The following is a 55,756-nucleotide window of genomic DNA, read 5'->3' on the forward strand; positions in this document are numbered from 1 at the left end:
TAAATCACAACCTCAAATCTGTGCCATTGGCGCTGACGGGGAACACATGTGCTCGTGCGATTGTCTGCACCAGTTCCCGCTGCAAGGATGAGATATGCCGCCGCCGGATCGGGATCGCCGAGGCTGCATACCTTTGCGAAGGTCGGTAAATCGACAAGGAAAAGGTGGCCGCGCTTCTTTGGCCGTTTGACTGCCTTGTCGGCAATCGAATGGGCATCCTGTGGCTGGGCCATATCAGGCCGCCTTGTCGGTCGTGCCGGTGCTGACCAACTTCTTGATGCTTGCGACTTTGACCAGACGGCGAGTGCCGATAGTCACACACTCAAGCATATTGTCGGAAATCAGTTCGTAGGTCTTGGTTTTTCCAACACCCAAGCTGCGGGCTGCTTCCGCAATACTGCAAAGGACGGGTTCCATGTGCAATGTTCCTTTTGTTGGTTCCCGTCCGCAATCGCACGATTGCGCAGGAACACGTTGGGAACAGGATGATTCGCTGCGGCGGTGAGTGCAAGGATAAAATGGCTGAAATCAGCCGTTTCTGGGGATAAACATTCCGTATTATTCACTATCGCTAGGATGCCCGCTGAGCGGGGTTAGCGGGTCGCTCTGGGCGTGAACGTCAAGACTGCCGCAGCATCGCCTCCAGAGACAAATCGGCTCCAAGAATCCATCAGTTCGCGGCGTTTGTCGAAAAAGTCAGTGCGCCGATAAGCTGCTTCGACAGCCTTGGGCACCGTATGAGCGAGGGCGGCTTCGGCCACTTCGCCGGGGAGGCTCGTCTGTTCTGCCGCCCAATCGCGGAAAGTGGAGCGGAAGCCGTGCACGGTGAAGGGGGCGTCCATATCCCGTAGGACTTTCGTCAGCGTCATATCGCTCAGCGCCTTGCCGCTGCTGGCAGGGAAGATCAGGTCGGTTCCGGCACGCTTGATCGAAGCGGCCTCGCGTAACAGGGCAACTGCGGCTGGCGATAGCGGAACACGGTGGGGGCGTCGGGCTTTCATGCGCTCTGCCGGGACCGTCCAGACGGCGGCCTCCAGATCAAGTTCGCCCCACGTTGCGCCCCGGACCTCGCCACTGCGGGCGGCGGTCAGGATGGCTGCCCGCAATGCCAGTGCGCCCATGCCGCCCTTGTCCGCCAGCCGTGACATGAATGCGGGCAGTTCGGCGTAGGGCATGGCTTCGAAGTTCCCGCGCTTGGGTTGCGCGGGCAGGCGGTCGGCAACTGCGGGGCCAAGCGTGCCGATGAACAGCGCGCCATCGGGCCGCGCGAAACGCAGCGTGCGGATGATCAGGCTGCGGACCTTGCGTGCGGTTTCGGGCTTGCGCGTCCAGATCGGGCGGAGGCAGGCCGCGATGGTATCTGCGTCGATGCTCTGCACTTGCAGCTTACCAAGGGCAGGGAAGGCATAGGTCTTCAACTGCGACAGGTTCTGCTTGCGCTTGGCGTCGGAGATTTTGGCGTCCGCTGTCTTGGCTTCCAAAAAGCCCAAGGCAGCCTCGCGGAACGTCCGTGTCATTTCCTTGGGCGGCTTCAATGCCAAATGCGGATCGCGCCCGGCCACCAGTGCGGCCTTTACCGTCGACGCCTTCTCGCGCGCCTCGCCAAGTCCCACGGCACGAAGGCTTCCCAAGCCAATCTCGCGCCGGGTGCCGTTGTGCTGAATGCGAGCTACCCAGCTTGCTTGGCCGGATTCGCGAACGAATAGCACCAGCCCGTCGCCATCGTGGTGTCGGCCCGGTTTGCCGATGGCTGCCTTGATATGCGCCTGCGTTAACTTGCCCATGCCCGCCTCAAAGTTAGAGTTTGACCTGTTCCCCCATTCCGTCCCCCACTATTAGCGCGAAAGGAGGCGAAACGCAACGAACGCACGCGGGCGCTTGCGGATTAGTTTTTCTAGGTTTTTGGGGTGTTTTGCGGTCGCTGGCGAACGCCTGCGAAAAGGAAAGTGGCTCCCCGAGTAGGATTCGAACCTACGGCCATTCGATTAACAGTCGAATGCTCTACCGCTGAGCTATCGGGGAGCAGCCCTGCAGTGTCTCCACCGCGGGGCAGGGGTGCGCCTATAAGCGGCCCTTCAGGGCTTGGCAACCCCGTCCTTGAGGAAATTTCATCGAAAGTTTTCTCTGTCGATTCAGACCTGGAACTGCTCGGCGAAGATACGCTCTTCCAGCGTGTATCCGGGGTCGAACAAAAGGGTCAGTTCCTTTTCCGCAGTGGCCGTGATGCGCACCATCGAAACGTCGCGCACTTCCTTCTGGTCGGCTACGGCAGCGACCGGTCTTTTACCCGGTTCGCGAATCCGGAATTCGACTTCCGCGCTCTCAGGCAGGATCGCGCCCTTCCAGCGACGGGGACGGAACGGGCTGATCGGGGTCAGCGCGAGCATGCGGCTACCCAGCGGCAGAATCGGCCCGTTGGCGGAAAGGTTGTAAGCAGTGGAGCCGACCGGGGTGGCGACAAGAATACCATCACCGGCGAGTTCCTCCATCCGCACGCGCCCATTGATGCGCACTTCCAGCTTGGCGGTCTGACGGGTTTCGCGCAGCAAGGATACTTCGTTGATCGCGTGGTAGCTGAATTCCTGCCCGTCCTGCGTCGTGGCGTGCATGCAAAGCGGACGGACAGGCACGCGGTGCGCTTCGGCGATGCGCTGGGTTACGGGCACATGGTCGTGCTGCCCGTTCAAAAGAAATCCGACAGTACCCAGGTTCATGCCGTAGACCGGCTTGACGAAATCCCAGTCGAGCATTTCGTGCAGGACATGGAGCAGGAAACCGTCGCCGCCCAGCACCACCAGTACATCGGCATCGACGGGGGAAACCCAGGCATAGGCGTCCCTGAGCGACTTGGCGCCGGCCTGCGCTTTCGCGCTGTCCGATACGATGAGTGCCAGCTTCGGATCGTCGCTCAATCAAATTCTCCGGCTGCTGCCGTCCCAATATGGGTGGGCTGTAGAATTTTGCACCGTTTGGCAAGGGGTTTAGGCTAAAGGGCGGGCATGGGCGCACCACACCAGGAACACATTTCAAGCCATCCCCACCGGATCGAGGACCGCCTGACGGGGATACCAGGCATCGAGGCCGTGCATGACCGGATCGCCGCCTGGCGTGCCGAGCCGGCCATTCCACCGCGTTCTGCGCACGTGCATGCCATGCTGTTGGGGTTGCGTCGGCTCGAAGCGATCAACATCACCTATGGCGAAGCGGCCGGCGATGGCGCGCTGGAGGAAGTTGCGGGCCGCATCCAGCATTTCGCCTCCGAAGAACTCGATGGCTCCTGGCAGTTCGCCCGTGTCGGCGGCGGCAGTTTCCTGCTGGTTGCCAACGAGGCCTGCAGCCGGGAGCGATGGCAGCTTGTTGCCGACCAGCTAGCCGACTTGATCGCGCGTCCGATCGGAATCCCCAGCGGTATCCTGCGCCTGTCGCCCCGGGTTGCGCTGCTGCGCGCGCTGACCGGCGAGAGTGTGGAATCGATCCTCGACCGGCTGGGTACAACCTTGCAGCACCTGAGCGAGCAGCAGGGTGGCCGGCTCGCCTGGGCCGATGGCGAAGTGACACCACCAGGCCGGTCAAGCGCGCAACTGGAAGCCGACCTGTTGGAAGCCATCGACCGCGACGAGATCGAGGTGCTGTTCCAGCCCCAGTTCAGCCTGACTGATGACAGGCTGACCGGCGCCGAGGCCCTGGCGCGCTGGAACCATCCCCAACTCGGGCGGATCGGCGCTGGCGCTCTTTTCTCGATCGCCGAGCGTGCGGATTTCGTCGCGCAACTCTCTCATCATATCGCGCGCAAGGCGCTACGGGCCGCCCGCGGATGGTCGGGCGACTTGCGCCTTTCGATCAATGTCACTCCGGCAGATCTCGCCTTGGGAAGCTATGTTCGCCAGATGCTGGAACTCGTGCGTGAGAGCGGGTTTCCGCCACGCCGCCTGACACTGGAGATCACCGAGCAGGCCTTGATCAGCGACATCACGCAAACGGCGCAGATGATGGCCGAGTTTTCCGCGCAGGGCATCCGCATCGCGCTCGACGACTTCGGGGCGGGCTTCTGCAACTTCCGCTATCTCAAGGTCCTGCCGATGCATTATCTCAAGCTCGACCGCTCGATGATCGAGGGCATCACCAGCGACAAGCGCGACGTGGCGGTGCTGCGGGCGATCGTCGCCATGGCCGAAGCGCTCGATCTCAAGGTGATTGCCGAAGGGATCGAGGAAGAGGCACAGCGCGAAGTCGTGGCCCGCGAAGGCTGCACCTATTTCCAGGGCTTCCTGCGTGCGCAGCCGATGAGTTCGGACATGTTCGATGTGATGGTGCAGCAGAACGTCGCCTGACTGTCAGATACGCTCGTAGATCTCTACATCGCCGAAACGCGCGGCAAGCTGGTAGTGCGCGGCCAGCCAGCCGTCGATGTCCTTGCCTGCCTCGCGCACCCACTTGCGCCCCCGTTCCATGCGATCGGTCACGACAAAGCGCGGGATGCTGGCCATGATGCGCCCGGTCTCGTCCGTGCCGACATATCCCTGGCGACTGAGCGTCCCGATGATCGCCTTGCGAGCCAGGTTGCTGGGATAGACGCCCGCGCGCGAGAGCGGCGATGCATCGAGATAATAAAGCACGAGATGCATGTGCAGTGCCCAGACTTGCACATGTGCGCCCCCGCGCTCACGGATCCAGTCCGCCGCGTCCCGGATCGAGTGATCGATCGATTCCGGATGCCGCAACAACGCAAGCGTTCGCGGAATTCCCATAGCCAGCGCGGTCACCGGAGGGACGGCGGCCAAGGCTCCGGCAAGAGACAGGGCGATTGCGGACATCTTCTTCATGCGCGCGGCTGCGGCGATTGCGAAGGTTGCGAAGATGCCGAGGAAGGGCATGGCTTGCAGCCAGTAGTGGGGATAGGCTGCGCCGCCGATCAGCAAGGACGCCCCTACGGCAAGCAGTCCTGTCCAGGCCAAGAGAACCACTCGTGCCGCCCCCGGGCTGTCGCGGTGTACCGGCCGCGTGCTCGCCACCAACCCGGTGGCTGCGAGCAAGGTCATCGGGACATAGGTGAACGGAGCGATCTGGGCGGTGTAGTAGTATTGCGTCGCGTGAAGGCGCAGCACCTCCAGCGCGGAAAGCTGCCCCGAATAGGCCAGCGGAACGTCGATCATCGCGAGCCGGAACGTGCCGAATTCTCCGGCCAGCGCATAAATGGTCGCCAGCACCGCGGGCGGGACAAGCCCGGCCGCGCCATATGCCAGCCAGCCCAGCCTTGTACAACGCCGGGATCGCTGCGCCGATAACACGACAAGCAACAACCCGAAGGCCAGTGCCACCACCGCCAGGTTGGTCCGCGTCAGCACCGCCAACGAGGCCAGCAACCCGCATCCGGCCGCATCGCGCACACCGATCGCATCGTTCCGGATCAGCAGCCAAACGGCAGGCATAAGGAAGGCAATGGCGGGTAGTTCCGAGCTCGTATCTAGCCCGATCACGCCCGAGCACAGCGCCACTGTCATCAGAGCCCCTGCCAACGCCGGCCAACCGCCCACGGCACGGCGCGCGATCAGGAACACGAAAAAGGAGGCGATGAATACGGACATGGCACCGATCGCGCGGATCGCGAGCAAGCTCTTGCCGAACATTGCGATGACCGCTCCGAACAGCAGGAAGACCATGGGCGGCTTGAGATCAAACTGATGGACGAAAGGCAGGTGACCCTTCGCCACATCCGCTCCCATCAGCATGTAGGCCCACTCGTCCGAATCGATGTGTTCGGTCAGAAACGTACCGGTGCGCACAAGCAGAACGACCGCCGCGATTAATAGCGCAGCGGGCAGGGGGGAGACGCCCTTCGACGTTTCCGCAGAGGTGGAAGGCAAGGCCATTCTGGCCGTGACTGCCTGAAATTGCTTGCAATCGCGTTACGCGGCAACCGCCCGCAGGATCAGCCCGCCTTGCGGGCGACGGAGGCGAGGCCCTTGGTCAACTGGAACAGGCCGTTAAGACGGCTTTTGGGATCGCCCCATGCACGCGCGAGCACCAGCTTGTTGTCCGGCCGCAGCTTCACCGTGCCCTGCAGCCGCTCGGCATAGGCGATCAGGCCCATCGGGTTGGGGAAGCTGTCGTTGTGGAAGCTGACGAGCGTGCCGCGCGGGCCCACGTCGATCTTGGCGATATGCGCCTCGATCGCCTGCCGCTTAATCTGGATGAGCTGGATCAGGTTGGCAGTGGCGGCGGGCAGGTCGCCGAAACGATCGATCATCTCGGCAGAAAGCGATTCGATCTCCTGCTGGCTGTCGGCATCGTTGAGACGGCGGTAGAGCGCCATGCGCACCGCCAGATCGGGCACGTAGTCGTCCGGGATCATGATCGGCGCGTCGACGGTGATCTGCGGTGACAGGCCCGAGGTGTCCTTCTCCAGCCCCACACCGCCCGCGCGCGCTTCGAGAATCGCGTCTTCCAACATTGACTGGTAGAGTTCGAAGCCGACTTCGCGGATGTGGCCGGACTGCTCGTCGCCCAGCAGGTTGCCGGCGCCGCGAATGTCGAGATCGTGGCTGGCGAGCTGGAAACCTGCGCCGAGACTATCGAGATCGCCCAGCACTTTCAGACGCTTCTCGGCAACTTCCGATAGCTGCTGGTTCGCGGGCGTCGTCAGATAGGCATAGGCGCGCAGCTTGGAACGGCCCACGCGCCCGCGAAGCTGGTAGAGCTGGGCAAGGCCGAAGCGGTCTGCGCGGTGGATGATGATCGTGTTCGCGCGCGGAATGTCGATGCCGCTTTCGACGATCGTGGTGGAGAGCAGCACCTCGTACTTGCCCTCGTAGAACGCGCTCATGCGCTCTTCCACTTCGCCTGCGCCCATCTGGCCATGCGCGGTGATGAACTTCACCTCGGGGACGTGCTTGTGCAGCCAGTCCTCGACTTCGGGCATGTCCGAGATGCGGGGCACGATGATGAAGCTTTGGCCGCCGCGATGATGCTCGCGCAGCAGCGCCTCGCGCATCACCATGTCGTCCCATTCCATCACGTAAGTGCGCACCGCGAGGCGGTCGACCGGCGGGGTCTGAATGGTGGAGAGTTCGCGCAGACCGCTCATCGCCATCTGAAGGGTGCGCGGGATCGGCGTGGCGGTAAGCGTCAGCACATGCACGTCGGTGCGAAGCTGCTTGAGCTTTTCCTTGTGCGTGACGCCAAAGCGCTGCTCCTCGTCGACGATGACGAGGCCGAGCCGCTTGAACTGCACCGATTTCGACAGGATCGCGTGGGTACCGCAGACGATGTCGACGGTGCCGCTCGCGAGTCCCTCACGAGTGGTGCGGGCTTCCTTCTCGGGCACGAGGCGCGAGAGGCGGCCCACGTTCAGCGGGAAGCCGTTGAAGCGCTCGGCAAAGCCGGAATAGTGCTGGCGCGCGAGCAGGGTGGTCGGTGCCACCACCGCCACCTGCTGCCCAGCCATGGCGGCCACGAAAGCCGCACGCAGCGCCACCTCGGTTTTGCCGAAGCCGACATCGCCGCAGACGAGGCGGTCCATCGGCTTGCCTTCGGAGAGGTCGCCCAGCACGTCCTCGATCGCGCGGTCCTGATCCTCGGTTTCCTGCCAGGGGAAACGGTCGACGAATTGGTCGTAGGCCGAACCCTCGGGCACCAGCACCGGCGCTTGCCGCAAGGCGCGCGCGGCGGCGGTCTTCATCAACTCGCCCGCGATCTCGCGGATACGTTCCTTGAGACGCGCGCGGCGCTTCTGCCACCCTTCGCCGCCCAGCTTGTCGAGCGCGACGCCCTCACTCTCGCTGCCGTAGCGCGAGAGCACATCGAGGTTCTCGACCGGAATGTAGAGCTTGTCGCCGCCCGCATAGGTCAGCATCACGCAGTCGTGCGGGCTCTGGCCCACCGGGATTGACTGCAGGCCTTCGTAGCGGCCGATGCCGTGGTCCATGTGGACGATCAGATCGCCCGGCGTCAGCGCCGAGAGTTCGGCGAGGAAGGCGTCGGAATCCTTGCGCTTCTTCTTGCGGCGCACAAGGCGGTCGCCGAGGATGTCCTGCTCGGTGACGACTTCCAGCGCATCGTTCGAAAAGCCGGTTTCGAGAGGCAGCACCAGCGCGGCGGAGCGGCCCTGCACCGCAAGGCCCAGCGCTTCCTGCCAGGTATCGGCCAGACGCAGCTCCGGTCCCTGCGCTTCGCCCAGAATGGAGACGAGGCGCGCCCGGCTGCCTGTGGAATAAGCAGCGAGGATTGCCTTGCGTCCGGACTTGCCGATCGCCTGCAGGTGTTTGGCCGCGGCCTCATAGGCATTGTCGCCGCGCGCCCGCTCGGGCGTGAAGTCGCGGGCATTGCCGAAGCCGAAGTCGATGACCTTGTCGCTTTCGGGCTTGGAGAAAGGATCGGCCTGATGGACCGGAAAGCCCGCGAGCGCCTGCCGCAATTCCTCCTCGCCCAGATAGAGCGCATCGGTCGCCAGCGGGCGGTAGCTGCCCGCCTTCTGGCCGGAAGTGTCGAGGCGGGCCTTGTGATAATCGGCAATGTCGCCGAGCCGCTCCTCCACCGCGCCGATGGCGGACGTATCGGCGACGATCAGATCATCGTGCGACAGGTGGTCGAACAGCGTGACGAGCCGTTCCTCGAACAACGGCAGCCAGTGCTCCATGCCCGCAAGCCGCCGCCCGTCGCTGACCGCCTGATAGAGCGGATCGCCGGTGGCATTGGCGCCGAACATCTCGCGATAGCGGCTGCGGAAGCGCTTGACGGTATCCTCGTCGAGCAGGGATTCGCTGGCGGGCAGCAGCAGGAACTGCTCGATCGTGCCGGTCGAACGCTGGGTGCCGGTATCGAACAGGCGCAGCGTTTCCAGCTCGTCGCCGAAGAAATCGAGCCGCAATCCGCCATCGAGCCCGGACGGCACGATATCGAAGATCGAGCCGCGCACCGCGAACTCGCCCGCATCGATCGCGGTATCGCTGCGCTGGTAGCCCTGACGCCGCAGCAGCGCGATCAGGCTTTCGTGACCGATCTCCATGCCCGGCTTGATGAGGCGCACCGATTCCCGAATGCGGAACGGCGTGAGCACGCGCTGCAGGACAGCATTGGTGGTCGTGACCAGCAGCTGCGGGCCACTGCGTTTCGCCTGCAGCCGGTGCAGCGCCGCCAGCCTGCGCGAAGAGACCGACAGCGCCGGGCTGGCGCGGTCATAGGGCAGGCAGTCCCACGCCGGAAACTCGATGACATCCAGTTCAGGCGCGAAGAACCGTGCCGCCTCGGCAATCGCGCTCATGGCCGCTTCGTTGTCGGCAATGAACACGGCACGGCCTTTGGCGGCGCGGGCGAGATCCGCCATGACCAGCGGCTGCGCCCCACGCGTCACCGAGGCCAGCGTAAGCGGCGTCGTGGCCGCGAGGATGCGTTGAATGTCGGGCATGTCAGGAGAGCCGCGAGATAACGGCTGCGGCGGGAAATTCAATCGGCTTGGGAGTCTTGGCGCGCGCGAGAAATTCTATCGATGGAAGGGCTGGCGGCTATTGCCATTTTTTATCTGCAAGCAGCCATTCCGGACACGCCAACATTGCTGTCATCAGCGCCTTCAGCCAGAATGAAGCCATGAACGAGGCTGAAATTTTGAAGAAGCTGCATCGTCTTGAAGTGACTGATAGTCACTTAGAGCGAAACTCGCTCGCACTGGAGCTTTCTGATACGAAGGAACCAAGGCTTTTTCGGCATCTCGTAGAACTAATTCAGCGGCCGGAACTCGTGAATAATCGCGGGATGCTTGTATACTGCCTCAAAAACTACGATTGTTCGTCGATAGTCGATTTACTGGTGGAACTTGCTGAATCTGGCAACTTCGAAGTCTCTGCAGGAGCAGAGATTATCTTGAACGAACAGCGGCTACGTTAAGCCCTTTCTGATGACCGCTCCCCCCGACTTTCCAGTCATTCGCTACGTCGCGGTACTTTCTGACATCCGCCAGTCGTTCATGGGCATGGATAATACACGAAACGACAGCCAACCCTTCAGATCACGCATTCAGCCAGCGCTTGAGGTCCTCTTCCTTGGGCAGGCCTCCGGAATGGACCACCTTGCCGTCGATGACGATGCCGGGCGTCGAAACGATGCCGTATTTGGCCATCTCGGCATAGTCGGTGACTTTCTCTACCGCGACGTCGAGGCCGAGATCGCTGGCGGCTGTCTTCACCATGTCTTCGGTCGTCTGGCACCGCTTGCAGCCCGGGCCGAGCACTTTGATGTCTTTCATGAGCGAATACCTTTTTACGAGAAGAGGGCGTTGAACAGAAAGCCGACGGCGAGGATGCCGCTGCCGACAACGGCAATGAACACGGCGATCAACTTCAGGCTGAGCACCTTGCGCAGAATGATCATCTCGGGGAACGACAGCGCGATCACCGACATCATGAAGGCGAGGACCGTGCCGAGCGCCGCGCCCTTGCCGATGAGCGCCTCGATGACCGGAATGATACCGGCGGCGTTCGAATACATCGGGATGCCGAGCAGGACCGCGGCAGGTACCGACCACCAGCTATCCGCGCCCATGATGTGCGAGAGCAGTTCGGCAGGCACGTATCCGTGAATGAAGGCGCCTGCCGCGATCCCGGCGATGATCCAGTACCAGACCTTGCCGACGATCTCCTTGACCGCGTCCCAGCCCGCCTCGAAGCGGTCGACCCAGGTCATGCGGATGTCTTCGAGTTCGGTATCGGCGGCACGCACTTCGCGCACCCAGGGCTCAAGCCAGTGCTCGAGGTGCAGGCGGCCGATGACCCAGCCCGCGACGATCGCGACCGTAAGACCAAAGGCGAGGTAGGTCAGCGCGACCTTCCACCCCACCAGTGCGAAGAGCAGACCGAGTGCGATTTCGTTCACCATCGGCGCGGCGATCAGGAACGAGAAGGTCACGCCGAGCGGGACGCCCGCAGAGACGAAGCCGACGAAGAGCGGCACGGCCGAGCAGGAGCAGAAGGGCGTGACAATGCCCAGATGCGCGGCGGCAATGTTGCCGAGCCCTTCGCGTTTGCCTGCCAGCAGGGCGCGGGTGTGCTCGGGCGAGAAGAACGTGCGCACCACGCCCATCGCGAACACCACCAGCGTCAACAGCATCAGCACCTTGGGCGTGTCATAGAAGAAGAACTCGACCGACGAGGCCAGATGGCTGCCCGGCGCGATCCCGGTCTGCGCCACCAGCCACTGCGCCGAGGGCAATAGCTGCCAGTAAAGGGCGAACCACAAGGCGAGCGCGGCAGCGAGACCGGCGAACCAGACGGCCTGCGACTTGCGCATCTGTTGCAGCGACAGGGCATGGGTGTTCATGTCAGGCAGCCTTCCTGTGGCATGAGGCGTCTTGCATTGGAGGCAGTGCCGCCAGGACGGCATCGACGACAGCGACCCACGAAGCGGGCAGGTCCGGGTTGCGGCGATAGCGCACCCATTGCGCGTCGCGCCGGTCGATGAGCAGGCCTACGGTCTTCAACCGCGTCATGTGCCGGGACATACGCGACTGGGTCGAGCCCAGCCGGTCCATGAGTTCGCACACACAATGCTCCTCACCGTCCCAGACGATTTGCAATGCACGCAGTCGGGTGGGTTCGGCCAGGGCACTCAGCAGGTCATCAATTTGCGAATCCATAGGCCATGCATATGCGTTCATCCGCATATGCGCCTTGAGGCAGATCAAGTCAGGAAGGAATTTTGGGGCCGGCCCCGAAACCTGGCACGTTTATCCGCTCAGCGCGGGATCTCGACGTAGTCAAGCTTCATCATCCGCTCGACCAGTGGGCCGCGGTATTCCTCGGGGATGGACTGCGTGCCGAGCGCCCAGGCCATGATATCGACGTCTTCCTCTTCGATCATCTTCTCGAAGAGGTCGATGTCCGCCTCGGACCATTCGGCGTGGAAGCGGTCGAAGAAGCAGCCGATCATGTAGTCGGCCTCGCGCGTGCCGCGATGCCAGGCGCGGAACTTCAGGCGGGCGAGACGGGGTGAAAGCTCGGTCATGGCCCGCGCCGATACGCTACCGCGCGGACTTGGGCAAGGTTGGCAGGAGCGGCCATGGGCTAGTGAGCGCGCAGGGCTTTTATGATCTCGTCCGGCTTGCGGCCAGTGAGCGTCTTGGTCAGTTCACCGACAAGCGCCTCTTCCAGCTTCTTGTGGTAGTGGCGGCGCATTTCGCCGAGCGAACGGGGATCGGCAATGATTACAAGTTTCTCGATCTTGTGGGCCAGCACTTCCGAATTGAGCCAGTGCGCCACCGCGGATGCGTGGGCTGCTTCCTCGAGTTTTTCGAGCCGTCCGGGCGGCGCGCCGAGTTGCAGGCGCGACACCTTATCATGGTCGTTACCACCTGAGCTGTAGTCGGTCGCTTCAAGGACAGGAACGTCGATCGCCGTCAGGTCTGGATCGGCCTCGGTTCCAGCGTTGCGGTAGAGCTCGAAGTGCTCTCCATCGACAATGGCAAACATTGTTCCGTGCGGTAAAAGCATGGCATATTCCTCTCTTCAGAGAAGCTGACAGCCTTCGGAAATTCCGGGCATTGCTCCATAGCATAGTCTGGCGAAAAAGTGCGCGCGCAGAGTAAGAGGCAATCATGCGGCCCGAAGCGCTTAATTCCCTGTTCGTCGAAGTCGAGGCTCTCGAAGGTGTCGGCCCCAAGTTGCGGCGGCCTCTCGAAAAGCTCGGGCTCGCCCGGATCAAGGACGTGGCCTACCACTTGCCTGACCGTTTCGTGGAGCGGCGCGCGGTCATCGATCTGGACGATGCGGGGGTGGGCGAGAACATCGTGGTTTCGCTCACCGTGCGCGAACACCGATCGCCGTCGGGACGGGGGCCGTTCCGGGTTCTCGCGGAAGATGCCGTGGGCAATGTCTGCACGCTGACCTACTTCGGGCGTGCCTCCTACACTGCGAAGAAGCAGCTGCCGGTAGGTGAGACGCGCTGGGTGGCCGGGCGGCTCGACCAGTACGGGCAGATGCTACAGATCGTGCATCCCGAGCATGTCTCGGAGAGCGCCTCCGCACCGCTCGGCCAGCTGCGCGAGGCGGTCTATCCGCTCTCGGAAGGGCTGACGCAGGGGCGCGTGGCCGGGTTGGTGGCGCAGGCGCTCAAGGGCCTGCCCGAACTGCCCGAATGGATCGAGCCGGGGCTGCTGGCGAAGACGGACTGGCCAGCCTGGCACACAGCGATGCGAGTGGCGCACAAGGAGCCGGACGCAGCGGCGCGGGACCGGGTGGCCTACGACGAACTGCTCGCCAATGCTTTGGCCCTGATGCTGGTGCGGCAGAGCAATCGGTCGCAGCGTGGCACTCCGATGGCGGGTGACGGCTCACTGCGGAGCAAGCTGCGGCTGCCTTTTGCGCTGACAGGCGCACAGAAGCGCTCGATCGCAGAGATCGAGGGCGACATGGCGCAGTCCGCGCCGATGCTGCGTCTGCTGCAGGGCGATGTTGGTGCGGGCAAGACCGTCGTGGCGCTTTCGGCCATGCTCATAGCGGTAGAGGCGGGGGCGCAAGCGGCGATGCTGGCGCCGACCGAAATTCTCGCGCGGCAGCATTTCGAGACCTTGCGCAAGATGCTCGAAGGCACCGGCGTAGAGATCGCGCTGCTGACCGGACGCGACAAGGGCAAGGCGCGCGAGGCGATCCTGATGGGGCTGGTCGGTGGCTCGATCCAGATCGTGGTGGGCACGCATGCGATCTTTCAGGACACCGTCGAGTACCGGAACCTTGCCCTCGCCGTGATCGACGAGCAGCACCGCTTCGGCGTTGGCCAGCGTCTGATGCTGGCCCGCAAGGGCCGCCGCACGCCGCATACGCTGGCCATGACCGCCACGCCGATCCCGCGCACGCTGACGCTGGCCCAATATGGCGAAATGGATGTCTCGAAGCTCGATGAGCTTCCACCGGGCCGTCAGGCGATCGATACCCGTGTGGTTTCTGTCGAGCGGATGGGAGATGTCGTTGGCGCGCTGACGCGGCATTTCGAGACAGGGCAGCAGGCATACTGGGTGTGTCCGATGGTGCGCGAGAGCGAGAACGATGACCTCGCCGCTGCCGAAGCGCGGTATGCGGCACTGAAGGAGCGCTTCGGCGAGGATGTCGTGCTGGTCCACGGCCAGTTGCGCCCCGAGGCCAAGGATGCAGCGATGGAGCGGTTCGCTGCGGGCGAGGCGAAGTTGCTCGTCGCGACGACGGTCATCGAAGTCGGGGTCGATGTGCCCAACGCCACGCTGATGGTGATCGAGCAGGCCGAGCGCTTCGGCCTTGCTCAGCTCCACCAGCTTCGCGGGCGGGTAGGGCGCGGCAGTGAAAAGTCGACCTGCCTTTTGCTACGAGGCCAGAGCCTGTCGGAAACGGCCAAACAGCGCCTCGCCCTGATGCGCGAGACGCAGGACGGGTTCAGGCTGGCCGAGGAGGATCTGGAACTGCGCGGCGGCGGCGAGTTGCTGGGCACGCGGCAATCCGGCGATACGCCGTTCCGCATTGCCAGTCTCGAACAGATCCAGAAACTGCTGCCGCTGGCGCACGACGATGCGCGGCTCCTGATCGAACGCGATGGCGGCCTTTCCGGTTCGCGGGGAGAAGCGGCCCGGCTGTTGCTTTACCTGTTCGAGCGGGACTGGGGTGTCCAGTTGCTCCGCGGCGGCTGATACTTCCGCCTTGAAACAGGAAAGGGCGGAGGACCTTTCGATCCTCCGCCCTCTCAATGGCCTGGCCGTCTTATCGTCAGTGACGATCAGCGCGAGCCGAAGGCGTAACGCACGTTGATGCCGAACTCGCGCGGCGGCGTCATGGTTACACCGGTGTAGGTGCTGGTGTACGTCTGGGCCGAAGGCAGTCCGGTATTGGGATCCGGAATGAACGGATCACGATAGGACGTGAACAACGGCGCCGAACGGGTCAGCGTCTTCTGCGTGTTGAGCAGGTTCTTGGCGAACAGCGTCACGGTCCAGGCGCCGCCCTGATCACGGATGCCGGTGAACAGGTTGACGAGGCCGTAGGAGCTCACATCGTCGAAGGCATTGTTGGGATCGACCCGCGAAGCGCCGTTGAAGCTCAGCAGGCCGCGCACGAAGGCATCGGTACTGGCCGACAGCGGCAGGCGGTATTCGGAAGTCACGGTTGCGCTGAAGGGCGAGCCGAAGCCTGCCCGCTGACTGACCTGACATGCCGAGATGTTGTTGCTGCCGACAATGGCGGCAAGGTCACTCAGGCTCGGCGCTGACGTCGTCGCGTCCGGAATGCCGTCACCGTTCAGATCGTTGCACGGCACAGTGCCGTTCTTGATCTTGCCGAGTGAGTAGGCGGCAGTGATGCCGATGTCCCAGTTGTCGGTGACGTTCACGGACAGGTCGCCTTCAACACCGTTCACTTCCACCGGCACGGCGCCGACGAAATTGAACTGGGCGACTTCAGGATAGACCGTGACGGGAGTGGTGGACTGATCGACGCCGTAGTTGATGTAATAGACGCCCTGACCCGGAATGCGGTACGGGTAATTCTTGAACTTCTGATGGTACGCCGTGACGTTGAGGTGCGCGCGGCCACCCAGCAGCGTGCTCTTGAAGCCGATTTCATACGACTTGGAGGTTTCCGCCGGCAGGTTGAGGAAGCTCAGTTCAAGAGCGGACGGAGCGGCGCTGAAGTCACCCACGACGTTGAGGCCCGGACGCCATGAACTGCCGGTGCTGGCATAGACCATGAAATCCCGCGAGAAGTCGTGCTTGATCGAGGCGCTGTAAATCCACTTCTTGGCGCTCTGGCCACCCTGGACAACCGGACTGCCGTTGATGAACAGGCCGTTAGTCTCATTGTAGTCGATGTGGCGCAGACCGCCGGCGATTTCGGTGCCCTCGCCGATGTGTGCGGTTACGTTGCCGAAGAACGACTGTTCGTGGGAGTTGCCTGTGCGCGAGATCTCGGTCTGTGCGACAGCCGCCGTGAAGCCTTGGGTTGCCGAAATCGGAAAGCCGATGATCGTCGGCTTGTTCAGTTCGGTGGGCGTGTCGTTCTTGTAGTCGAAGAAACCGATCACATAGTCGAAGATGCCCAGCACGCGTGCATCATTCTGCAGACGGATTTCATGCGAGGTGGACGAGATGTCCGAATAGTTGTTGCGGTTGAACTGGCCGGTAAAGAAATCGCCCTTGTCCTCGTTTTCCAGCCCGGTCAGCTTCTGCGTGTAATGCTGGCCCTGGTAGATCAGGACCTGCCCCATGGCCGAAGCTTCTGCACGCCAGTTATAGATGTCGTAGATCTGCCGCACGTCACGGCCCGACTCCATGTTCGAGAGGCGGTCCTTGGTGCTGATGTAGACCGGGCTTGCCTGTGCGTCGGGATTGACCTCGCTGAACGAGGCGACCTGATCATAGGTCCGGGCCTTGCGGTCCAGGCGCTGGTACATGCCTTCCAGCTTCAGCCAGTCGGTCGGCTGAACGAGCGCCGAGATTCGGCCGCTCTTGGTGCGCGCGAAGGGGTCCTTGGCAGCATAGATCGAACGGACGCGATCGCCTTCGTTCTCGTCCCACACGCCGGCGGCACGGATCGCGGCGACGCCTTCGATGACCGGAATGTTGACGGCGCCCTTGAAGTTGAGCGTGCCGATGTCGTTGGCGGTCATGTCGGCGAAGCCGCCGTACTCATACAGGTCGGGCTTCTTGGCGGTGACGGTGATCGAGCCTGACGGGGAGGCACGGCCGCGCAGGGTGCCCTGCGGGCCGCGCTGCACTTCGATCATGCCGATGTCGTACATCTGCTGCAGGATGACGCCTGCGGTGATCGGCGCATCGTTGAAGTAGAATTCCACGGTCGGGTTGTTGCCGCTGGCATTCACGTCGAAGTTGACGCCGCGCAGCTTGGCGCCGCCGCCCACGCCATTGGCTTCGGATTCCATCTGAAGGCCAGGAACGATGGCAGACACGTCCTGGAAGCTGCGCATGTTCAGCTTGCTGACCTGATCCGCCGAAACGGTATCGATCACCGCCGGGACATCCTGCACGTCTTCAGCACGGCGGCGCGTCTGAACGATGATGACGTTCTCGGTATAGGAGGAATCACTCTCTGCTTCAGGTGCAGTGTCCTGAGCGAGGGCAGGTGTGGAAAGGCCGGCCACGCTCGCAGAGCACAGCAGTAGAGTCGACAGAAGGCGCATAATCTCTCCCAAGAGGGTTGTGCAGGATTTCCAGTTCTTGCGCGAGGGAGCTGAATTGCTCTCAGTTTTAAGTCAACAACAGTGTTGAGAGATTACGTGCCAGCGATACACTGTGGCTTCCGCGCCACGGGTCCCGCAAGAAGTGCACAAAAAGTGGCTAGGTTCGCGTCTAACAGCCGTTGATGACTGATGACGGCTTGGCCGGCGTGCATTCGCGAATCGTGAGCGATCGACGCAGACACGGGGTACTAACGGCAATGGGCGCCGAGGTTACCCTGACGCCAGGCCGAAGGGGCCGACGATGGCACGGCCATGCATAGTGCTTGAAGTGTGAAATGGTCGGGGAGAGAGGATTCGAACCTCCGGCCCCTGCCTCCCGAAGACAGTGCTCTACCAGGCTGAGCTACTCCCCGACCGATCGTTCCGCGTTGAAGCGGCCCGAGGCAGGAGCGCGCCTATAGAGAGCGATTCTCTAGGTGGCAAGAGGCCTTCGTGTATTTCATGCGGCGCGGCGTACCGAGGCGGATGTGGCGGCGGCGCCATTGCCGGTCTGTTCGCCGGTAAGATGGAAATGGGCGACGATGTCGGCCATGCTCACAGCCTCATTCGACAACTGCCGGGCAGCTGCCGTGCTCTCCTCAACCATGGCAGCATTCTGCTGAGTTGCAGAATCGAGACCACTCACCCGATCGTTGATATGGCCGATTTCGCGGGCCTGATCCCGCGAAACACTGGCGATCGTGGCAAGGGCTTCGTCGATGTGCGCGATACCCGAAACAATCGTCATCAGAGATTCTCCGGATTCGCCCACGAGTTTGACACCGCGCGAAACCTGTTCCGTCGATGTGCCGATGAGCGACTTGATCTCATTTGCAGCGTCAGCCGAGCGCTGGGCAAGGGCGCGCACCTCGGTCGCGACAACTGCAAAGCCCTTGCCCGCTTCGCCTGCACGGGCTGCTTCCACACCGGCGTTGAGTGCGAGCAGGTTCGTCTGGAAGGCAATACCGTCGATCAGAGTGATGATCTGACTGATCTCCTGCGCCGACCGTTCGATTTCTCCCATCGCATGAACCGCGGCTTCGACAACCGAACTGCCGTTGAGAGCATCGTCGCGCGCCCGCGCGACATTGGTCTGGAGATTGTGGGCGCTTTCCGCGTTAGCCTTTACCGTCCCATTGAGCTGCCGGAGCGTGTTGGCGATGTCCTCGAGAGTCGATGCCTGCTGTTCCGTGCGAAGTGCCAGATCGTCTGTAGCGCTGCGAATTTCGGTGGAGCCGGATTCAATCTGCCTGGCCGAGCCGGTTACGTCGCGCACGATGCGTTCGAGATCGGACGCCGCGGAATTGAAATGACTGCGCAATTCCTCGTAGCTTTCCGGGAAGGCGCGCATCAGCCGTTTCGAAAGATCTCCCTTGGCAAGCGAACTCAGGCCCGTGCCGATCTGGTCGATGACCTGCCTCTGCTGGGCGGCGGCCTCGTTGCGCTGAGCAGTTGCCTCTTCCTCGACCTGCCGGCGGGCTGTTTCCGCTTCGGCTTGCTCGATGACGAGCTTTTCGACGTTTCTGGCGATGACCAGAAGAACTTCCGTTTCAACCACCACGATCACGGCGTGGAAGACAACCCGGCCGAAGTCCGATCCGTTGGGGAAAACGATTGAAGGCGCTGCGAAGTTGGTCGTCAGGTGATGGACCGCAGTGACGGCGGCTGCGAGCAGGACTGGACGCCAGTCCGCGAGAATCGTGAGCATGGCAATGACGGCGAAGAACGTCATGTGAATGTCGAGCATCCAGTGTGCCCCGGTCCACTGCCAGAGCAGGATCGCCGGATAGAGGGGCAGGGCAAGGCCTATGGCCATCCGGGTCTGCAGATCGTTCGATCCGCGGAGCACTTGCAGGGACGGCACAACCGTGACTGCAGCCGCAACCACTAGCGGGAGAAACCCGGTGTCAGTGGCAAATGTACATGCTGCGATGGTCAGCACGCACAGCCAGCAGACCGCGATAAGGACCAGAGCGCCCTTGCGGCGCAGTTCGTTCAATTCGTTCATTGTTTTGCGACCACATTGCTTCCCGTGCTTCCGCACAGGAATTCAGGAACCGAGATAAGGAGTGCGCCATTGGACAAGGCGGCTGTGATGTTGACTTGCGCGCCCGTCCGCACGATGAAAGCGCCTTCATACGGGCCTGGCGCGATCAGGCTTGCGCCGTGCTCGCGGGACCATTCAATCGTGTTCGTCATGCCGCCCCCCGCCACGGGGAGGTAGATCGCCGTGCCCCCATGCACCGGAGACAGGGCAAACACCAGGGCAGCCAAAACCACGAAGCCCTGCAGTGCCAGTGGGCCAGGCAGGGCGCGCTTGACAAGGATTGAAGGTGACGGATGCATGATGGGCTTTTTACACGACGCGGGTCGGCGCCATGCAAAAACGGCACTAGGTGGAAACACCGGCGGCGTGGATGAAACGGAGCAAGTATCTTTCGTTAACCGGACCACGCCGGTAGGACTGGGGTACAGACAGAGGAAACCTATGCCGTCCGCACCCCTTTCGCACTTCGAACACCAGTATCTCGACCTGCTCCAGGAGGTTTGGGATCACGGCGATGAAAGACGCGACCGCACGGGCGTCGGAACCCGCTCGTTGTTCGGGCCGAGCATGCGGTTCGATCTGTCCGGTGATGCCGTGCCGCTGCTCACCACCAAGCGTGTCGCCTGGAAGACGGCTGCCCGCGAGATGCTGTGGTTCCTCACGGGCGATACCAACATCCGGGAACTCGTTCGGCAGAAAGTGCACATCTGGACGGACTGGCCACTGGACCGCTTTCGCCGCGAAACCGGTGAGGAGATCGACCGCGATACCTTCGAGGCACGCATTCTGGACGACGACGCCTTTGCTGCCGCATGGGGTGATCTCGGGCCCGTGTACGGCAAGCAGTGGGTGAACTGGGATACTTACGAACCGGTGGGCGACGGCCTGTTCCGCAAAGGGCAGCCGGTCAACCAGATCGCCCAGCTGGTGCACGACATCCGGCACAACCCTGCTTCGCGCCGGTTGCTCTTCACAGGCTGGAACGTCGCTGAACTGGGCGGCATGGCACTGCCGCCGTGCCATATGACCTATCAGTACCATGTCGCCGGCGGGCGCCTGTCGGGCATGTTGTGGCAGAGGTCCTGCGATCTCGGGCTGGGCTTTGCATTCAATGCCTTTTCGGCAGCGATGCTGCTGCGGATGCTGGCGCAGCAATGCGATCTTGAGCCAGGCGAACTCGTCTGGAGTGCAGGCGATGCGCATGTCTATCTCAATCACGAGCATCTGGTGCACGAGCAACTTGCCCGCACGCCGCGCGGCCATCCGATGCTGAAGATTGGCCGCCGGCCGGACTCGATCTTCGGCTATCGGATCGACGACTTCGAAGTACTGGATTACGAGCCCCATGCCCACATTGTGGCACCGGTGGCCGTATAGGCGGATTCCTGCACCGGGTTGACAAGGTCAGTCCGGCGTTTCAGCGCCGACCTCGATTGCCAAAGCAGGAGAGATGCGCCGTGTCGTTCGAAGTCAGCACCCAGAAGCACGGTCATGTGGGCGAAATTCGCTTCTCGGCACCGCCGCATAATTTCGCCTCTTCGGGAATGCTCTGCGCAATAGCTGACGCGATCTACGAGATGGATGGCGACGAAGAAGTTCGCTGCATTCTCCTGACGGCCGAAGGCAAGGTTTTCTGCGGCGGCGCCGATCTTGCCGGGGCCGATGCCGTACAGGGTGCCGACGGCATGAGCGAGATCGCGCTGTTCTATGAAAACGCGGCGAGGATCATGAACCGCAAGAAGGTGATGATCGCAGCAGTGCAGGGCGCCGCCATCGGGGCAGGACTGGGACTGGCGCTTGCCGCCGATTTCCGCATTGCCTCTGCGGCGGCCCGTTTTTCGGCGAATTTCGTGAAGCTGGGGTTCCATCCCGGTTTTGCGATCACCTACACGCTGCCCCGCGTGATCGGAGAACAGAAGGCCGCATGGCTGATGCTGTCGGGCAACCGTATCAAGGCGCAGGAAGCGCTGAATCTGGGTCTAATCGACCGCCTCGCGCCCGCCGAGAATCTCCTGGCCGAGGCGCTGACGATGGCTGGTGAAATTGCGTGCAATGCGCCTCTGGCATTGCTGGCGATTCGGGAAACGCTTGCGTCCGAAGCGGGCAGCAAAGCCGCGGCCACGATGCGGCACGAACATGCCGAGCAGACCAAGCTGAAGGAGACCTCCGACTACGCCGAGGGCGTAGCCGCCGTTTTCGAGCGCCGTACAGCGAACTTTACCGGGCGCTAGGCGTTTTTAGCACCCAGGAAGCGCGTCCTGCGCCCGGCGTTGCACGATTGACATTACCGAACTGAGTAATATTATGACCTAACCGTAGAATTTTGATACACAAGGTTCTCACGGCCCGACGATGGCGGGAGAGCATGAAAATGGCCGAAAGTCCGGTCCGATCAGGTAAGCCGCGGGGCAATTTGCCGCCGCTTGAATTCCATGTCCCGGAGCCGCGCTACCGGCCCGGAGATACGGTCGATTATTCGCATCTGGTAATTCCCGAAGCGGGAACGGTTACGCGACCTGACGAGGCATGTGATGCCCGTGACACCTGGCCTCTGACCACTGACCTGATCCGCGTTCTCGACGATGCCGGCTATGCCCTGGGCCCGTGGAATCCCCATCTCGATCCGGAAACCCTGCGGCGTATCCTGCGCATGATGGCGCTGACCCGCGCGTTCGACGATCGCATGTATCGCGGCCAGCGGCAGGGCAAGACCAGTTTCTACATGAAGTCCACCGGCGAAGAGGCGATTTCGGTCGCCTGCGCCTTTGCGCTGGCGGAGGACGACATGGTGTTCCCCAGCTACCGCCAGCAGGGGATCCTGATCTCGCGCGGCTATCCGCTGGTAGAGATGATCAACCAGATCTACTCGAACCGCGCGGACCGGCTGAAAGGCCGCCAGTTGCCCATCATGTATTCGGCGAAGGACTACGGCTTCTTCACGATCTCGGGCAATCTCGCCACGCAGTTTCCGCAAGCGGTGGGCTGGGCCATGGCCAGCGCGATCAAGGGCGATACCCGGATCGCAACCAGCTTCATCGGCGAGGGCTCGAGCGCGGAAGGAGATTTTCACGCCGCGATGACCTTTGCGGCCGTTTACAATGCGCCCGTGGTGCTCAACGTGGTCAACAACCAGTGGGCCATTTCCAGCTTCTCCGGCTTTGCCGGTGCCGAGCGTACGACGTTTGCCGCGCGTGCTGCCGGTTACGGAATTGCCGGTCTGCGCGTTGATGGGAATGATGCGCTGGCGGTCTATGCAGCGATGGAATGGGCGGCCAACCGCGCCCGCGCCAACAAGGGCCCGACGCTGATCGAGCACTTCACCTACCGCGCCGAAGGGCATTCCACCTCGGACGATCCCAGCGCCTATCGTTCTGCCCGCGAGGCCGAGGAATGGCCGTTGGGCGATCCAATTACGCGGCTGAAGAATCACCTCGTGGCGTTGGGTGAATGGTCCGACGAGCAGCACGCCGGGATGGACAAGGCGTTGGCCGAAGACGTCCGCGCGGCCACCAAGGAAGCCGAGAAGAACGGCATCCTCGGCCACGGTCTGCACCACCCGTTCCACACGATGTTCGAGGACGTTTTCGAGGAACTGCCCTGGCACCTTCGCGAGCAGGCGGAACAGGCCATCCGCGAGCGCCGGACCAAATGGCCCGAGTGGAAGGAGTAAGGGCATGCTGGAAGAAGAACCCGTCAGCCTCCACGAGGCACCCACGCGCTCGCTCAACATGATCGAGGCCATCAACGAAGCGCTCGACATCACCATGGCCCGCGATCCGGACATCGTGATCATGGGTGAGGACGTCGGCTTTTTTGGTGGCGTGTTCCGCGCCACGGCTGGGCTTCAGACGAAATACGGCAAGAACCGGGTGTTCGATTCGCCGATCAACGAATGCGGGATCGTCGGCGCAGCGGTGGGCATGGCCGCCTATGGCCTGCGTCCGGTCCCCGAGATCCAGTTCGCGGACTACATCTATCCGGGCCTTGACCAGCTCGTCTCGGAAGCGGCGCGACTGCGTTATCGTTCGGCGGGTGAGTTCATAGCGCCGATCACGATCCGCTCGCCCTTCGGCGGCGGGATCTTCGGCGGCCAGACCCACAGCCAGAGCCCCGAAGCGCTGTTCACGCATGTCGCTGGTCTCAAGACGGTGATCCCGTCCACCCCGCATGATGCCAAGGGCCTGCTGATCGCCGCGATCGAGGATAACGATCCCGTCATCTTCTTCGAACCCAAGCGCATCTACAACGGTCCCTTCGACGGGAATTACGACAGCCCCTCCAAGACTTGGAAATCACATTCCGGGGGCAAGGTGCCGGAAGGCTACTATTCGATCCCGCTCGGCAAGGCGCGCACCGTGCGTGAAGGTTCCGCCATGACAGTGCTCGTCTACGGCACCATGGTCCACGTCGCCGAGGCCGTGCTGGAAGCCAAGGGCGTCGATGCTGAAATCATCGATCTGCGCACGCTGGTGCCGCTCGACATAGAGGCTGTGGAAAAGTCCGTGGAAAAGACGGGTAAATGCCTGGTGATACACGAGGCGACCCGCACTTCCGGCTTCGGCGCGGAGCTGGCTGCGCTCGTGCAGGAACGCTGCTTCTACCACCTCGAAGCCCCGATCGAGCGCGTGACCGGGTTCGACACGCCGTATCCGCACAGCCTCGAGTGGGCCTATTTCCCCGGTCCCGTCCGCATTGGCGAGGCGGTGGACCGGCTCATGAAGGATTGATCCGATGGGTCGCTTTACGTTCCGCCTCCCCGATATCGGGGAAGGCATTGCCGAAGCCGAGATTGTCGCCTGGCACGTCAAGGTCGGTGACATGGTCGAGGAAGACGGCCGCCTGGCCGACATGATGACCGACAAGGCCACTGTGGAAATGGAAAGCCCGGTGGCCGGCAAGGTGATCGAGGTCGCGGGCGAGACGGGCGACGTGATCGCCATCGGCTCACCGCTGGTCGTGCTCGAAATCGAGGGCGAAGGAAATCAGGTGGACGCGGAGCGCGAGGCCGCAAAACCCGAGCCTGCCGCGATTGCCGAAGAACCTGCGCGAGCAGAGGCAACCGTTGCCAGACCTGAGCCGGCTCCGGCCCCCGAAGCGGTTGACGCACAATCAGCCCCGTCTCCTGCACCCATGGCAACTGGCGCAGCGGTTGCCGCGCCGAGGGCACCTGCTGGCCATGCGAAGGTCATGGCCAGTCCGGCCGTGCGCAAGCGTGCCGTCGATCTCGGCATCGATCTGGGCGAAGTGCGCCCTGCCGAGGACGGCCGCATTCGCCACGCCGATCTGGATGCCTTTCTGGCCTACAACGCAGCGGGCGGCTTCCAGCCTGCCGGGCACAAGGGCAAGGACGAACAGGTCCGTGTCATCGGCCTGCGCCGCCGCATCGCCGAGAACATGGCGGCAGCCAAGCGCAACATTCCGCACTTCGCCTACGTCGAGGAATACGATGTCACGGCGCTGGAGAACGTGCGCGGCCAGCTCAATGAAGGGCGTGGTGACCGCCCCAAACTCACGATGCTGCCGTTCCTGATCACCGCGATCTGCAAGCTGATCCCGAAGTACCCCATGCTCAACGCGCATTTTGATGACGAAGCAGGAGTGGTTACGCGCTACGGCTCGGTGCATCTCGGCATGGCGGCGCAGACCACGGCAGGGCTGATGGTGCCGGTGATCCGCGACGCACAGGACCGCAACCTGTGGCAACTCGCCGCCGAGATTTCGCGCCTTTCCGCCGCCGCACGTGACGGATCGGCCAAGTCGGCCGAGCTTTCCGGCTCGACGATCACGGTGACCTCGCTCGGCCCCATGGGTGGCGTGGCCACCACGCCGGTAATCAACCGGCCCGAAGTCGCGATCATCGGGCCCAACCGCATCGTCGAGCGGCCCATGTTCGTGAAAGATGCCGGTGGCATGGAGCGGATCGAGAAGCGCAAGCTGATGAATATCTCTATGAGCTGCGATCACCGCGTGGTCGACGGATGGGATGCAGCCAGCTTCGCACAGGACCTCAGGAAGCTGATCGAGGCGCCTGCTCTGATCCTCGCCGGGTAAGCTGCGTCAGCGCACGATCCCCGCATAGGCGATCTCTCCGCGCCCGCGGGCAGCTCTGCCTGCCGGAATGCGCCAGCGCACATGCGTGACGTCTTCAGGCACTGCCTCGTGGCCGTCGATACGCAAGTTCTCGAGGCGGCCCCAGGTGCGGCCTCCGTCGACCGAGACTTCCTGCATATTGCTGGCACTTTTTTCATAGGCGAGCGAAGCGGGAAGGGGGTTGGTGATAACGAAGCCGCCGTCTCCGCCCATCCGGAACCATCGCACGACCGTAACGACCCGGTCCCCGGGCGCGAGTTGCCGTGCAGGCTCGAGACGACGGCTCGCATCCGGGTCGATGCGTTCGACGTAGACCGCGCTATCAGTGGCAACGGCGGCCGGTACCTGGGCTGTGACGGACGAGGCAAAAGCCGCACCGAGCGTCAGGGCGGCTGCAAAAGGGATCATTAGCTTCGAAAACACTGGTTTCATCCCCGGCATGCCCGTTCGTGGGCGCCCCGCAGAATGGCTGCACAGTCGCCAAAATATGGTTAACGCCATTTCGCCATCGCAGGGCCGAAACGGTCCCCGGCAAAAAATCGATCGGCTCCCGGCTAGGCTGTTGACAGGCCCCCACGGCTGGCTTAGTGGCGCGGCTCCCAAGCGGACGCACCGCAAAGTACGCGGGTGTAGCTCAGTTGGTTAGAGTGTCGGCCTGTCACGCCGAAGGTCGCGGGTTCGAGCCCCGTCACTCGCGCCACTTGGGATCTCTACCGGGAAAACCGGAAGAGATGCGGACGGTCAGGGTCAACCTGATCATTTACATTGCTGCGCGGGTGTAGCTCAGTTGGTTAGAGTGTCGGCCTGTCACGCCGAAGGTCGCGGGTTCGAGCCCCGTCACTCGCGCCACTTGGGATCTCTACCGGGAAAACCGGAAGAGATGCGGACGGTCAGGGTCAACCTGATCATTTACATTGCTGCGCGGGTGTAGCTCAGTTGGTTAGAGTGTCGGCCTGTCACGCCGAAGGTCGCGGGTTCGAGCCCCGTCACTCGCGCCACTTCCCACGAAGTGGTTCCAGCAGCAAAGAACGAGGCCGGGGAAACCCGGCCTTTTTTATTGTCCGCACCGGTGACCGAGAGCATCAGCTCCAGCGCCCGGTCTCCATCCAGATCAGGAAGCGCCGCAAGGGCAGGATCCAGATCACGCCGAGCACCACATAGACGGGCGTCTGGGCAAGCGCGTTCCACTCGCCGATCAGGGGCGGCACGAAACTGGCGACCGCGATTCCATAAACAGTGAGCGCAAGGACCAGCAGAAGGACGCCGATGGGAATCCGCAACGTCGGAGCTTCGCGCATTGTCACTGTTGTCCTTCGTAGATGCGGGTCGGTGTTACCACTGCGGCAAGCGGGTGGTCGTGGGGTTCGAACGGCAGCTCCTCGGCGATCTGGCAGTCCCATGCAAGACCGATTGCAGATACGCCGGGATGGGCGGCCAGCCAGCGGTCATAATGCCCGCCGCCCTGTCCGAGCCGGTGGCCGGAAGCGGTGAAAGCGAGGAGCGGTACGACAACGATGTCCGGAATGACTAGCCCATCGCCTTCTTTCGGCTGCAAGGCGCCCCAGGGACCGGCAGTCAGCAGATCATCGTCCCACGGATTGTTCCAGGCACGAAACTCCATGACCGCATCACGTCCCGCGAACCAGGGTAGGGCGACCTGCCTGCCGTTTTCCGCAAGCCAGCGGGCCCATCCGATAGCAGGGGCCTCGGCGCCGGTGGGATGGTAGAGTCCGACCGCGGCGCCTTCCGGGATCATCGCCACAATCGGGGCTGGGGGACGTTTGAGCACAAGCGCACGCAAGCCCTGTGGCAAGCCGGCTACGTGATCCGCACGCGCCTTGCGATGGGCCTTGCGCAAGGCAGCCTTTTCGTCGGCGAGGGAAATGGGGGGTGACGGGTCCACCATGGGTCGTTTTCCTAGAAATCCTCTGACGCCTCAACGTCAGGTGGGGACCATGTGCGTCGGACCAGGATCCGGGCAGGGACAGCCCCCTTGGATTGCTTATAGCCTCAGGGATGTTCGAACGGCTCGTGCCGGGCAGATCCCGTCCTGCACTATCTAGGCGTTCGCCGCGCTACCCTCAAGGAGGTCTGCAAGATTTTCAATGCGTACCGCCATGCTGGCGAGCCGGTCCTGCAATTCCGCAGGAACGGCTGCGGGAGTCTGTCTCCCTTTCAGTTCATGCACCTCGTCGGCGAGTAGCAAGGCGGCATACAGCATCATGCGCGCTTCGGTCTGCCCGGTCGCGCCGGCCGCCGTCACCTTGGCGTCGATCAGCGTGCCCAGATGGCCAACATGGGCTTCCTCCCCGTCAGCACAGGCAACGGTAAAGCGCTTGCCGCCGATCGAGAGTGTGACGTTGCTCATGGCACGATCAATCCGGCTGATTTTCAATAAGCTGGTCGAGCTGTTCCAGCGAGCGCGACACAGAGGCCTTGAACCGTACATGACGGTCGCGAAGTTCGGTCAAGGCAGGCGCCGCAGCTTCGACGCGCGCCAAAGCCGCCTCGATCCTTTCAACCGCATGCACGATCGGCACATCCTCCATCCGGCCATGGCTATAGCCTTATTGCTCCAAGGCAAGTATTTGGGGGCGGTTGTTCACAATCTTGTGAACTCGCGGGCCAGCCATGAATACCGCTGCGGCGTGGCGAAATCGGGGGCTGAACTTGACGGGAAGCCGCCTCTCCCTAAAGGGGGGCGCAAAATAACGAATCGTCCACAAATTCCGCTCCGGAGCCAAAAACATGACGCTTACCCCCGACCGTCTTGCGACGATGGCCAATGCCATCCGGGCGCTGTCGATGGATGCGGTTCAGGCTGCCAACAGCGGCCACCCGGGCATGCCTATGGGCATGGCCGATGTCGCTACGGTGCTTTTCGCCAAATTCCTGAAGTACGATCCCGCAGCGCCCAAGTGGGCTGACCGTGACCGTTTCGTGCTGTCGGCCGGTCACGGTTCGATGCTGATCTATTCGCTGCTCCATCTCACTGGCTACGAAAGCCCGACGATGGACGACATCCGCAACTTCCGTCAGCTCGGCTCAGTTTGCGCAGGGCACCCGGAAAACTTCCTGATTCCCGGCGTCGAATGCACCGGTGGCCCGCTGGGGCAGGGGCTGGCAATGGCTGTCGGCATGGCGATGGCGGAGCGCCAGCTCAACGCCACGTTCGGCGGCGATCTCGTCGATCACAACACCTGGGTAATCGCGGGTGACGGCTGCCTCATGGAAGGCATCAACCACGAGGCCATCGGTCTTGCCGGCACGCTGAAGCTGGGCAAGCTCAAGGTCCTGTGGGACGACAACAAGATCACCATCGACGGCGACACCTCGCTCTCGACGTCCGAGGACATTCCGGCCCGTTACCGCGCGTCGGGCTGGGACGTGTTCGATTGTGACGGCCACGACTTCGCCGATATTGAACGCACACTGGCAGCTGCTGCCGCTTCGGACAAGCCGACGCTGGTCGCCTGCCGCACCGTGATCGGCAAGGGCGCGCCCAACAAGCAGGGCGGCCACGACGTTCACGGCGCTCCGCTCGGTGCTGCCGAGATTGAAGCGGCTCGTGAATACCTGGGCTGGACGTCCGCGCCGTTCGAAGTCCCTGCTGAGATCATGGCGGACTGGCGTTCGCTGGGCGCTGCCGGCGCCAAGACCCGCGCCGAGTGGGAAGCGCGGCTTGCCGCAGCCCCGGACGCGGCCGAATTCAACCGCCGCATGGCTGGCGAACTTCCTGAGGTCGAACCGATCCGCAAGGCGCTGGCCGAATGGGTGGAAGGCGATGCCACCGTGGCTACCCGCAAGGCGTCGGAAAACTGGCTGAACGTGCTCGCGCCAGCGATCCCGGAAATGATCGGCGGCTCAGCCGACCTTACCGGCTCGAACAACACCAAGGCCAAGTGCCAGGCTCCGTTCACTGCCGAGGACTATTCGGGCCGCTATGTCTATTACGGCATTCGCGAGTTCGGCATGGCTGCCGCGATGAACGGCATGGCGCTGCACGGCGGAGTCATTCCTTACGGCGGCACATTCCTGATCTTTTCGGACTACTGCCGTAACGCGATCCGCATGTCGGCGCTGCAGGAGACGCGCGCCATCTATGTTCTGACCCATGACTCGATTGGTCTGGGTGAAGACGGCCCGACCCACCAGCCGGTTGAGCACGTGATGAGCATGCGCCTCATTCCGAACCTCAACGTGTTCCGTCCGGCCGACGTGATCGAAACCGCAGAGTGCTGGAACCTGGCGCTGGAAGCCGCCGGCACGCCTTCGGTCCTCGCACTGACCCGCCAGAACCTGCCGCAGCTGCGCAAGTCCGGCGACATGCTCTCGGCACGCGGCGCCTACGTGCTGCGTCACGCCGAAGCAGATCGCAAGGTGATCCTGATCGCTACCGGTTCGGAAGTCGAACTGGCCTGCAAGGTGCGCGATACGCTCGAAGGGCAGGGCATCGGTGCCGATGTCGTCTCGATGCCGTGCATGGAACTGTACGAGGCGCAGGACGAGGCCTACAAGCACGAGATCCTGCCGCACGATCCCTCGATCCTGCGCGTCTCGATCGAGGCCGGCACGACCATGGGCTGGGAGCGCTACACGGCAGCAAGCCGCAATGGCGGCCTCAACATCGGCCTGGACCGCTTCGGCGCGTCGGCCCCGGCCAAGGACCTGTTTGCACGCTTCGGCTTCACCGCCGAATCCATCGTGCCCAAAATTCTGGACAAGCTCAGCGCCTAAGGAGGAGTATTTATGGCGACGAAGGTTGCGATCAACGGTTTCGGACGTATTGGGCGCCTTGTCGCCCGCGCCATTCTCGAGCGCCCCGATTGCGGGCTCGACCTGGTTTCGATCAACGACCTGGCGGACACCAAGTCCAACGCGCTCCTGTTTGGCTTCGACAGCACCCACGGCCGCTTCCCCGGCACCGTGGAAGCTGGCGAAGGCAAGATCACTGTCAACGGCAAGGACATCGTCGTCACCGCCGAGCGTGATCCCGGCAAGCTGCCGCACAAGGAACTGGGCATCGACATCGTGCTCGAATGCACCGGCTTCTTCCAGTCGAAGGAAGCGTCGCAGCCGCACCTCGACGCGGGCGCCAAGCGCGTGCTGATCTCGGCCCCGGCCACCGGCGTCGACAACACCATCGTCTTCGGCGTGAACCACGAGACGCTTACCGCCGATCACATCGTCGTGTCGAACGCGTCGTGCACCACGAACTGCCTGGCACCGGTTGCCAAGGTGATGAACGACACCGTCGGCATCGAGCGTGGCTTCATGACCACGATCCACTCGTACACCAACGACCAGCGCATGCTCGACCAGATCCACAGCGACCTGCGCCGCGCCCGCGCCGGTGCCGCCAACATGATCCCGACCACCACGGGTGCCGCCCGCGCCGTCGGTCTCGTGCTGCCGGAACTCAAGGGCAAGCTCGACGGTTCGTCGGTCCGCGTGCCGACCCCGAATGTCAGCCTTGTCGACCTGTGCTTCGTGCCGAAGCACGACACGACCAAGGAAGAGATCAACGCTGCCCTGAAGGCCGCTTCGGAAGGCGCGATGAAGGGCGTTCTGGCGTACACCGACCAGCCGCTGGTTTCGTCGGACTTCAATCACTACCCGGCGAGCTCGACCGTCGACAGCCTCGAAACGGCCGTCATGGAAGGCAAGTTCGTCCGCGTCGTGTCGTGGTACGATAACGAGTGGGGCTTCTCGAACCGCATGCTTGACACTGCGGGTGCGATGGCGAAGTTCCTCTGACAGTGAATCCGGCAGCGGGCACGCTCCGGGGCATCGCGCGGCGATCTCGATCGCGTGGTGCCATGGAGGAACTGGTGTCCGTTGCCGTCACAGCCGCCGCGGGAGTCCATGGGGACTTTCGCGGCGCCGTGCGTCAGGGAAAGCTGCCGCGCCGGCAGGTCTCGCTGATCGAGGCGGAAAGCTGGGAAGCGGCGCTGCGTGAACTGGATGATGCCCAGGCACAGCTGTTACCGTGGTATTCGCGCCGCGCGAACTTGTGCGTCGCCGGTATTCGCCTGCCCCGTGAAGCGGGCGCGATCATCGCGATCGGGTCGAACTGCCGCATAGAAGTCACCATGGAATGCGATCCATGCAGCCGCATGGACGAGATCAGGCCGGGCCTGATGGCCGCGCTGACGCCGGACTGGCGCGGTGGCGTGCTGGGGCGGGTCCTGGATGACGGCGAGATTGCCGTCGGCGACGATGTGAGGATCGAAAGATGAGCGCTTTCAAGACGATTGATGATCTGGGCGACGTGACCGGCAAGGTCGCGCTTGTGCGTGTCGACCTGAATCTGCCGATGCAGGATGGCGCCGTCACCGACGATACCCGCATCCGCGCAGCCGAACCGACCATCAAGGACCTGTGCGACAAGGGTGCCAAGGTCCTGCTTCTCGCGCACTTCGGCCGCCCCAAGGGCGAGCGCGTTTCGACCATGTCGCTGTCGATGGTTGTCGGCGCTGTCGAGAAGACGATCGGCAAGGAAGTCATGTTCGTCCCCGAGATCGCCGGGCCTGTCGTCGAACAGGCGATCGGCATCCTGCGTCCGGGCGACGTGGCAATCCTCGAGAACACCCGCTTCTGGAAGGGCGAGGAAAAGAACGACCCCGAACTGGTCAAGGCAATCGCTGCCAACGCCGATTTCTACGTCAATGACGCCTTTTCGGCTGCACACCGAGCCCATGCCACGACCGAAGGTCTCGCCAAGGCGCTGCCCGCATATGCCGGGCGCTCGATGCAGGCCGAACTGGAAGCGCTCGACAAGGCGCTTGGCACGCCGGTGAAGCCGGTTGCCGCCGTGGTCGGCGGCGCCAAGGTCTCGTCCAAGCTCGACGTGCTCAAGCACCTCGTCACACAGGTCGATCACCTCATCATCGGCGGTGGCATGGCCAACACCTTCCTCGCCGCCAAGGGCGTCGACGTGGGCAAGTCGCTGTGTGAGCATGACCTCACCGGCACCGCCAACGAAATCCTCGAAGTCGCCGATGGAGCAGGCTGCACGGTCCACCTGCCGTACGATGTCGTCGTCTCAAAGGAATTCGCCGCAAATCCGCCGTCGCTGCGGACCTGCAACGTCCACGAGGTTGCTGCCGACGAAATGATCCTCGATGCCGGTCCGCTGGCGGTCGAGGCATTGGGCGACGTGCTCAAGACCTGCCGCACGCTGGTGTGGAACGGTCCGCTCGGCGCGTTCGAGATGGCGCCGTTCGATGCGGCCACCGTGGCACTGGCCAGGACGGCCGCAGCCCTGACCCTCGAAGGTACCCTGACGTCCGTGGCCGGTGGCGGTGACACCGTTGCGGCACTCAACCATGCGGGCGTGGCTCAGGACTTTACCTACATCTCCACTGCTGGCGGTGCCTTCCTCGAATGGATGGAAGGCAAGGAACTGCCCGGCGTGGCGGCGCTGTCCGCCTGACCCCGCCGCGCGCGCACGGTGCGGAGCACTGCGATGAGCGATGACGGTTTCCTTTCGGGAGAGGCGCCAGTGGTCGCACCACGCTCATCGCAGCGGTATGTGACGCTCGACGGCATGCGCGGTATTGCCGCGCTCGCCGTCGCGCTGTTCCATTTCGACTTCATCCGGGCACCGCATGGCTATATCGCGGTAGATTTCTTCTTCGCGCTTTCGGGCTTCGTCCTCTGGCAGGCCTATCACGAGCGGTGGAAGCAGAAGGGATACGGCATTCTGCCCTTCATGCGCCAACGCGCCATCCGGCTCTATCCGCTGTTCCTTCTGGGCATCCTGCTGTGTACCGCCACGACACTGGGACAAATGGCCGGGGGTGACTGGAACGCCCGGACAGCGCACAAGATTGCCTACAGTCTTCCCACCAATCTGCTGATGTTGCCGTCGCCGGTTACGCAGGCACTGTTTCCGATCAATCTGCCGGCCTGGACGCTGTTCTTCGAACTGGTGGCGAGCTTCTTCATGGTGACGGTGCTGTTCCGTTTGCCCTGGATGGGCCTCGTTGCCGTCTGCCTGCTAAGCGCCTGGGCGCTCGTGCCCGTTGTGATCGAGCGCCAGAGTGCGAATATCGGCGCCCTGTGGCGGGAATGGCCGGTAGCCCTTGCGCGAACCGCGTTTTCGTTTGCGCTGGGAGCGATAGTCGCCCGTCTGCCGCAACCCGCCGTGCGGCCACGAGGCTGGGTGGGCGCGCTATGCCTGCTGGCCATCGCCTATGTTCTCGGCCTGTTCGTGGGTTTCGGGATGGGCGTCAGCATTCCGGTGAAGACGCCTGCTATCGGCCACTATGATCTGACCTGCATTCTGCTGCTCTGGCCGGTGCTGCTGGTGCTCGGTTCCCGTTTCGAAGTGCCCTCTCTGCTCGCAACACCGTCCAAGTTTCTCGGCGATGTGTCCTTCGCACTCTATGCCGTGCATTGGGCGCTGATCGATCCGTTCAAATGGTTGAAGGACGACGTGGGCGTCCCGGCGTTGCTGAGCGCGGTGCTCTATATTGGCACAGCACTGACGGTGTCGTGGTGTGCCGTAAAATGGTTCGACGAGCCCGTCCGCCGTAAGCTTTCCGCCATTTTTCGGGGGGGTACCAGGTCCCCGCTTACCGCCAGCGCGACATGACCACAGCGGTTCTTGCCTCAGTTGCGAAACGCCGGTGCGGACGATAACGTCGCGGCAAATTTTTAGAGCCAATCAGGAGGAGTAGTATGGAATATTCGGACATGAAGGCGAAGATGGCCGCCGGTAACGGCTTCATCGCCGCGCTCGACCAGAGCGGTGGCTCTACCCCGAAGGCGCTCAAGGGCTATGGCATCGAGGAAGGTGCCTGGTCGACCGAAGAGGAAATGTTCGGCCTGATCCACGAGATGCGTTCGCGCATCATCTCCTCGCCGGTGTTCACCGGTGACAAGGTCATCGGCGCGATCCTGTTCGAACGCACCATGGACGGCCAGGTTGGCGGCGTGCCGACCCCGGCAGCGCTGATCGCCAAGGGCATCGTTCCCTTCATCAAGATCGACAAGGGTCTGGAAGACGAAGCCAACGGCGTGCAGCTGATGAAACCGATGCCGACGCTCGATGCCCTGCTGGAGCGTTCGAAGGCACTCGGCGTGTTCGGCACCAAGGAGCGCTCGGTGATCAACTCGGCCAATGCCGAAGGCATCGCCGCCGTCGTCAAGCAGCAGTTCGAGATCGGTGCGCAGGTGATCAGCCACGGCATGATGCCGATGATCGAGCCCGAAGTGAACATCAAGAGCGAAACCCGCGCCGAGTGCGACACCATCCTGCTCGCCGAGATCCTCAAGAACCTCGACGAACTGCCCGAGGGTCAGCAGGTCATGCTCAAGCTCTCGCTGCCGGTCGTCCCGGGCACCTTCGACCCGCTGGTCGAGCACCCGAAGGTCCTGCGCGTCGTGGCGCTCTCGGGCGGTTACTCGCGCAAGGAAGCCTGCGTCGAGCTCGCCAGGAACAAGGGCATCATTGCCAGCTTCAGCCGCGCGCTGCTCAACGACCTGCGCGCGCAGATGAGCGAGGACGAGTTCAATGCCTCGCTCGCTGAAGCGATCGACGACATCTACAAGGGTTCGACCCAGAAGGCCGAGGCGGCAGCCACGGCCTGAGCCGGAACGAAATTTTCGGAATAAGTGAAAGGCGGTGTCCCTTCGGGGATGCCGCCTCTTTCTTGTGGTGACCGGTGCGGAATGTGACAGGTCCGGAGGTAATAGGAAACCGGATATTCACCCGGATATTGCACTCAGCACAGCATCGTCTTACATAGACACCAGCATCAAGAGTTGGGTCGACGCCCAACGCCAACCTGCCGATCCGGGCAAGGTGGCACCTCTGCAAAGAGGGATGTGGCCGATCCGGCAACCAAACGGACCCAGCCACTTCGCGTCGTTCCACATGAAGGAATGAACAGAAGTGCCGATCACGATCCCCGATGACTTGCCAGCCCGGCAGACCCTGGAAGCCGAGGGCCTGTCCGTCATGCGCCAAGCAGACGCGGTGCGGCAGGATATCCGGCCCTTGCGGATCGGCCTACTCAATCTGATGCCGGACAAGATCAGCACCGAAACGCAGCTTGCCCGCCTGCTCGGCGCGACGCCGATCCAGATCGAGCTGACACTTGTGCGGATCAGCGACCATGTCGCGCGCAACACCTCGGCCGACCACATGGAGGCATTCTACCGCCCGTGGAACGATGTGCAGACCGAACGTTTCGACGGCTTCATCATCACCGGGGCCCCGGTCGAACACCTGCCGTTCGAGGAAGTGCGCTACTGGGACGAGCTTTGCGCAATCCTCGACTGGACGCAGACCCATGTCCACCGCACCCTCACGATCTGCTGGGCGGCGCAGGCGGCATTGCAGTACTTCCACGGCGTGCCGAAGCTGAACCTGCCTAAAAAGGCCTTCGGCGTGTTCCGGCACCACAACCTCGTACCGCACTCGCCGTACCTGAGGGGCTTTTCCGACAGCTTTGGCGTGCCGGTATCCCGCTGGGCGGCGTCTTGCGCAGACGCGCTGGATGCAGCAGATGCCCTGACAGTTCTTGCGGCGAGCGCCGAGACTGGCCCTTGCCTCGTGGACGATCCCGACCACAGCGCCCTGCACATGTTCAATCATCTGGAATATGACGGCAGTACGCTGGGCGACGAATACCGCCGCGATGGCGGTCGTCAGCTCCCTCTCGGCTATTTCCCGGACGACGATCCCGAACAGCTGCCCGAGAACCGCTGGCGCAGCCATGCGCATCTGCTGTTCGCGAACTGGATCAACGAGATCTACCAGACGACACCGTTTGATGTGAGTACGATAGGCAGCAGGGAAATTCCAGCACCGGCGATCGAACAGCCTGACCACTCCCCGTCGGCAACGCTGAGCTAAAAACCGCCGACGAAGCGGAAGCCGAAGCGGTAGGCGGCAGGCTCTACCGCACCGCTGTTCTCGTTCGTGAACTTGTCAGGCCGGACCTCTACGAGTTCGAGCGTGCCGTCCGCCACCTGAACCTGTTTGCCTGAGGTCACCTCCAGATCGCGGTGGCGTGTTCCCGTTTTCACCCGCACGCGCAGCCGCACCTGTCCGGCCCAGACGCAACGGGCGTTGGCGGGGCAGCGGCTGTCTTCCAGCACTTTGAGCGGAGTCACCTGCGGGCCATCCACCGAAACAGTCTGGCCCAGCGCCGCATAGATGAGCGGTGCATTTGGCGCGGGCACTGGCGGCGAGCTGTGTGCCTCAAGTAGCGGAGGGGGTGACGGCGGCGGGGAGGGCGCATTGGCACCGGGTTCAGCGGCAGGAATGATCGTACAGCCGGCAAGGGCGAACGATGCGATGAAGGAAAGTTGCGCACGCAATGTCATGCCCTCAGGAAGCATCCGGGGCCTGAATGGTTCCGGAATGCCAGGAACGCTTGGCGCGAGCCCTGTGCGCGGCTAGAGCGCGGTGATGACCGACGACACCGAACAGCCCGAATTCGAACGCGAACCGGCACAGCTCTACCTGATTTCGCCGCTCGAGGTTGGCGGCGACTTTCCGCAGCGGCTTGCCCGCGCGCTCGATGCGGCGCCGGTGGCGGCATTCCAGTTCCGGGTGAAGGATATCGATCAGCATGAGGCAGCGCGGCTCGCCGAACCGCTGCAGGCGATCTGCGCCCAGCGCGAGGTGGCGTTTATCGTCAACGATTCGATCAGCCTAGCCAAGCGGATCGGGGCCGATGGCGTGCATCTCGGGCAGGACGACGGCACGGTCGAAGAAGCCCGCAAGGCGCTCGGCCGCGATGCGCAGATCGGCGTAACCTGCCACAACAGCCGCCACCTGGCCATGGAAGCAGGCGAGGCGGGCGCGGACTACGTGGCCTTCGGCGCCTTCTTCCCGACCTCCACCAAGCAGGTGAAGCACACGGCCGGCCTCGACCTGCTCGAGTGGTGGCAGGGGATCTTCGAAATTCCCTGCGTCGCCATCGGCGGCATCACGCCGGAAAATTGCGGGCCGCTGGTGCAGGCAGGCGCGGACTTCCTTGCCGTCAGCGGCGCCGTGTGGAACGGGGATGAAGCCGCTGCGGCCAAGGCCTTTCACACGGCGATCAGCGGTCAGTGGGATTTGCTATCGAAAGTGGGATAAGCGCCAAGGCGCGTAACCAGCAACACCGCCGCAATCGCCAGAACGAGACCGGTCGCGAGGAAGGCGGAATAGGTGTCTGTCGCATCGCGGATATACCCGGCCAGAACAGGACCAATCCCGGACCCGAGGCCCATGCCGCTCGAGGCGATGCCATAGATCTTGCCGAAGTGGAGCACGCCGGCATAGCGGGTAACGAGATAAGTGCCGACGGTGACACAGGCACTTGAACTGAAACCGGCAAGGAGCACGCCCATCGTCAGCGTGGTCTGCGAGCTGTGCCCCTCCATGAGTACCGCAAAGGCGGCCGCGAACAGGCCGTAGCAGGCGAACGGCAACAGCGCGCTCCGGGTCCTGTCTGCCAGAAACCCTGCCAGCAATTGGCCTGCGAGCGCCGAAATCCCGATCAGCGCGATGATGCGGGCTGCCGATACGCCGGACACACCGCTGTCGGTCAGCAGTGGGAACAGATGCATCGACAGGCCGCTCATCACCAGACTGAACAGCGACATGGCCAGGATGATCCGCCACACGGTGACGCTCCGCAGCGCCTGTTTGAACGTGAGACCGCGTTCGCCGGCATGAGCTGAAGGTGGCGCCGTGCCTGCCCGGGCCGGGCTTGCGCGCCCCGGTTCGCGAAACAGCACAAGGTTGACCAGAAAGGCTGTCCCGGCCCAGCCGATACCCATGACCGCGAAAGTCACGCGCCAATCGAAGCTGGCGATTAGATGCTGGGTTACGAGCGGGGCGGCAATCTGCGTGAAAGACATTCCGAGCATCACGACAGCAAGCGCAAGCCCGCGGCTGACGTGGAAACTGGAAGAGAGGGCGCGATGCCAGACGGTGGTCCGGATCAGGAGCTGCGAGAATGAATAGGCCACCCAGCACGCCAAATAGAGCGCGTACCAGCCAGTCATGAGCGAAAAGGCAGCGAAGGCAAGGCCGTTAAGAACCAGTCCCGGCAGGATCAGCCTGCGCGAGCCGAAACGGTCGGCGAGGGCGCCGGCCACGGGTGCCAGCGGGGTGGTGATCAGCGCGAAGATGGTCATCCCCAGCGAGACTTCCGCCCGGCTCCAGCCGAATGCGGCCTGCAGCGGCTCCATGTAGATACCCAGAGTTACGGCTGGAATGGCGATGACGGACATGCCGAGAAAACTGGCGAGTGCCAGCCCCCAGTGCATCCGCCATTCGCGCCCCGCGGTGTCCGGCACGCCTGCCAATGATGCGGTCATTCTCTCTCCCTTGCATGCGATGGCCATGCGTTTCCAAGGCATCGTGCTGTTATTCGTTCCCCCGGTCTTGCCCGGCTGTCTTGAACTGCGGGTAAGGGCCAAGCCCGATGAACAGCAGTGCGCACAGGAGCATGACCGGTGCGGCGGTCATCAACAGGGCGTCGTAGCTGCCGGTGAGATCGTGAACCGAGCCGGCGATCAATGGTCCGGCAGCGGTCCCGGCCATCATCGTCGAACTGATCGTGCCAAAGATCGCGCCGAAGTTCCTGAGGCCGGCATAGCGCGATATCAGGTAAGTCGAGATCTGCAGTCCGGCACCGGAGGCAAAGCCCACGCACATCGCCCCAAGGGTGAGCGGCAATGCTCCAGTGAACAAGCCGATCAGCAGGAAATACCCCGCCGCGCCGGTGACAAAACCCGAAAACGGGATCACGCTGCCCTGCACCCGGTCGAGAAGCCAGCCACAGCCCAGCTTGCCGGCGAGCCCGGCAAGCCCGGCGGTTGCGGCGATATCGACTGCGCGGTCCATCTCAATGCCTTTTTCCGCGACGATTCGCACAAGGTGCACCGAAACCCCCGACCCCACGATCGACATTACCAGATTCGCAACCGCGATCCGGATTACCCGGCTGTCGCGCGTGGCCTCGCGGATGGTCAGCCCGGGCAGCACGGCCGCGGGAGCAGCACCGGCGGCGGGAGGCTGCCGCGCCTTGCGGGCATGGGCATCGAAGTAGAACGGCACCAGCAGGACGAGCGCCAGCCCGGCCCAGCCCAGACCGAGCCAGAAATAGGCCTCGCGCCACCCGAACGCGGCAATCAGCTTGTTGGCGATGACGGGGGCCAGGGTCTGCCCAATCGCCGATCCGCTGAGCACCACGGCCAGTGCCAGACTGCGCGCAGAGGTAAAAATGCTCGAGATTCCGGCGCTCCAGACCGTGGACTTGATGGCCAGCGCAAAGACGCCATAGACGACATACAGCGCGATCCATTGCATCATTGAACCACTGAGCAAGCTGAAAGCGGCAAAGGAAAGACCCGACAGGACCATCCCGGCGATGGCGAGCTTCCGTGTCCCGAACCGGTCCACCGCCATCCCCACGAACGGCCCGCCCAGCATCGAAATGCCGGCGAAAATCGTCAGGCCAGAGGAGAGGGCAGTGCGGCTCCACCCGAACTCCTTCTCAAGGGGGCCGATGAAGGTACCGAGCGAATAAGTGATGACCGTGTAGAACGACATCCCGACCATCGCCGCGAGGACAGTGGCCCAATATCTGCGCCACTCTTCGCGCGCTGTCATCGGTTCGTTCATCAGGCAGCCCCTCCCAAGGCTCCGTTGCCGGCTTTGCGCCGGATCAGAAGTCGATCTTCGCAATCACCTCTTCGCCGAACTGGCGCGCCATGTCGCAATATTCACCGCGTGTACCGGCATAGACCGTGGCGCCGGAGGCATCGATGCCGATCGACTTCAGGTGCGCGAAATGGTCCAGTGCTTCCTGCGCGCTCCATCCTGCCTTCACCGAATAAGTGGACGAGGCGATCACCTTGGGCGGTGCCGCGCGGCCGACCTTGGCGCAATGGTCCTGCATATAGGCGATCGCACCCTTCACGTCGTCATCACCTTCCATGCTGGCGGTACGTGCAGTGTCGGTGATGGTCTTGGGCACGAAGAAGGGGTGCCAGGCATCGCCCAGTTCGACCGTGCGGCGCAGTGCGCGCTTGGAATTGCCGCCGACCAGCAGCGGCGGATGCGGTTTCTGCGCGGGCGTGGGCAGCACCCGGTTGCCCAGTGCGGTGTAGCCGGTGCCCTCAAACGTGAAATCCTCGCCGGTCCAGGCCAGCTTCATCGCCTGGATATATTCGTCCATCAGGTCGTTGCGGGTGTCGAAATCGACGCCCAGCGCCTTGTATTCTGCCTTCATGTACCCGGCCCCCATGCCAAGGATCACGCGCCCGCCTGTGAAGTGGTCGAGCGAGGACACCGCGCGCGCGGTGATGAAGGGATTACGGTAGGGCAGGACGATGATGTTGGTCTGCAGCCGCAGCTTCGTGGTCACGGCCCCCAGCATCGAGAGCATGACGAACGGGTCCTGCGCATAGTGCCCGCCGTTATCGAGCCAGCGGGCCGAAGGCACCGGGTGATCGGTGACCGAACCGGCATAGAAACCCGCATCCTCGACGGCGCGGGCGATTTCGTGAAGCGCCTGCATCGAGACGAATTCGTCGGCCTGATGGACATGGTCGAAAGGCAGGCTGGTGCTGAGAGTGAAAGTCATGGTCGTGCTCTTGTTTGTCCGGGGGAAACTTATTCGATAACTTCGGGCGGAAGTATCCACGTATCTTCGCGGTTGCGGACCCAGCCGCTTGAGGCCCATGAGCCGCCGTCTACCGGGATGATTGTTCCGGTGACGTAGCTGGCCATCGGTGAGGCCAGGAAGACTGCAACCTTGCCGCATTCCTCCTCGAAGCCCCAGCGTCCTGCCGGGATGCGCTTGCGAATGCCTTCCATTTGCGCTGGGCTCGGCTGATACCAAGCGTCTTCATCCACCGGTCCGGTAAACTGGCCGCTGGTGCCGGGCGTGCGGGTGAAATCCGGCGCAATCGTGTTCACGCGGATGTTGTGCTCTGCAAATTCGAGCGCCAGCGTGCGGGTAAGATTGTTGATCCCGGCCTTGCATGCGGCATAGACCGCATAGCCCGGCGCCGCGCGCGAACCTTCGATGCTGGTGACGTTGATGATCGAGCCGCCGCAGCCGCCCTCTATCATCACCGGCACCGCAGCCTGCGTGGCAGCAAGGTTGCTGATCAGGTTGATATCGATGTGTCGACGCCAGTTCTTCTCGGCGAGATCGAGGAAATTTCGGCGGGTGACACCGCCCGCATTGTTCACGAGCACATCCAGACGCCCGAACTTATCCGCCGTGGCGGCCACTGCGTTCTGCACGGCGTCGACGTCCATCACGTTGCCCGGGATACAAAGCGCCTTGCGCCCGCGCGCCTCCACGATCTGCGCGACCTGCTCGCAGCGCTCCGGGACCACATCGATGATGGCAACGTCAGCGCCCATGTCCGCCATGCACAGCGCAATGCCGCGGCCAATGCCGCCACCGCCGCCCGTTACGAATGCCACCTGTCCCGTCAGGTCGATGTCGCTTGCCTGCAAATGTCCTCTCCACCGCTTCCGTGCCGTATTCGGCATCGGCGGCCACGTTGACGGCCTAGAATGTATACACCTCTCGAGCATCAACCAGATCGCAGGGCTCGTCTATATCTTTCTCCAGCCCCTCGCTGAGGATCGTCTCCACGGTAAGCCCCAGCCTTTCGGCCTCCTCGCGGTGGCGGGCCGCACTGTCCGTGCCGTAGCAGAAGCGAAAGCCTGCCGCCTCGGGCAAGGGCAGAGAAAGGGCATTGGTGCCGGTGCCGTGCCGGTCAGGGGCGATGGCGACACTGCGACGCGGCGCTTCGGCCAGAAGGTCCAGATCGAGCGCGGTGACGCGCGGAAGATCGGCGGCGATCACGATGAGCCGATCCGGGCGCCCGTCCATGCCCGCAATCTGCGCCAAAGCACCTTCCAGCGCGGCGTTGAGCCCCTTGCCGGAATCGCCGATCAGCGGAATGTCCGCATCCAGCCCGTGACGGGACGGGCCTGCCAGCACGGTCCGCGCAATCCGTCCCGCACCCTTCGCGGCAGCGGCGACATGGCGCAGCATGGCATCGACAAGCGCCTCACGCTCGCTTTCGGACAGCGCGTCGGCAAGCCGTGTCTTGCCTTCGCCACTGCCCTTGATCGGGATCAGCGCCCAGGTGACGGTAGCCTCGCTCATGGGATGGGCGGCGCGTCCGTCAGGTTGGTGAAGCGGATTCCCGCGCCATCGGCCTTGTAGGTCTTGTTCATGTAGATGAGGATCGAGGTCAGCGCCTCGGCCGCCGCCGAATTGCACAGCGCGCCGCCAGAAAGGCCGCGCAGGCCCATGCCGGGGCACAACTCGACCACGGTCTTGCGGGCTTCCACATCGTCGGAGAAGACCAGCACATCGCAGTCAATCGCATGATCACTGTCGAGGTGATGGGCCGAGACATTGTGGAAGGCCGTGACCAGCTTCACGTCAGGCCCGAGGTGTTCGCGCGCCTGCATCGCCGCGCTTCCTTCGGCGGGAAGCTGCACGCGCATGACCTTGGGCGGGACCAACGGCACGGTCGTGTCGACGACCACGGCATCGCCGACCTTGTCCTTGATGAGAGCCAGCGTGTCTCCCTGCGAGGAATGGGGCACGGTCACGATGACCACGTCCTTGCCGGCCGCGGCGTCTTCATTGGCTGCATAGCCCGCGGCGCCAAGTTCCTCGGCCGTGACCTGAGCCTTTTCCGCCGAACGCGAACCGATCGTCACGTCATGCCCGGCCTTGACGAGGCGGCGGGCGATGCCCTTACCGAGTGCGCCGGTTCCCCCGATGACCGCGATGGATGCCATTTCCACTTCTCTCCTGCGAATTCTTGAACGTTATGGTTGTCGTTGGCAGCACAGCGGACCTAGAGGAAGTCCCCACGAGGAAACAGGCCATGCAGCCTGCTGAAAGAAGGCCCCGAATGAACAGTCCCCCTGCGATCGTCGTGCGTCCGCTTGCCGGATTGCCCATGTTCGCCCCCGGAATGCCAATTGTGCAAGCGATTTGCAGTGCCCTGGAGGCCGAAGGCGATGGCTTCCGTGACGGCGATATCTGCGTGATGGCGCAGAAGATCGTATCCAAGGTGGAAGGACGTGCTGTCGAACTGGCTGACCTGACGCCGGATCGGACAGCAGAGGATCTGGCTCGGAACACTGGCCGCGAACCTGCCATGGCGCAGGCCATCCTGAACGAGAGCAGCGAGATCCTGCGCGCCACGCCTGCCGCGATCATTGCTCGGCACCGGACCGGGCATGTGCTGGCCAACGCCGGGATCGACGCGTCCAATATCGAGGGCGGCGATACCGGAACGGTGCTGCTGTGGCCCGAAGATCCCGACGTCTCGGCGCGAACCATCCGGGCAGGACTTCAGGCGGCGAGCGGCAAGCAAATTGCCGTCGTGATCGCGGATTCGATGGGCCGGGCCTGGCGCATCGGGACGGTCGGCACGGCTATCGGCTGTGCAGGCCTGACAGTGCTGGAAGACCGGCGGGGCAGGGCCGTGGACCTGTTCGGGCGCACCTTGCAGGCAACCGTTATTGCCGTGGCGGATTCAATAGCCGCGATGGGAGCGCTGGCCATGGGTGAGGGTGATGAGGGTACCCCTGTGGCCATTGTTCGCGGCGCCGGAAAGTGGGTTTACGACGAGGACGGGCAGGGCGCCGCGAGCGGATTGCGGCCGATCGAACAGGACATGTTCCTATGAGCGAAAAACACGTTCTCGCGCTGTCCGGCGGTGTCGGCGGGGCCAAGCTGGCTGCAGGGTTGGCTGCCGTACTGGCGCCTGAGGACCTGACGATCGTCGTCAATACCGGCGACGATTTCGAGCACCTTGGTCTCACCATCTGCCCGGACATCGATTCCGTCACTTATGCGCTTGCCGGCCTAAACGACACGCAGCGGGGCTGGGGGGTCAAGGACGAGAGCTGGCAGGCCATGGCCATGCTCAAGGATCTGGGCGAGGCGGACTGGTTCAACCTCGGTGACCGTGACATGGGCATGCACATCGCCCGGTCCTGGCGGTTGCGGGCGGGCGACACCCTGTCTGCCGTTACGGCGCGATTGACCCGCAAACTGGGTATCGCTTCAGCGATAGTTCCGATGAGCGATGCCCCGTTGCGCACACAGGTGGGCACGGCTGATGGATGGCTGGACTTCCAGCGCTACTTCGTCGCCGAACAGTGCCGTCCGGTAGCGACCGCAATCCGCTTCGACACGGGACCGGCCGGAGCGGCGCCGTCACCCGCCTTTGCACAGGCACTGGCGCGCGAGGACCTCGGCGCAATTGTCGTATGCCCCTCGAATCCGTACCTCAGCGTCGATCCCATTCTGGCTGTCAATGGCGTTCGCGAATTGCTTGCTGCCCGCAAGGTGCCGCTGGTGGCTGTCTCGCCGCTGGTGGGCGGAACGGCGCTGAAAGGGCCGCTGGCAAAGCTTCTGAGTGAACTCGGGCAACCTGTATCGAACCAGGCGATCGCCGCTCACTATGGCGATCTGCTCGACCACCTGATCATCGACGAGAGCGATGCCGCCGATGCAGGGGGCTTGCGCGAAACGGGGCTTTCGGTCACGGTTACGGGAACAGTCATGTGCGATGCCGGAGATCGGGAGCGGCTTGCGCGCGTAGCACTGTCGGCAGCCCGTATCGAAACAGGATAACCATGGCTCGTGACGACAGCGCACTGATTACACGACTCCTTTCCACGCCTCTTGAAGACCTGCTCGCCGAAGCCCGCGCCTGCCGCGGCACACGGCAGGGCCCGGGCACGCCCGCGCGGATGACCTATTCGCCCAAGGTCTTCATTCCGCTGACGCGGCTGTGCACCGACGTGTGCCACTACTGCACTTTCGCAACGACGCCCTCGCGGCTCGAGGCTCCCTACCTGTCCGAGGACGAGGTGCTGGCGATTGCCCGCGCCGGGGCGGAGGCAGGTTGCAAGGAAGCGCTGTTCACGCTGGGCGATGCGCCCGAACGCCGTTACAGCGCCGCGCGCGAATGGCTGGCCGAGCGCGGCTTTGCGCGCACGATCGACTACGTGCGCCACTGCGCCGAGCGGGTGCTCAAGGAAACCGGCCTGCTACCCCATGTGAACGCCGGTGTGCTCGGGGAAGAGGACTACCTGATGCTGCGCCCGGTCGCCGCGTCGGTGGGCCTGATGCTCGAAAGCACGTCGGAGCGGCTGCTCGAGAAGGGAATGTGCCACCATGGCTCGCCCGACAAGCTGCCGGCGGTGCGTCTCGCCTCGCTGGAGGCGGCGGGACGCGCCAGCGTGCCCACGACCAGCGGTGTGCTGATCGGCATCGGCGAGGCGCCGGAAGATCGCATCGAAGCGCTGATCGCGCTGCGCGACCTGCACGCGGCGCATGGACACCTGCAGGAAGTGATCGTCCAGAACTTCTGCCCCAAGCCGGGCACGAAAATGTCCGGCGCGGACGAGGCGACCGAAGCCGATTTCCTGCGCGTCATCGCCGCCGCGCGCATCATCCTGCCGGGCGAAGTGTCGGTGCAAGCGCCGCCCAACCTCAACGACGAGCGGCTTGCCGAACTGATCGACGCCGGGATCGACGACTGGGGCGGCATCTCGCCAGTTACGCTCGACCACGTGAACCCGGAAGCGCCCTGGCCCGAAGTCGAACAACTCGCGGCAGTCTGCGCCAAGGCGGGCCTGCCGCTGGTTGAGCGGCTGACGGTCTATCCGCGCTACATCGGCTCCGCGGGCAGCGAATGGCTCGATCCGGCAATCCGGCCTGCTGTGCTCAAGCTCGCCGATGCCGAGGGGCTGGCGCGCGACAGCCGCTGGAGCCCGGGCGTTGCCGATAAGGCGCCCGGTTCCGTGCTGATGCCGCTGGGCCGGCGCGACCATGGCCCGGTTGCATCACGAATCCATCGCATCCTCGACCGCGCCGCCAGCGGCGCTTCGCTGGGCGAAGACGAGATCGTCTCGCTCTTCGCCACGCGCGGCGCGGCGGCGCAGGCCGTGGTGGAGGCTGCCGATGCGCTGCGCGCAGAGGTGCGCGGCGATACGGTGACCTATGTCGTCAACCGCAACATCAACTACACCAACATCTGCACGCATGCGTGTTCGTTCTGCGCCTTCTCCAAGACCAGCATCAAGGCGGGGTTCCGCGACAAGCCGTACAATCTCGATCTCGACGAAGTGGCGGGACGGGCGCGCGAAGCGGTGGAGCGCGGGGCCACCGAGGTCTGTCTGCAGGGCGGCATTCACCCCAGCTATACGGGCGAGACCTACCTTTCGATCCTTCGCGCGGTGAAGGACGCATGCCCGGACCTGCACGTCCATGCCTTCTCGCCGCTCGAAGTGAGCCAGGGCGCGCGCACGCTGGACATGCCCGTAGCGGACTATCTCGCGATGCTGCGGGACGCCGGGCTGGGCTCGCTGCCGGGCACCGCGGCGGAAATCCTGTGCGATGACATCCGCGCGCAGATCTGCCCGGACAAGCTGACGAGCGAGGAATGGCTCGATGTCGTGGGCACCGCGCACCGGGTGGGCCTGCCGACGACCTCGACGATCATGTTCGGCCATCTCGAAGGCATCGAACACTGGGCCCGGCACCTGCTGGCGCTGCGCAATCTGCAACTCGATACCGGCGGCATCACCGAATTCGTGCCCCTGCCGCTGGTGCACATGGAAGCGCCGTTCTACCGGCGCGGGCAGTGCCGCAAGGGGCCGACATGGCGCGAAGCGGTGCTGATGCATGCGGTGGCGCGTCTGGCCCTCCACGGCGCGATCGATTCGATCCAGTGCTCGTGGGTCAAGCTGGGCATGGACGGTGCCGCCGCCGTGCTGATGGCGGGCTGCAACGATCTGGGCGGCGTGTTGATGGACGAAAGCATCAGCCGGGCCGCAGGGGCCGCGCACGGCCAGATGGCAACGGCCGACGATCTGCGCACGGCTGCAGAAAGTGTCGGACGCACGCTCAAGCAGCGCACGACGCTCTATGGCGACGTTGCAAGCTCTGTGCGGTCGGATGAAATGGCCTGAGCTTCAGGCGGCGATCAGACCCATCCCGATGCCGCGGACAGCGGCGGACGTCCGGTCCGCCACGTCCAACTTTTCGTAAATGCGGCGCAGGTAGGTGTCGACGGTGCCAGCGGAAATCCCGAGGATTTCGGCGATGACGCTGTTGCTTTTGCCCCGCGCGACCCAGTCCAGGACTTCCCTTTCGCGCATGGACAGCGGCCGCTCCCCGGCGTGGCTGCTGGCGGTAAATTCGCAGATTCGCAAATGGGCAGCCTGCGCGGCAAGGTGCATTTCCCGCAGTGTGTTCTCGTCGGTCCGGGCGGACTCGGTCATCTTGCCGATACCCACGTAGCCGTCGTGCCCGCTGGGGCCGTAACATGGGATCGTGTAGCCATCACCAATCTCGAGCTCTTGCATCATCTTCAGGAAGCCCTGCTCTTCGGGTGTGGTGTCCACCGATTGCCAGGCCTCGGTCCAGCGAACGGGAACGCCCAATGCCATCGCTGTGCGTGGCACCACATCGAGCCGCTGGAAATTCGCGGAGAGGTAGGCCTCAACCACCTCGCGGCTCAGGCCATGGTGTACCGGCTCGATCAGGCCCTGCGGAGTATTACCGTGCGTTCCCGGAGGTGCGGAAAAGTAGAAACTGGCAGAAAATCCATTGCCCTTGAAATAGACCAGCATGACCTTGAGAAGGTCCGGCAAGCTCTTGCTACGCAAAATCTTGTCCATCACCGCTGGCATGGCGCTGTCCTGCAGGCATGACGGGAAGAGCAGAACGTCTGTTTGGCCACACAGCTGTCGCAAACCAACTGCGGAATTTGGAAAACGTTACACAACGGAATCTGCATAGCGTCCTTCCTCCCCAAGGATGAACAACTATACCCTAAATATGCGATTCAGGCACGGCTGAATAAATTCTGTTTCATACTTGTTATATAATCCGTCGCTCCGCCAAAAGCGGATTGAGCCAGCCGGTGCCACGGCGTTGTCACGTAAGTGCGGGACTCGAGCGCAAAACGGGCAACTCTTATGTGCAGCGTTCTGCCAATCAGCGGGCGCCTTCCTCCTCCCTCGGGCGCCTGTCAGATATGCCCCAACCCTCGGGTCGCACCAGGTTGCCGAGCATCACTGCTGTGCCGCAGGCCTGAAACAGACCTGTCAGTTCTGACAACAGACTGACAGGTCCATTCCCTGAAACGGATTGTCACATCGCCCGGATCTGCTGCCACATGGCGTCCGGCATCCAGGTATATTCGATGTAGTGCCCGAAGACGTTGCGGGCATCGAGGTAGAGGAACTTGAGTGCGTTCGGATCCTCGCCGGACAAATCGCGTTCCATCGCCACCGGAAATTCCTGACTGTCGACGCGGGTGCGGAAATCCGCCCAGTCATCGATGCGGAAGCATATATGGTGGAATCGCAGCGGCCCGCCATTCGAGAGGCAGTTGGCATAGATGCCCACTTCGTCGATCTCGTTCTCGATCAGCTCGTACTGCAGGTCGCCGATCCAGATAAAGCAGATCCGGCCCTTCTGCCGCTTGGGGCCTTCCGGGGTCAGCACCGTCTGGTCCACGGGGATGATGAACGGTTCTTTCGTGAGCCCTCGTCCCCGGAACAGGTCGATCGCGGCCTCGAGGTTATCGCAGACATAGGCGTTCTGGTAATGCATGCCTTCGAGCATGTTTCTCTCCCAATTGAGAAGGGGCGGGCTTTTTCAGCGCCGCCCCTGACGTGTGTCAGCCCTCGCGCGCGACGTCGTAGCGGGAGAGGTAGCGCTCGAAGAGCGGCTCCAGTTCTGCCTTGGTGAGACCGTACTGGGCGAGCTTGTACTCATGCTTGCCGAACTTGTTCTGCGGGTTGTCGTCCACCCACTTCTGGACGCCGGCCTCGGCTTCAGCCGTCCATTCATCGCCCAGCTTGGCGTAGAGCTTCTTGGTCTCGCCAACCGGGTCATCGACGAGATCGGCGTAGTGGACGTCGATAATCTTATCCTCGCCGAACTTGTCGCGGAAATCCATGATGCGGTTGGCGTGCTCGGCAGCCTGCCAGGGATAGTCTTCCTTCAGCCACTCGGTGTCGACCTTGCCCATGTGCGCCATGTGGTTGAGCGAAATGATCGAGCACAACGAGCCGGTCGCGGTGAAGGGATCGCGGTGCGTCCAGACCACGCGGGCATCGGGATAGACCTTGAAGATCGTCTCCAGCCACAGCGAGTGGCTCGGCTTCTTCACGTTCCACACGCCGCTGGTGTGATGCTGCAGCACCTGCAGGAACTTCTTGTGGTACTCGTAGGCACTGGTCATGTCGCACGAGAAGATGAAGTCCTTGTAGAGCGGCAGCTTGCCCTTGGACTCGATCATCAGCGTCTTGAAGTCGTGCGCCATGAAGAACACGCATTCGTTCGGGTAGATGGCCGAGCCGCGATAGTACTTGCCCATCTCCGGATTGGCCTCGAGCATGGCCTTTTCCTGCGCCAGACGGTCCTGCGCGCGCGGATCGTTGATCAGTAGGTCGTTCGAAGAAACCGGTGGCACCGGATCGTCGATTTCCCAGGTCAGCGGCGAACGGCGTGCCGGATCGGCTGCCAGCAAGTTGGACATCAGCGTGGTGCCGGTACGCGGCACGCCCATGACGAAAACGGGCCTTTCCACCGGCCGATCGAGCAGTTCCGGGTTCTCGCGAAGGTACTGCGAAACCTTCAGGCGCCCGCGCAGATAGTGCACGGAATCGCTCTTGGCGCGATCGACGCCACCTTCGTTCATCCACCCCTTTTCGATGCCTTCGTTGAAGGACCGGACGAAGGCGTCGAGGCCTTCGCGGTAGGTGTCGTTGTCGAATTCGGTGATGCCCGTTTCCTTCATCGCCTGTTCGATGAGGGCGTCGGCGACCAGAAGCTCGGTCATGCGTGCTCTATCCTCTGTCCCGTTGGGTTGTGGTCTCGGGCCATAGCGGCCTGTGTTCAGGCCCCGAATAACGCCCTGCCACCACCGATTGGCAATGCGCCACAAGACATAAATCAGGACATTAGATCGAAGTCAGGTCAAGACCCGGCATTGGCCAGTGCCGCGTCCAGTGCACGCCCCTGCCGCTGGCGGAACGTCGTGGGCGTGGTTCCCACCGCCCGCCGGAAGGCAAATGTGAAGCTCGATGGCGAGGCAAAGCCCATTGCAAAGGCAACCGCCTTCACGCTTTCACCTTCCATCAGCAGCCGCTTGGCCGCCTCCATCCGGCGCTGCTCGATATAGTCCCCGATGGAGCAGGCCCGGCTGACCCGGAATCCGCGTGTCAGTTGCCGCACGGAAAGACCGCAAAGTCCCGCCAGTTCCTCCAGCGAAGGAGCCTCGAGGTTTTCCGCCAGCCGTTCGTCGATCAGGCGCAACCGCCATCCGGCCAGCCCGCCAGTCACCGGCCTTTCTGCCACTTCATAGCAATAGCGGCCCAGCTCAATGGCCAGTTCGGCGCCGAGAAGTTCCAGCATTTTCGGGGCGGCCAGACCGGGATGACGAACCTCGGCGGTGATCCGGAACAACAGGGCCCGCACTTGCGCGCTGGCGATATCCAGCGTGGCCGCCAGATGCTGATCATCCCAAGTCAGGTCCCGGCCAACCACTTCGTGCACCAGCGCTGAATCAATCGTGCAGATCAGCGAAGCCTGCTTTCCGCTTTCGCCTTTGACATAGAGCTTCTCGCCCGGCGGCAGCATGAAGATGTCACCAATCCTCTCGAACCGATGCGGCCCCCAGCGGTCCCGGAAACCGCCGCGAGAATTGAGCGGCCGGGGCGTGAGGCACATGTTGACGTGATAGCGGTCGGAGACTTCGTGAAAGGTGGCCGTCGGCTCGGGAATCGCGAAACGGACGATCTGCGCGACAATGCCCGGCGCGCTCAGTTCGGCATCGACCGAAATGGTAGGTTGCTGCGCGGGGGTGGGGGGCAAAGGGCTCAACTCCAGTCTCGGTCAGGGGACCAGCATTATGTCCCCAATAGAAAAATTAGGCTGGAATTCTATTTCTGCTCCCCTTGATAGGCAAGCCTGAGCCGCCGAAACCTCTGCGCATAACCGCGCCGTTGCCGGCGCACGTTTCGGGATTGAGGAGATAGGACGATGGCCAAGGGCCTTTTCGACTGCACTGGCAAGGTAACCGTGGTGACCGGCGGCAATGGCGGCATCGGCTTCGGTTTTGCCATGGGTGTCGCCAAGATGGGCGGCGATGTCGCGATCTGGGCGCGCAACGCCGAAAAGAGCGCCAAGGCCAAGGCCGAACTGGAAGCGGCCGGTGCAGGTAAGGTCATCGCCTATCAGGTCGACGTCTCCGAGGAAGCGAACATCACCGAAGGCTATGCCAAGGTCATGGACGATTTCGGTCGGGTCGATTGCGTGTTCGCCAATTCGGGCGCCTCGCCGCGCTACAACTCGGTGTTCGAAATGCCGACCGAGCACTGGTACGATTTTCAGAAGACCGCGCTTCACGGTGCTTTCTTCACGCTGCGCGAAGGCGCACGCCTGATGAAGGAACGCGTCGAGGAGGGTGATACCACCGGTGGCAGCCTTGTGGCTTGCGGCTCGCTCTCGTTATTCCAGGGCCTGCCGGGCAAGATGGAATATGCCGCCTCGAAGTGCGCCGTGGCCGCCACGATTCGCTGCCTCGCGATCGAACTCGCGCCGCTGGGCATCCGCGCCAACGTCGTCGCGCCGGGCCTGATCATTACGCCGATGATGGGCGAGGGCGCCCGCGCCGAAGGCGTGGCCGCGCACTTCGCGCCGACGATTCCGATGCAGCGCTGCGGCCGCCCGGCCGACTTTGAGGGCATCGGCGCCTACCTGTGCTCGGACGCCAGCTCGTTCATGACCGGCGAGACCGTCACCATCGACGGCGGCTACATGGTTCGTCCGTGATCCCGGACACAACGGGGCGGCACAAGGAGAGAGGCACATGGAACTGCTCACAATTCACGGCCCCGGCGATGTGCGTCTGGACAACTACGAACGACCCGGCGCGGGTGACGGCGATGTCGTCGTCAAGATGAAGTCGGTCGGTATTTGCGGGTCCGATCTCTCCTACATCAAGATCGGCGGCATCCCGCCGGGGAATGTCACCCCGCTCGGCCATGAAGGCGCGGGCGAGGTGATGGAAGTGGGCGCCGGGGTTTCGGGCATCGCGGTGGGCGATCCGGTGATTGTCAATCCGATGATGACCCCGGGCAACATCGGCTCTGGCGGACCGGAAGGCGCGTTCACCCAAGAACTGCTGGTGCGCGGGGCGAAGCTCGGCGAATCCATTCTGCCGATCCCCGAAGGCATCCCCTACGACGTGGCCGCCATGTGCGAGCCGCTGGCCGTCGCGATGCACGGCGTCAATCGCGCCGAAGTGAAACCGGGCGACAAGGTCGTGGTCTTCGGCTGCGGCCCGATCGGCCTTGGCATGGTGCTGTGGCTGGTCGATCGCGGCATTAAGGATGTGGTCGTGTTCGACCTCGCCGAGGAACGCCTCGAACGCGCCCGTGCACTGGGATGCCTGGCCGCGCTCGATCCCACAAAGGTCGACGTCCGCGCCGAACTGTCGCGGCTTCACGGCGAAGTGCCGAGCTATGGCCGCGTGGGCGTGGGCACCGATGCCTTCATCGATGCCGCGGGCGCGCCGAACATCCTGTCCGACGTGATCATGATGGCCAAGTTCCATTCGCGCATGGTGATCACTGCCGCGCACATGAGGCCGATCGAATTCCCCGTCGGTCGCATGCTGACCAGCGAAATGACGATCACCACCGCCATGGGCTATCCCACCGAGATGCCCGAAGTGATCGCCGCGATGCCGCGCCTGAAGGACACGATCGCGGGCATGATCAGCCACAAGCTGCCGTTCAGCGACGTGATGAAGGGCCTCGAGATTGCGGCAACGCCGCAGTCGAACAAGGTCATGATCGGGTTCGAGGAGGCCTGAGCGATGAGCGATACCAAGGACGCCCGCCCCAAGCTGGCCGGTCTCGTCCGTTCGGGCGACGAGCAGGCCGATGCCATCGCCGTCACCGACTTCATCTTTCAGGCCAACGACATCTCCAACGCCTACCTCGTGACCACGAGCGAAGGCGACGTGATGGTCAACACCGGCTTCATGGACAATGCCGAGCGCACCAAACGCCTGTTGGCGTCGCATCGCACCGGCCCGCTGGCCTTCATCATCCTGACCCAGAGCCATGCCGACCATTACGGCGCGGTGCCCGACTTCCTCGAAGAGGGGACGCAGGTCATCGGCGGCCCCGGTTTCAACGAGGCGCTGGCCGACATGATGCGGCTGCAGCCCTTCTTCGGCCCGCGCAGCGGCAAGCTTTGGGGCTCGACGCTCAAGCGCGGCGGCACCCCCAAGCCGCCGCCGGACGTGAAGCCGGACATCCTCGTCGACCGCAAACTGACGCTGGAACTGGGTGGCCGCACCTTCGAGATCATCTCCACGCCCGAGGGCGAGACGATCGACGCACTCACGGTTTGGATGCCCAAGGAAAAGATCGCCTTCACAGGCAATGTGTTCGGGCCGGTCTGGCTGTCGATGCCGTTCCTCAACACCCTGCGCGGTGACAAGCCGCGTCTGGTGCGCAACTACCTCAAGTCGCTGGAGACGATCCGCGATCTGGGCGCGGAAATCGTGATCACCGGCCACGGCGATGCCATTGTCGGCAAGGAGCGCATCAAAGCCGATCTCGACCAACTGCACGCCGCGGTTAGCTATGTACGCGACTACACGCTCGACGGCATGAAGGCGGGCAAGGACGTCCACAACCTGATGCGCGAATTCGCCTGGCCCGAGGGGCTGGAGATCGGCGAGTTCCACGGCAAGGCAAGCTGGGCGGTGAAGTCGATCTGGCGCGAATATTCGGGCTGGCTTCACTACGAGGACGGCACCACCGCGCTCTACGGCGTGCCGCGTTCCAGCGTGGATGCCGATCTCGCCGAACTGGCGGGCGGTGCGGATAAGCTCGCGGAACGGGCGAAGGCCAGGCTGAACGAAGGCAAGCCGCTCGAAGCCATCCACCTCGTCGATATCGCGCTGGGCGCCGATCCCGATTGCCGCCCGGCTCTCGACGTGAAGCGCGATGCCAATCAGGCGCTGCTGGCGGCCTGCGGCGGCAAGAACCTCAGCGAGACGATGTGGCTGCGTTCGGAGATCGCGGCGGCCGAGACTAAGCTGGGCGAGGGCGCTTGCTAGGGCAGTCAATGGCGCGGCAAATGGTGCCTTTCCCGCAGACCACCGCCTAAGCCATTACGGCGACACTATCGCTGACGAGCCGCACCAGTTCTGCTTGCCCGCGAACGCCCAGCGCCGCGTAGAGGCGCTTGGAATAGTTGCGCGCTGTCTCCAGGGTCAGTCCCATGTGTTCGGCGGCCTCGGCTATAGAACGGCCGTCGTTCAGAGCTACGGCCAGTTCCGCCTCGCGGCGAGGCAGGTCGAAGAGCGTAGCAAGCCGGTTCACGCTCTCGCTCGTCCGGGCGTTGGGCAGCCTGCAAAGCACGAGCATCGAAGGACGCGGCATGTCAGCCGTCGCGGATAGCAGCGCCTCCAGCCGCGGCTGTTCATTGAGAAGGAGCGGGCGGGGGGCTCCCGCGTCTTCGCTTGTGAAATGGGCTGCGGCCGCCATCAGTTCACGCTCTGTCTGGACTCCGAGGTCGCGCAGCCGCTCACCAATTCGGGGATGGTATCCTAACGTTTCCACCATCCAGGCATCCAGACGGGGATCAATCGACTGCAGCCGCGCCTCCCGGTCCATCACCATCCACGCCGTCGCCGAGCGAGCCAGTCCCTGAACACTGACGGCAGCGCGGATGCGGCTTCGTTCAAGTTCAACAGCGGCGCGCAGCGCTTCGCCCACATAGGGCGCGAGGTTCGAGAGCAGCGCGCTGTCCGATGCCGTACAGTGGGCCGCCCGGGCCATGATAAGCCAGGCGCTGACATCGCCGATATCGGGAATGCGCACGACGCGCTCGTCCGCGATACCGAGCTTTTGCATGCGCCGTTTTCGCTCGGCGCGGTAAACCGGATCGTGGTCGAAAAATTCAGAAATCGAATAGACGCGGCCCGGCCGCAAGCTGTCGTAGTGGAAGCGGTCAAGCGCGTGCGTATCGAGCGGATCCGAACTTTGCGCGCGGGCTCGCAGGTCGATTCCTGCACTGAATTCGATCACATTTGCGTTCACTCCGCTGCCCGTGCGCTGGATCAGGCCAATGTATTCGGCGCCGATCCGCCGCCTAAACCTTTCAAGAAACGTCGAAAATGGCGCATCCTCTGACAGTCCGCTAAGAAGCGGAAGCAAAAGATCGGTTTCATCGTGACTGGTCAATGTCATACCCTCCCATATGGGAGGTTTTTGCAAATGTCATCCCTGCAAAGAGAGTCGCGACCCGGAAACGGGGCTAAATCAACAAAGGGATGTTCGATGAAAACCCTGACACACCTCGAGAGGCTGGAGGCTGA

The 55,756-nt window shown here is 63.2% G+C and carries 53 protein-coding genes, 5 tRNA genes and 1 riboswitch (1 of these 59 cut by a window edge); of the genes, 26 read left to right on the forward strand and 32 right to left on the reverse strand.

All coding sequences use genetic code 11. The annotated features are described in order from the left end of the window. Nucleotides 1–234 precede the first annotated feature (234 nt). From MTR64_RS02190 to MTR64_RS02205, 4 genes are all read right to left on the reverse strand, one after another. Complete coding sequence (locus tag MTR64_RS02190; protein ID WP_243990268.1) at nt 235–417, reverse strand: excisionase family DNA-binding protein; 183 nt, start codon at nt 415–417, stop codon at nt 235–237. Between the two features lie 176 nt (nt 418–593). Then, entirely contained in the window at nt 594–1,784 is a 1,191-nt protein-coding gene (locus MTR64_RS02195) for a tyrosine-type recombinase/integrase (protein ID WP_243990269.1), read from the reverse strand. Between the two features lie 163 nt (nt 1,785–1,947). Beyond that, nucleotides 1,948–2,022: transfer RNA gene (locus MTR64_RS02200), tRNA-Asn, on the reverse strand. A gap of 110 nt (nt 2,023–2,132) precedes the next feature. Beyond that, nucleotides 2,133–2,912 carry an NAD kinase gene (locus MTR64_RS02205; RefSeq protein ID WP_243990271.1) on the reverse strand — a complete coding sequence of 260 codons (780 nt, stop codon included), beginning with the start codon at nt 2,910–2,912 and terminating at the stop codon, nt 2,133–2,135. 87 nt (nt 2,913–2,999) lie between these two features. Between MTR64_RS02205 and MTR64_RS02210 the strand changes: the two genes are divergently transcribed. Further along, nucleotides 3,000–4,331: a bifunctional diguanylate cyclase/phosphodiesterase gene (locus tag MTR64_RS02210; RefSeq protein WP_243990273.1), complete on the forward strand. Its 1,332-nt coding sequence runs from the start codon at nt 3,000–3,002 to the stop codon at nt 4,329–4,331. A gap of 3 nt (nt 4,332–4,334) precedes the next feature. On the opposite strand, the gene MTR64_RS02215 is transcribed toward MTR64_RS02210, so the two are convergent. Together MTR64_RS02215 and mfd are read right to left on the reverse strand one after the other, a co-directional pair. Next, on the reverse strand, nt 4,335–5,870 hold the full coding sequence (locus MTR64_RS02215) for a glycosyltransferase family 39 protein (protein WP_243990275.1): 1,536 nt from the start codon (nt 5,868–5,870) through the stop codon (nt 4,335–4,337). 59 nt (nt 5,871–5,929) lie between these two features. Then, entirely contained in the window at nt 5,930–9,403 is a 3,474-nt protein-coding gene (mfd, locus tag MTR64_RS02220; RefSeq protein ID WP_243990278.1) for a transcription-repair coupling factor, read from the reverse strand. Nucleotides 9,404–9,450: 47 nt separating this feature from the next. On the opposite strand from mfd, the gene MTR64_RS02225 reads away from it, so the two are divergent. Next, nucleotides 9,451–9,879 carry a hypothetical protein gene (locus MTR64_RS02225; RefSeq protein ID WP_243990280.1) on the forward strand — a complete coding sequence of 143 codons (429 nt, stop codon included), beginning with the start codon at nt 9,451–9,453 and terminating at the stop codon, nt 9,877–9,879. Between the two features lie 121 nt (nt 9,880–10,000). On the opposite strand, the gene MTR64_RS02230 is transcribed toward MTR64_RS02225, so the two are convergent. From MTR64_RS02230 to MTR64_RS02250, 5 genes are all read right to left on the reverse strand, one after another. Next, complete coding sequence (locus MTR64_RS02230; protein WP_243990281.1) at nt 10,001–10,237, reverse strand: thioredoxin family protein; 237 nt, start codon at nt 10,235–10,237, stop codon at nt 10,001–10,003. Between the two features lie 14 nt (nt 10,238–10,251). Then, nucleotides 10,252–11,307 carry a permease gene (locus tag MTR64_RS02235; RefSeq protein ID WP_243990282.1) on the reverse strand — a complete coding sequence of 352 codons (1,056 nt, stop codon included), beginning with the start codon at nt 11,305–11,307 and terminating at the stop codon, nt 10,252–10,254. 1 nt (nt 11,308) lies between these two features. After that, the gene (locus MTR64_RS02240) at nt 11,309–11,623 is read right to left on the reverse strand and encodes an ArsR/SmtB family transcription factor (protein WP_243990283.1); all 315 of its coding nucleotides are present in this window, start codon (nt 11,621–11,623) and stop codon (nt 11,309–11,311) included. A gap of 98 nt (nt 11,624–11,721) precedes the next feature. Continuing rightward, a complete protein-coding gene (locus tag MTR64_RS02245) occupies nt 11,722–11,991 on the reverse strand; it encodes a succinate dehydrogenase assembly factor 2 (protein ID WP_243990284.1) in 270 nt (89 codons plus the stop codon). Between the two features lie 59 nt (nt 11,992–12,050). Continuing rightward, complete coding sequence (locus tag MTR64_RS02250; RefSeq protein ID WP_243990285.1) at nt 12,051–12,476, reverse strand: host attachment protein; 426 nt, start codon at nt 12,474–12,476, stop codon at nt 12,051–12,053. A gap of 104 nt (nt 12,477–12,580) precedes the next feature. Here MTR64_RS02250 and recG point away from each other — a divergent pair, with 104 nt between their 5' ends. Then, nucleotides 12,581–14,638, forward strand: coding sequence for an ATP-dependent DNA helicase RecG (gene recG, locus MTR64_RS02255; RefSeq protein WP_243990286.1), 2,058 nt, complete (start codon nt 12,581–12,583; stop codon nt 14,636–14,638). 86 nt (nt 14,639–14,724) lie between these two features. Here recG and MTR64_RS02260 read toward each other — a convergent pair whose 3' ends face one another. From MTR64_RS02260 to MTR64_RS02275, 4 genes are all read right to left on the reverse strand, one after another. After that, complete coding sequence (locus tag MTR64_RS02260; RefSeq protein ID WP_243990287.1) at nt 14,725–17,139, reverse strand: TonB-dependent receptor; 2,415 nt, start codon at nt 17,137–17,139, stop codon at nt 14,725–14,727. Nucleotides 17,140–17,475: 336 nt separating this feature from the next. Beyond that, nucleotides 17,476–17,552: transfer RNA gene (locus tag MTR64_RS02265), tRNA-Pro, on the reverse strand. An 86-nt stretch (nt 17,553–17,638) separates the two neighbouring features. Next, nucleotides 17,639–19,186 (reverse strand): methyl-accepting chemotaxis protein, encoded by a 1,548-nt coding sequence (locus MTR64_RS02270; protein ID WP_243990288.1) that lies wholly within the window; start codon nt 19,184–19,186, stop codon nt 17,639–17,641. Further along, nucleotides 19,183–19,524, reverse strand: a complete 342-nt coding sequence (locus MTR64_RS02275; RefSeq protein ID WP_243990289.1) for a hypothetical protein — start codon at nt 19,522–19,524, stop codon at nt 19,183–19,185. The genes MTR64_RS02270 and MTR64_RS02275 overlap by 4 nt, the downstream gene beginning before the upstream one ends. A gap of 142 nt (nt 19,525–19,666) precedes the next feature. On the opposite strand from MTR64_RS02275, the gene thyA reads away from it, so the two are divergent. The 5 genes from thyA to MTR64_RS02300 all read left to right on the forward strand — a co-directional run bounded on the left by thyA (nt 19,667) and on the right by MTR64_RS02300 (nt 25,276). Further along, on the forward strand, nt 19,667–20,602 hold the full coding sequence (gene thyA, locus MTR64_RS02280) for a thymidylate synthase (RefSeq protein WP_243990290.1): 936 nt from the start codon (nt 19,667–19,669) through the stop codon (nt 20,600–20,602). 80 nt (nt 20,603–20,682) lie between these two features. Then, nucleotides 20,683–21,456 carry an enoyl-CoA hydratase/isomerase family protein gene (locus MTR64_RS02285; RefSeq protein ID WP_243990291.1) on the forward strand — a complete coding sequence of 258 codons (774 nt, stop codon included), beginning with the start codon at nt 20,683–20,685 and terminating at the stop codon, nt 21,454–21,456. Nucleotides 21,457–21,596: 140 nt separating this feature from the next. Then, entirely contained in the window at nt 21,597–22,895 is a 1,299-nt protein-coding gene (locus MTR64_RS02290) for a 3-methyl-2-oxobutanoate dehydrogenase (2-methylpropanoyl-transferring) subunit alpha (RefSeq protein WP_243990292.1), read from the forward strand. Between the two features lie 4 nt (nt 22,896–22,899). Then, nucleotides 22,900–23,952, forward strand: a complete 1,053-nt coding sequence (locus MTR64_RS02295; RefSeq protein ID WP_243990294.1) for an alpha-ketoacid dehydrogenase subunit beta — start codon at nt 22,900–22,902, stop codon at nt 23,950–23,952. A 4-nt stretch (nt 23,953–23,956) separates the two neighbouring features. After that, entirely contained in the window at nt 23,957–25,276 is a 1,320-nt protein-coding gene (locus MTR64_RS02300) for a dihydrolipoamide acetyltransferase family protein (protein ID WP_243990295.1), read from the forward strand. A 6-nt stretch (nt 25,277–25,282) separates the two neighbouring features. Here the strand turns inward: MTR64_RS02300 and MTR64_RS02305 are convergent, their stop codons facing one another. Then, complete coding sequence (locus MTR64_RS02305) at nt 25,283–25,723, reverse strand: hypothetical protein (RefSeq protein ID WP_243990298.1); 441 nt, start codon at nt 25,721–25,723, stop codon at nt 25,283–25,285. 215 nt (nt 25,724–25,938) lie between these two features. On the opposite strand from MTR64_RS02305, the gene MTR64_RS02310 reads away from it, so the two are divergent. The 3 genes from MTR64_RS02310 to MTR64_RS02320 all read left to right on the forward strand — a co-directional run bounded on the left by MTR64_RS02310 (nt 25,939) and on the right by MTR64_RS02320 (nt 26,313). Continuing rightward, a tRNA-Asp gene (locus MTR64_RS02310) sits at nt 25,939–26,015 on the forward strand. 72 nt (nt 26,016–26,087) lie between these two features. After that, a tRNA-Asp gene (locus MTR64_RS02315) sits at nt 26,088–26,164 on the forward strand. Between the two features lie 72 nt (nt 26,165–26,236). Further along, nucleotides 26,237–26,313 (forward strand) — tRNA-Asp (locus MTR64_RS02320). A gap of 84 nt (nt 26,314–26,397) precedes the next feature. Here the strand turns inward: MTR64_RS02320 and MTR64_RS02325 are convergent. From MTR64_RS02325 to MTR64_RS02340, 4 genes are all read right to left on the reverse strand, one after another. Beyond that, nucleotides 26,398–26,613, reverse strand: a complete 216-nt coding sequence (locus MTR64_RS02325; RefSeq protein ID WP_243990299.1) for a DUF2842 domain-containing protein — start codon at nt 26,611–26,613, stop codon at nt 26,398–26,400. A gap of 2 nt (nt 26,614–26,615) precedes the next feature. Next, on the reverse strand, nt 26,616–27,221 hold the full coding sequence (locus tag MTR64_RS02330) for a 5-formyltetrahydrofolate cyclo-ligase (RefSeq protein WP_243990301.1): 606 nt from the start codon (nt 27,219–27,221) through the stop codon (nt 26,616–26,618). A gap of 153 nt (nt 27,222–27,374) precedes the next feature. Beyond that, nucleotides 27,375–27,683, reverse strand: a complete 309-nt coding sequence (locus tag MTR64_RS02335) for a cell division protein ZapA (RefSeq protein ID WP_243990302.1) — start codon at nt 27,681–27,683, stop codon at nt 27,375–27,377. A gap of 7 nt (nt 27,684–27,690) precedes the next feature. Further along, nucleotides 27,691–27,864 carry a hypothetical protein gene (locus tag MTR64_RS02340; RefSeq protein ID WP_243990303.1) on the reverse strand — a complete coding sequence of 58 codons (174 nt, stop codon included), beginning with the start codon at nt 27,862–27,864 and terminating at the stop codon, nt 27,691–27,693. A 199-nt stretch (nt 27,865–28,063) separates the two neighbouring features. On the opposite strand from MTR64_RS02340, the gene tkt reads away from it, so the two are divergent. The 7 genes from tkt to MTR64_RS02375 all read left to right on the forward strand — a co-directional run bounded on the left by tkt (nt 28,064) and on the right by MTR64_RS02375 (nt 36,182). Beyond that, the gene (gene tkt, locus MTR64_RS02345; RefSeq protein ID WP_243990304.1) at nt 28,064–30,052 is read left to right on the forward strand and encodes a transketolase; all 1,989 of its coding nucleotides are present in this window, start codon (nt 28,064–28,066) and stop codon (nt 30,050–30,052) included. 12 nt (nt 30,053–30,064) lie between these two features. Next, complete coding sequence (gap, locus tag MTR64_RS02350) at nt 30,065–31,072, forward strand: type I glyceraldehyde-3-phosphate dehydrogenase (RefSeq protein ID WP_243990305.1); 1,008 nt, start codon at nt 30,065–30,067, stop codon at nt 31,070–31,072. A 62-nt stretch (nt 31,073–31,134) separates the two neighbouring features. Further along, on the forward strand, nt 31,135–31,554 hold the full coding sequence (locus tag MTR64_RS02355; protein ID WP_243990693.1) for an MOSC domain-containing protein: 420 nt from the start codon (nt 31,135–31,137) through the stop codon (nt 31,552–31,554). Further along, entirely contained in the window at nt 31,551–32,750 is a 1,200-nt protein-coding gene (locus MTR64_RS02360; protein ID WP_243990306.1) for a phosphoglycerate kinase, read from the forward strand. The genes MTR64_RS02355 and MTR64_RS02360 overlap by 4 nt, the downstream gene beginning before the upstream one ends. Before the next feature lie 33 nt (nt 32,751–32,783). Next, the gene (locus tag MTR64_RS02365; RefSeq protein WP_243990308.1) at nt 32,784–33,914 is read left to right on the forward strand and encodes an acyltransferase family protein; all 1,131 of its coding nucleotides are present in this window, start codon (nt 32,784–32,786) and stop codon (nt 33,912–33,914) included. Between the two features lie 86 nt (nt 33,915–34,000). After that, nucleotides 34,001–34,912 (forward strand): fructose bisphosphate aldolase, encoded by a 912-nt coding sequence (locus MTR64_RS02370; protein WP_243990310.1) that lies wholly within the window; start codon nt 34,001–34,003, stop codon nt 34,910–34,912. 159 nt (nt 34,913–35,071) lie between these two features. Beyond that, nucleotides 35,072–35,179, forward strand: a riboswitch (SAM-I-IV-variant riboswitch). 37 nt (nt 35,180–35,216) lie between these two features. Beyond that, nucleotides 35,217–36,182 carry a homoserine O-succinyltransferase gene (locus MTR64_RS02375; protein WP_243990312.1) on the forward strand — a complete coding sequence of 322 codons (966 nt, stop codon included), beginning with the start codon at nt 35,217–35,219 and terminating at the stop codon, nt 36,180–36,182. Here the strand turns inward: MTR64_RS02375 and MTR64_RS02380 are convergent. Next, a complete protein-coding gene (locus tag MTR64_RS02380; RefSeq protein WP_243990314.1) occupies nt 36,179–36,511 on the reverse strand; it encodes a hypothetical protein in 333 nt (110 codons plus the stop codon). The genes MTR64_RS02375 and MTR64_RS02380 overlap by 4 nt on opposite strands. Before the next feature lie 229 nt (nt 36,512–36,740). Here MTR64_RS02380 and thiE point away from each other — a divergent pair, with 229 nt between their 5' ends. Further along, nucleotides 36,741–37,415 carry a thiamine phosphate synthase gene (thiE, locus tag MTR64_RS02385; RefSeq protein WP_243990316.1) on the forward strand — a complete coding sequence of 225 codons (675 nt, stop codon included), beginning with the start codon at nt 36,741–36,743 and terminating at the stop codon, nt 37,413–37,415. Here thiE and MTR64_RS02390 read toward each other — a convergent pair. The 6 genes from MTR64_RS02390 to npdG are packed head-to-tail and all read right to left on the reverse strand — an operon-like array spanning nt 37,385 to nt 43,112. Beyond that, a complete protein-coding gene (locus tag MTR64_RS02390) occupies nt 37,385–38,644 on the reverse strand; it encodes an MFS transporter (RefSeq protein ID WP_243990318.1) in 1,260 nt (419 codons plus the stop codon). The two genes, thiE and MTR64_RS02390, sit on opposite strands and share 31 nt — an antisense overlap. 49 nt (nt 38,645–38,693) lie before the next feature. Next, on the reverse strand, nt 38,694–39,953 hold the full coding sequence (locus tag MTR64_RS02395) for an MFS transporter (RefSeq protein ID WP_243990320.1): 1,260 nt from the start codon (nt 39,951–39,953) through the stop codon (nt 38,694–38,696). Between the two features lie 43 nt (nt 39,954–39,996). Then, nucleotides 39,997–40,917: an LLM class F420-dependent oxidoreductase gene (locus tag MTR64_RS02400; protein WP_243990322.1), complete on the reverse strand. Its 921-nt coding sequence runs from the start codon at nt 40,915–40,917 to the stop codon at nt 39,997–39,999. Between the two features lie 29 nt (nt 40,918–40,946). Continuing rightward, nucleotides 40,947–41,804 carry an SDR family NAD(P)-dependent oxidoreductase gene (locus MTR64_RS02405; protein WP_243990324.1) on the reverse strand — a complete coding sequence of 286 codons (858 nt, stop codon included), beginning with the start codon at nt 41,802–41,804 and terminating at the stop codon, nt 40,947–40,949. A gap of 55 nt (nt 41,805–41,859) precedes the next feature. Then, nucleotides 41,860–42,465 carry a 2-phospho-L-lactate guanylyltransferase gene (gene cofC / locus MTR64_RS02410; RefSeq protein ID WP_243990326.1) on the reverse strand — a complete coding sequence of 202 codons (606 nt, stop codon included), beginning with the start codon at nt 42,463–42,465 and terminating at the stop codon, nt 41,860–41,862. After that, nucleotides 42,462–43,112, reverse strand: coding sequence for an NADPH-dependent F420 reductase (gene npdG / locus MTR64_RS02415; RefSeq protein WP_243990329.1), 651 nt, complete (start codon nt 43,110–43,112; stop codon nt 42,462–42,464). Before npdG ends, cofC begins: the two co-directional genes overlap by 4 nt. Nucleotides 43,113–43,228: 116 nt before the next feature. On the opposite strand from npdG, the gene cofE reads away from it, so the two are divergent. Genes cofE through cofH form a run of 3 tightly spaced genes read left to right on the forward strand, consistent with a single transcriptional unit; the run spans nt 43,229 to nt 47,309 of the window. After that, nucleotides 43,229–44,011, forward strand: a complete 783-nt coding sequence (cofE, locus tag MTR64_RS02420) for a coenzyme F420-0:L-glutamate ligase (protein WP_243990331.1) — start codon at nt 43,229–43,231, stop codon at nt 44,009–44,011. After that, nucleotides 44,008–44,964, forward strand: coding sequence for a 2-phospho-L-lactate transferase (gene cofD, locus MTR64_RS02425; protein ID WP_243990332.1), 957 nt, complete (start codon nt 44,008–44,010; stop codon nt 44,962–44,964). The genes cofE and cofD overlap by 4 nt, the downstream gene beginning before the upstream one ends. A gap of 2 nt (nt 44,965–44,966) precedes the next feature. Next, complete coding sequence (cofH, locus tag MTR64_RS02430; protein ID WP_243990334.1) at nt 44,967–47,309, forward strand: 5-amino-6-(D-ribitylamino)uracil--L-tyrosine 4-hydroxyphenyl transferase CofH; 2,343 nt, start codon at nt 44,967–44,969, stop codon at nt 47,307–47,309. 3 nt (nt 47,310–47,312) lie between these two features. On the opposite strand, the gene MTR64_RS02435 is transcribed toward cofH, so the two are convergent. The 4 genes from MTR64_RS02435 to MTR64_RS02450 form a co-directional block, all read right to left on the reverse strand. Then, nucleotides 47,313–48,032, reverse strand: a complete 720-nt coding sequence (locus MTR64_RS02435; RefSeq protein ID WP_243990336.1) for a helix-turn-helix transcriptional regulator — start codon at nt 48,030–48,032, stop codon at nt 47,313–47,315. A 463-nt stretch (nt 48,033–48,495) separates the two neighbouring features. Beyond that, entirely contained in the window at nt 48,496–48,972 is a 477-nt protein-coding gene (locus MTR64_RS02440; RefSeq protein ID WP_243990338.1) for a VOC family protein, read from the reverse strand. A gap of 55 nt (nt 48,973–49,027) precedes the next feature. After that, nucleotides 49,028–50,194 (reverse strand): sulfotransferase family protein, encoded by a 1,167-nt coding sequence (locus tag MTR64_RS02445; RefSeq protein WP_243990340.1) that lies wholly within the window; start codon nt 50,192–50,194, stop codon nt 49,028–49,030. Between the two features lie 137 nt (nt 50,195–50,331). Beyond that, complete coding sequence (locus MTR64_RS02450) at nt 50,332–51,228, reverse strand: helix-turn-helix domain-containing protein (protein WP_243990342.1); 897 nt, start codon at nt 51,226–51,228, stop codon at nt 50,332–50,334. Nucleotides 51,229–51,396: 168 nt separating this feature from the next. On the opposite strand from MTR64_RS02450, the gene MTR64_RS02455 reads away from it, so the two are divergent. Genes MTR64_RS02455 through MTR64_RS02465 form a run of 3 tightly spaced genes read left to right on the forward strand, consistent with a single transcriptional unit; the run spans nt 51,397 to nt 54,493 of the window. Next, nucleotides 51,397–52,188 carry an SDR family NAD(P)-dependent oxidoreductase gene (locus MTR64_RS02455; RefSeq protein WP_243990344.1) on the forward strand — a complete coding sequence of 264 codons (792 nt, stop codon included), beginning with the start codon at nt 51,397–51,399 and terminating at the stop codon, nt 52,186–52,188. 37 nt (nt 52,189–52,225) lie between these two features. Further along, complete coding sequence (locus tag MTR64_RS02460; RefSeq protein ID WP_243990346.1) at nt 52,226–53,233, forward strand: zinc-dependent alcohol dehydrogenase; 1,008 nt, start codon at nt 52,226–52,228, stop codon at nt 53,231–53,233. Between the two features lie 3 nt (nt 53,234–53,236). Further along, nucleotides 53,237–54,493 carry an MBL fold metallo-hydrolase gene (locus tag MTR64_RS02465; protein ID WP_243990347.1) on the forward strand — a complete coding sequence of 419 codons (1,257 nt, stop codon included), beginning with the start codon at nt 53,237–53,239 and terminating at the stop codon, nt 54,491–54,493. 46 nt (nt 54,494–54,539) lie between these two features. Here the strand turns inward: MTR64_RS02465 and MTR64_RS02470 are convergent, their stop codons facing one another. After that, nucleotides 54,540–55,466 (reverse strand): helix-turn-helix transcriptional regulator, encoded by a 927-nt coding sequence (locus tag MTR64_RS02470; protein ID WP_243990349.1) that lies wholly within the window; start codon nt 55,464–55,466, stop codon nt 54,540–54,542. A 252-nt stretch (nt 55,467–55,718) separates the two neighbouring features. Here MTR64_RS02470 and cysD point away from each other — a divergent pair, with 252 nt between their 5' ends. After that, nucleotides 55,719–55,756: the beginning of a sulfate adenylyltransferase subunit CysD gene (cysD, locus tag MTR64_RS02475; protein WP_243990356.1), read on the forward strand. The gene runs 865 nt beyond the window's last position; only the first 38 of its 903 coding nucleotides appear in the window; it begins with the start codon at nt 55,719–55,721; its stop codon lies beyond the right edge, outside the window.

Source organism: Novosphingobium album (ex Hu et al. 2023) (assembly GCF_022832385.1).
Taxonomy (GTDB): Bacteria; Pseudomonadota; Alphaproteobacteria; order Sphingomonadales; family Sphingomonadaceae; genus Novosphingobium; species Novosphingobium album.

What these genes read in the sequence shown, in the direction of transcription:
- MTR64_RS02300 (WP_243990295.1), top strand. Translation starts at nt 23,957, where the DNA reads ATGGGTCGCTTTACGTTCCGCCTCCCCGATATCGGGGAAGGCATTGCC.
- MTR64_RS02435 (WP_243990336.1), bottom strand. Translation starts at nt 48,032, where the DNA reads ATGCCAGCGGTGATGGACAAGATTTTGCGTAGCAAGAGCTTGCCGGAC.
- mfd (WP_243990278.1), bottom strand. Translation starts at nt 9,403, where the DNA reads ATGCCCGACATTCAACGCATCCTCGCGGCCACGACGCCGCTTACGCTG.
- MTR64_RS02395 (WP_243990320.1), bottom strand. Translation starts at nt 39,953, where the DNA reads ATGAACGAACCGATGACAGCGCGCGAAGAGTGGCGCAGATATTGGGCC.
- cofC (WP_243990326.1), bottom strand. Translation starts at nt 42,465, where the DNA reads ATGAGCGAGGCTACCGTCACCTGGGCGCTGATCCCGATCAAGGGCAGT.
- MTR64_RS02460 (WP_243990346.1), top strand. Translation starts at nt 52,226, where the DNA reads ATGGAACTGCTCACAATTCACGGCCCCGGCGATGTGCGTCTGGACAAC.
- MTR64_RS02400 (WP_243990322.1), bottom strand. Translation starts at nt 40,917, where the DNA reads ATGACTTTCACTCTCAGCACCAGCCTGCCTTTCGACCATGTCCATCAG.
- MTR64_RS02365 (WP_243990308.1), top strand. Translation starts at nt 32,784, where the DNA reads ATGAGCGATGACGGTTTCCTTTCGGGAGAGGCGCCAGTGGTCGCACCA.
- npdG (WP_243990329.1), bottom strand. Translation starts at nt 43,112, where the DNA reads ATGGCATCCATCGCGGTCATCGGGGGAACCGGCGCACTCGGTAAGGGC.
- MTR64_RS02440 (WP_243990338.1), bottom strand. Translation starts at nt 48,972, where the DNA reads ATGCTCGAAGGCATGCATTACCAGAACGCCTATGTCTGCGATAACCTC.
- MTR64_RS02290 (WP_243990292.1), top strand. Translation starts at nt 21,597, where the DNA reads ATGGCCGAAAGTCCGGTCCGATCAGGTAAGCCGCGGGGCAATTTGCCG.
- MTR64_RS02305 (WP_243990298.1), bottom strand. Translation starts at nt 25,723, where the DNA reads ATGATCCCTTTTGCAGCCGCCCTGACGCTCGGTGCGGCTTTTGCCTCG.
- tkt (WP_243990304.1), top strand. Translation starts at nt 28,064, where the DNA reads ATGACGCTTACCCCCGACCGTCTTGCGACGATGGCCAATGCCATCCGG.
- cofD (WP_243990332.1), top strand. Translation starts at nt 44,008, where the DNA reads ATGAGCGAAAAACACGTTCTCGCGCTGTCCGGCGGTGTCGGCGGGGCC.
- MTR64_RS02275 (WP_243990289.1), bottom strand. Translation starts at nt 19,524, where the DNA reads ATGCATCCGTCACCTTCAATCCTTGTCAAGCGCGCCCTGCCTGGCCCA.
- MTR64_RS02230 (WP_243990281.1), bottom strand. Translation starts at nt 10,237, where the DNA reads ATGAAAGACATCAAAGTGCTCGGCCCGGGCTGCAAGCGGTGCCAGACG.
- thyA (WP_243990290.1), top strand. Translation starts at nt 19,667, where the DNA reads ATGCCGTCCGCACCCCTTTCGCACTTCGAACACCAGTATCTCGACCTG.
- MTR64_RS02210 (WP_243990273.1), top strand. Translation starts at nt 3,000, where the DNA reads ATGGGCGCACCACACCAGGAACACATTTCAAGCCATCCCCACCGGATC.
- MTR64_RS02245 (WP_243990284.1), bottom strand. Translation starts at nt 11,991, where the DNA reads ATGACCGAGCTTTCACCCCGTCTCGCCCGCCTGAAGTTCCGCGCCTGG.
- MTR64_RS02390 (WP_243990318.1), bottom strand. Translation starts at nt 38,644, where the DNA reads ATGACCGCATCATTGGCAGGCGTGCCGGACACCGCGGGGCGCGAATGG.
- MTR64_RS02295 (WP_243990294.1), top strand. Translation starts at nt 22,900, where the DNA reads ATGCTGGAAGAAGAACCCGTCAGCCTCCACGAGGCACCCACGCGCTCG.
- thiE (WP_243990316.1), top strand. Translation starts at nt 36,741, where the DNA reads ATGACCGACGACACCGAACAGCCCGAATTCGAACGCGAACCGGCACAG.
- MTR64_RS02330 (WP_243990301.1), bottom strand. Translation starts at nt 27,221, where the DNA reads ATGGTGGACCCGTCACCCCCCATTTCCCTCGCCGACGAAAAGGCTGCC.
- MTR64_RS02360 (WP_243990306.1), top strand. Translation starts at nt 31,551, where the DNA reads ATGAGCGCTTTCAAGACGATTGATGATCTGGGCGACGTGACCGGCAAG.
- MTR64_RS02340 (WP_243990303.1), bottom strand. Translation starts at nt 27,864, where the DNA reads ATGGAGGATGTGCCGATCGTGCATGCGGTTGAAAGGATCGAGGCGGCT.
- MTR64_RS02270 (WP_243990288.1), bottom strand. Translation starts at nt 19,186, where the DNA reads ATGAACGAATTGAACGAACTGCGCCGCAAGGGCGCTCTGGTCCTTATC.
- MTR64_RS02215 (WP_243990275.1), bottom strand. Translation starts at nt 5,870, where the DNA reads ATGGCCTTGCCTTCCACCTCTGCGGAAACGTCGAAGGGCGTCTCCCCC.
- MTR64_RS02355 (WP_243990693.1), top strand. Translation starts at nt 31,135, where the DNA reads ATGGAGGAACTGGTGTCCGTTGCCGTCACAGCCGCCGCGGGAGTCCAT.
- cofE (WP_243990331.1), top strand. Translation starts at nt 43,229, where the DNA reads ATGAACAGTCCCCCTGCGATCGTCGTGCGTCCGCTTGCCGGATTGCCC.
- gap (WP_243990305.1), top strand. Translation starts at nt 30,065, where the DNA reads ATGGCGACGAAGGTTGCGATCAACGGTTTCGGACGTATTGGGCGCCTT.
- MTR64_RS02370 (WP_243990310.1), top strand. Translation starts at nt 34,001, where the DNA reads ATGGAATATTCGGACATGAAGGCGAAGATGGCCGCCGGTAACGGCTTC.
- MTR64_RS02190 (WP_243990268.1), bottom strand. Translation starts at nt 417, where the DNA reads ATGGAACCCGTCCTTTGCAGTATTGCGGAAGCAGCCCGCAGCTTGGGT.
- MTR64_RS02235 (WP_243990282.1), bottom strand. Translation starts at nt 11,307, where the DNA reads ATGAACACCCATGCCCTGTCGCTGCAACAGATGCGCAAGTCGCAGGCC.
- MTR64_RS02250 (WP_243990285.1), bottom strand. Translation starts at nt 12,476, where the DNA reads ATGCTTTTACCGCACGGAACAATGTTTGCCATTGTCGATGGAGAGCAC.
- MTR64_RS02465 (WP_243990347.1), top strand. Translation starts at nt 53,237, where the DNA reads ATGAGCGATACCAAGGACGCCCGCCCCAAGCTGGCCGGTCTCGTCCGT.
- MTR64_RS02335 (WP_243990302.1), bottom strand. Translation starts at nt 27,683, where the DNA reads ATGAGCAACGTCACACTCTCGATCGGCGGCAAGCGCTTTACCGTTGCC.
- MTR64_RS02445 (WP_243990340.1), bottom strand. Translation starts at nt 50,194, where the DNA reads ATGACCGAGCTTCTGGTCGCCGACGCCCTCATCGAACAGGCGATGAAG.
- MTR64_RS02325 (WP_243990299.1), bottom strand. Translation starts at nt 26,613, where the DNA reads ATGCGCGAAGCTCCGACGTTGCGGATTCCCATCGGCGTCCTTCTGCTG.
- MTR64_RS02195 (WP_243990269.1), bottom strand. Translation starts at nt 1,784, where the DNA reads ATGGGCAAGTTAACGCAGGCGCATATCAAGGCAGCCATCGGCAAACCG.
- MTR64_RS02240 (WP_243990283.1), bottom strand. Translation starts at nt 11,623, where the DNA reads ATGGATTCGCAAATTGATGACCTGCTGAGTGCCCTGGCCGAACCCACC.
- MTR64_RS02455 (WP_243990344.1), top strand. Translation starts at nt 51,397, where the DNA reads ATGGCCAAGGGCCTTTTCGACTGCACTGGCAAGGTAACCGTGGTGACC.
- cofH (WP_243990334.1), top strand. Translation starts at nt 44,967, where the DNA reads ATGGCTCGTGACGACAGCGCACTGATTACACGACTCCTTTCCACGCCT.
- MTR64_RS02260 (WP_243990287.1), bottom strand. Translation starts at nt 17,139, where the DNA reads ATGCGCCTTCTGTCGACTCTACTGCTGTGCTCTGCGAGCGTGGCCGGC.
- recG (WP_243990286.1), top strand. Translation starts at nt 12,581, where the DNA reads ATGCGGCCCGAAGCGCTTAATTCCCTGTTCGTCGAAGTCGAGGCTCTC.